At 64.7% G+C, this 57,671-nt stretch carries 48 protein-coding genes and 1 tRNA gene (2 of these 49 running past the window's edge); 24 read left to right on the forward strand and 25 right to left on the reverse strand.

Going from position 1 to position 57,671, the window contains the following annotated elements:
• The 3 genes from EO245_RS12605 to EO245_RS12615 all read right to left on the reverse strand — a co-directional run.
• Window positions 1-30 carry the start of a TrbC/VirB2 family protein gene (locus tag EO245_RS12605; protein WP_128893259.1) on the reverse strand. It extends 270 nt beyond the left edge of the window, so only the first 30 of its 300 coding nucleotides appear in the window; the start codon lies at window positions 28-30; the stop codon falls past the left edge of the window.
• 2 nt (window positions 31-32) lie between these two features.
• Window positions 33-668: a lytic transglycosylase domain-containing protein gene (locus EO245_RS12610; RefSeq protein WP_234026900.1), complete on the reverse strand. Its 636-nt coding sequence runs from the start codon at window positions 666-668 to the stop codon at window positions 33-35.
• A gap of 113 nt (window positions 669-781) precedes the next feature.
• Window positions 782-3,700 (reverse strand): DUF2339 domain-containing protein, encoded by a 2,919-nt coding sequence (locus tag EO245_RS12615; RefSeq protein ID WP_128893260.1) that lies wholly within the window; start codon window positions 3,698-3,700, stop codon window positions 782-784.
• Window positions 3,701-3,801: 101 nt separating this feature from the next.
• Here EO245_RS12615 and EO245_RS12620 point away from each other — a divergent pair, with 101 nt between their 5' ends.
• Both EO245_RS12620 and EO245_RS12625 read left to right on the forward strand, forming a co-directional pair.
• Entirely contained in the window at window positions 3,802-4,413 is a 612-nt protein-coding gene (locus tag EO245_RS12620) for a TetR/AcrR family transcriptional regulator (RefSeq protein ID WP_128893261.1), read from the forward strand.
• A 58-nt stretch (window positions 4,414-4,471) separates the two neighbouring features.
• On the forward strand, window positions 4,472-5,239 hold the full coding sequence (locus tag EO245_RS12625) for a Crp/Fnr family transcriptional regulator (RefSeq protein ID WP_128893262.1): 768 nt from the start codon (window positions 4,472-4,474) through the stop codon (window positions 5,237-5,239).
• A gap of 3 nt (window positions 5,240-5,242) precedes the next feature.
• Here the strand turns inward: EO245_RS12625 and EO245_RS12630 are convergent, their stop codons facing one another.
• Window positions 5,243-5,755 (reverse strand): flavin reductase family protein, encoded by a 513-nt coding sequence (locus tag EO245_RS12630; RefSeq protein WP_128893263.1) that lies wholly within the window; start codon window positions 5,753-5,755, stop codon window positions 5,243-5,245.
• Between the two features lie 169 nt (window positions 5,756-5,924).
• On the opposite strand from EO245_RS12630, the gene ribB reads away from it, so the two are divergent.
• Entirely contained in the window at window positions 5,925-7,211 is a 1,287-nt protein-coding gene (ribB, locus tag EO245_RS12635) for a 3,4-dihydroxy-2-butanone-4-phosphate synthase (protein ID WP_128893264.1), read from the forward strand.
• Between the two features lie 3 nt (window positions 7,212-7,214).
• On the opposite strand, the gene EO245_RS12640 is transcribed toward ribB, so the two are convergent.
• The 3 genes from EO245_RS12640 to EO245_RS12650 all read right to left on the reverse strand — a co-directional run bounded on the left by EO245_RS12640 (window position 7,215) and on the right by EO245_RS12650 (window position 11,322).
• Window positions 7,215-8,621 carry an alpha-amylase family glycosyl hydrolase gene (locus tag EO245_RS12640; protein ID WP_128893265.1) on the reverse strand — a complete coding sequence of 469 codons (1,407 nt, stop codon included), beginning with the start codon at window positions 8,619-8,621 and terminating at the stop codon, window positions 7,215-7,217.
• A complete protein-coding gene (locus EO245_RS12645; protein WP_128893266.1) occupies window positions 8,618-10,132 on the reverse strand; it encodes an MFS transporter in 1,515 nt (504 codons plus the stop codon). Before EO245_RS12645 ends, EO245_RS12640 begins: the two co-directional genes overlap by 4 nt.
• Window positions 10,133-10,254: 122 nt before the next feature.
• Window positions 10,255-11,322, reverse strand: a complete 1,068-nt coding sequence (locus EO245_RS12650) for a LacI family DNA-binding transcriptional regulator (RefSeq protein ID WP_128893267.1) — start codon at window positions 11,320-11,322, stop codon at window positions 10,255-10,257.
• A gap of 361 nt (window positions 11,323-11,683) precedes the next feature.
• Here EO245_RS12650 and EO245_RS12655 point away from each other — a divergent pair, with 361 nt between their 5' ends.
• From EO245_RS12655 to EO245_RS12680, 6 genes are all read left to right on the forward strand, one after another.
• Window positions 11,684-14,368 (forward strand): TonB-dependent receptor, encoded by a 2,685-nt coding sequence (locus EO245_RS12655; RefSeq protein ID WP_128893577.1) that lies wholly within the window; start codon window positions 11,684-11,686, stop codon window positions 14,366-14,368.
• Window positions 14,369-14,476: 108 nt separating this feature from the next.
• Complete coding sequence (locus EO245_RS12660; protein WP_255416946.1) at window positions 14,477-15,991, forward strand: tryptophan halogenase family protein; 1,515 nt, start codon at window positions 14,477-14,479, stop codon at window positions 15,989-15,991.
• Window positions 15,991-17,823, forward strand: a complete 1,833-nt coding sequence (locus tag EO245_RS12665) for an alpha-amylase family glycosyl hydrolase (RefSeq protein WP_128893268.1) — start codon at window positions 15,991-15,993, stop codon at window positions 17,821-17,823. Before EO245_RS12660 ends, EO245_RS12665 begins: the two co-directional genes overlap by 1 nt.
• Window positions 17,820-19,436: an alpha-amylase family glycosyl hydrolase gene (locus tag EO245_RS12670; protein WP_234026901.1), complete on the forward strand. Its 1,617-nt coding sequence runs from the start codon at window positions 17,820-17,822 to the stop codon at window positions 19,434-19,436. The genes EO245_RS12665 and EO245_RS12670 overlap by 4 nt, the downstream gene beginning before the upstream one ends.
• Window positions 19,433-21,466, forward strand: a complete 2,034-nt coding sequence (locus EO245_RS12675) for a glycoside hydrolase family 97 protein (protein WP_128893269.1) — start codon at window positions 19,433-19,435, stop codon at window positions 21,464-21,466. Before EO245_RS12670 ends, EO245_RS12675 begins: the two co-directional genes overlap by 4 nt.
• Window positions 21,463-22,956 (forward strand): tryptophan halogenase family protein, encoded by a 1,494-nt coding sequence (locus EO245_RS12680; protein ID WP_128893270.1) that lies wholly within the window; start codon window positions 21,463-21,465, stop codon window positions 22,954-22,956. Before EO245_RS12675 ends, EO245_RS12680 begins: the two co-directional genes overlap by 4 nt.
• Before the next feature lie 15 nt (window positions 22,957-22,971).
• Here the strand turns inward: EO245_RS12680 and EO245_RS12685 are convergent, their stop codons facing one another.
• Window positions 22,972-24,135, reverse strand: a complete 1,164-nt coding sequence (locus tag EO245_RS12685) for an acyl-CoA dehydrogenase family protein (RefSeq protein ID WP_128893271.1) — start codon at window positions 24,133-24,135, stop codon at window positions 22,972-22,974.
• 103 nt (window positions 24,136-24,238) lie between these two features.
• On the opposite strand from EO245_RS12685, the gene EO245_RS12690 reads away from it, so the two are divergent.
• Complete coding sequence (locus EO245_RS12690) at window positions 24,239-25,114, forward strand: alpha/beta fold hydrolase (RefSeq protein WP_128893272.1); 876 nt, start codon at window positions 24,239-24,241, stop codon at window positions 25,112-25,114.
• Here EO245_RS12690 and EO245_RS12695 read toward each other — a convergent pair.
• From EO245_RS12695 to EO245_RS12705, 3 genes are read right to left on the reverse strand one after another with little or no spacing between them, the layout of a single operon-like run.
• On the reverse strand, window positions 25,111-26,253 hold the full coding sequence (locus EO245_RS12695; protein ID WP_128893273.1) for an acyl-CoA dehydrogenase family protein: 1,143 nt from the start codon (window positions 26,251-26,253) through the stop codon (window positions 25,111-25,113). The genes EO245_RS12690 and EO245_RS12695 overlap by 4 nt on opposite strands.
• 14 nt (window positions 26,254-26,267) lie before the next feature.
• Window positions 26,268-27,416, reverse strand: coding sequence for a CaiB/BaiF CoA-transferase family protein (locus tag EO245_RS12700; protein ID WP_128893274.1), 1,149 nt, complete (start codon window positions 27,414-27,416; stop codon window positions 26,268-26,270).
• A complete protein-coding gene (locus EO245_RS12705; protein ID WP_128893275.1) occupies window positions 27,416-28,177 on the reverse strand; it encodes a crotonase/enoyl-CoA hydratase family protein in 762 nt (253 codons plus the stop codon). Before EO245_RS12705 ends, EO245_RS12700 begins: the two co-directional genes overlap by 1 nt.
• 101 nt (window positions 28,178-28,278) lie before the next feature.
• On the opposite strand from EO245_RS12705, the gene EO245_RS12710 reads away from it, so the two are divergent.
• Complete coding sequence (locus EO245_RS12710) at window positions 28,279-29,547, forward strand: acetyl-CoA C-acetyltransferase (protein WP_128893580.1); 1,269 nt, start codon at window positions 28,279-28,281, stop codon at window positions 29,545-29,547.
• A 24-nt stretch (window positions 29,548-29,571) separates the two neighbouring features.
• On the opposite strand, the gene EO245_RS12715 is transcribed toward EO245_RS12710, so the two are convergent.
• Window positions 29,572-31,194: a cyclic nucleotide-binding domain-containing thioredoxin-disulfide reductase gene (locus EO245_RS12715; RefSeq protein ID WP_128893276.1), complete on the reverse strand. Its 1,623-nt coding sequence runs from the start codon at window positions 31,192-31,194 to the stop codon at window positions 29,572-29,574.
• Window positions 31,195-31,313: 119 nt separating this feature from the next.
• Between EO245_RS12715 and EO245_RS12720 the strand changes: the two genes are divergently transcribed.
• The 3 genes from EO245_RS12720 to galK are packed head-to-tail and all read left to right on the forward strand — an operon-like array spanning window position 31,314 to window position 34,952.
• A complete protein-coding gene (locus EO245_RS12720; protein WP_370246159.1) occupies window positions 31,314-32,819 on the forward strand; it encodes an acetyl-CoA acetyltransferase in 1,506 nt (501 codons plus the stop codon).
• Window position 32,820: 1 nt separating this feature from the next.
• A complete protein-coding gene (locus EO245_RS12725; protein ID WP_128893277.1) occupies window positions 32,821-33,834 on the forward strand; it encodes a UDP-glucose--hexose-1-phosphate uridylyltransferase in 1,014 nt (337 codons plus the stop codon).
• Window positions 33,834-34,952, forward strand: a complete 1,119-nt coding sequence (gene galK / locus EO245_RS12730; protein WP_128893278.1) for a galactokinase — start codon at window positions 33,834-33,836, stop codon at window positions 34,950-34,952. Before EO245_RS12725 ends, galK begins: the two co-directional genes overlap by 1 nt.
• A gap of 29 nt (window positions 34,953-34,981) precedes the next feature.
• Here galK and EO245_RS12735 read toward each other — a convergent pair whose 3' ends face one another.
• From EO245_RS12735 to EO245_RS12775, 9 genes are all read right to left on the reverse strand, one after another.
• Window positions 34,982-36,409 carry an aldehyde dehydrogenase family protein gene (locus tag EO245_RS12735; RefSeq protein ID WP_128893279.1) on the reverse strand — a complete coding sequence of 476 codons (1,428 nt, stop codon included), beginning with the start codon at window positions 36,407-36,409 and terminating at the stop codon, window positions 34,982-34,984.
• Between the two features lie 127 nt (window positions 36,410-36,536).
• Window positions 36,537-36,860 carry a response regulator transcription factor gene (locus EO245_RS12740; RefSeq protein WP_164931329.1) on the reverse strand — a complete coding sequence of 108 codons (324 nt, stop codon included), beginning with the start codon at window positions 36,858-36,860 and terminating at the stop codon, window positions 36,537-36,539.
• A 57-nt stretch (window positions 36,861-36,917) separates the two neighbouring features.
• Window positions 36,918-38,030 carry a hypothetical protein gene (locus EO245_RS12745; RefSeq protein ID WP_128893281.1) on the reverse strand — a complete coding sequence of 371 codons (1,113 nt, stop codon included), beginning with the start codon at window positions 38,028-38,030 and terminating at the stop codon, window positions 36,918-36,920.
• A 33-nt stretch (window positions 38,031-38,063) separates the two neighbouring features.
• Window positions 38,064-39,713, reverse strand: coding sequence for a hypothetical protein (locus tag EO245_RS12750; protein ID WP_128893282.1), 1,650 nt, complete (start codon window positions 39,711-39,713; stop codon window positions 38,064-38,066).
• Between the two features lie 2 nt (window positions 39,714-39,715).
• The gene (locus EO245_RS12755) at window positions 39,716-41,056 is read right to left on the reverse strand and encodes a hypothetical protein (RefSeq protein ID WP_128893283.1); all 1,341 of its coding nucleotides are present in this window, start codon (window positions 41,054-41,056) and stop codon (window positions 39,716-39,718) included.
• Complete coding sequence (locus EO245_RS12760) at window positions 41,053-42,075, reverse strand: hypothetical protein (protein WP_128893284.1); 1,023 nt, start codon at window positions 42,073-42,075, stop codon at window positions 41,053-41,055. The genes EO245_RS12755 and EO245_RS12760 overlap by 4 nt, the downstream gene beginning before the upstream one ends.
• 112 nt (window positions 42,076-42,187) lie before the next feature.
• Window positions 42,188-43,057, reverse strand: coding sequence for a hypothetical protein (locus EO245_RS12765; RefSeq protein ID WP_164931330.1), 870 nt, complete (start codon window positions 43,055-43,057; stop codon window positions 42,188-42,190).
• 180 nt (window positions 43,058-43,237) lie between these two features.
• Complete coding sequence (locus EO245_RS12770) at window positions 43,238-43,582, reverse strand: PilZ domain-containing protein (protein WP_128893286.1); 345 nt, start codon at window positions 43,580-43,582, stop codon at window positions 43,238-43,240.
• Window positions 43,583-43,774: 192 nt separating this feature from the next.
• Window positions 43,775-43,865: transfer RNA gene (locus tag EO245_RS12775), tRNA-Ser, on the reverse strand.
• A gap of 358 nt (window positions 43,866-44,223) precedes the next feature.
• On the opposite strand from EO245_RS12775, the gene EO245_RS12780 reads away from it, so the two are divergent.
• Both EO245_RS12780 and EO245_RS12785 read left to right on the forward strand, forming a co-directional pair.
• Window positions 44,224-45,255, forward strand: coding sequence for a peptidylprolyl isomerase (locus tag EO245_RS12780; RefSeq protein ID WP_128893287.1), 1,032 nt, complete (start codon window positions 44,224-44,226; stop codon window positions 45,253-45,255).
• A complete protein-coding gene (locus EO245_RS12785) occupies window positions 45,252-45,572 on the forward strand; it encodes a DUF1905 domain-containing protein (RefSeq protein ID WP_128893288.1) in 321 nt (106 codons plus the stop codon). Before EO245_RS12780 ends, EO245_RS12785 begins: the two co-directional genes overlap by 4 nt.
• Before the next feature lies 1 nt (window position 45,573).
• On the opposite strand, the gene EO245_RS12790 is transcribed toward EO245_RS12785, so the two are convergent.
• Entirely contained in the window at window positions 45,574-47,664 is a 2,091-nt protein-coding gene (locus tag EO245_RS12790; RefSeq protein ID WP_128893289.1) for a bifunctional (p)ppGpp synthetase/guanosine-3',5'-bis(diphosphate) 3'-pyrophosphohydrolase, read from the reverse strand.
• Window positions 47,665-47,723: 59 nt separating this feature from the next.
• Window positions 47,724-48,707 carry a hypothetical protein gene (locus tag EO245_RS12795; RefSeq protein ID WP_128893290.1) on the reverse strand — a complete coding sequence of 328 codons (984 nt, stop codon included), beginning with the start codon at window positions 48,705-48,707 and terminating at the stop codon, window positions 47,724-47,726.
• Between the two features lie 155 nt (window positions 48,708-48,862).
• On the opposite strand from EO245_RS12795, the gene EO245_RS12800 reads away from it, so the two are divergent.
• A complete protein-coding gene (locus EO245_RS12800) occupies window positions 48,863-49,762 on the forward strand; it encodes a family 16 glycosylhydrolase (RefSeq protein ID WP_128893291.1) in 900 nt (299 codons plus the stop codon).
• Here the strand turns inward: EO245_RS12800 and hemF are convergent, their stop codons facing one another.
• Window positions 49,763-50,620 carry an oxygen-dependent coproporphyrinogen oxidase gene (gene hemF / locus EO245_RS12805; RefSeq protein WP_128893292.1) on the reverse strand — a complete coding sequence of 286 codons (858 nt, stop codon included), beginning with the start codon at window positions 50,618-50,620 and terminating at the stop codon, window positions 49,763-49,765.
• Between the two features lie 45 nt (window positions 50,621-50,665).
• Here hemF and pdeM point away from each other — a divergent pair, with 45 nt between their 5' ends.
• Window positions 50,666-51,358: a ligase-associated DNA damage response endonuclease PdeM gene (gene pdeM / locus EO245_RS12810; protein WP_128893293.1), complete on the forward strand. Its 693-nt coding sequence runs from the start codon at window positions 50,666-50,668 to the stop codon at window positions 51,356-51,358.
• Window positions 51,359-51,463: 105 nt separating this feature from the next.
• Window positions 51,464-51,982 (forward strand): translation initiation factor IF-3, encoded by a 519-nt coding sequence (gene infC, locus EO245_RS12815; RefSeq protein ID WP_128893294.1) that lies wholly within the window; start codon window positions 51,464-51,466, stop codon window positions 51,980-51,982.
• Between the two features lie 67 nt (window positions 51,983-52,049).
• Here the strand turns inward: infC and EO245_RS12820 are convergent, their stop codons facing one another.
• A complete protein-coding gene (locus EO245_RS12820; protein ID WP_128893295.1) occupies window positions 52,050-52,511 on the reverse strand; it encodes a hypothetical protein in 462 nt (153 codons plus the stop codon).
• A 61-nt stretch (window positions 52,512-52,572) separates the two neighbouring features.
• Between EO245_RS12820 and EO245_RS12825 the strand changes: the two genes are divergently transcribed.
• The 5 genes from EO245_RS12825 to EO245_RS12845 all read left to right on the forward strand — a co-directional run.
• A complete protein-coding gene (locus tag EO245_RS12825; protein WP_128893296.1) occupies window positions 52,573-53,982 on the forward strand; it encodes a DASS family sodium-coupled anion symporter in 1,410 nt (469 codons plus the stop codon).
• 159 nt (window positions 53,983-54,141) lie between these two features.
• Window positions 54,142-55,458 carry a cystathionine gamma-synthase family protein gene (locus EO245_RS12830; protein ID WP_128893297.1) on the forward strand — a complete coding sequence of 439 codons (1,317 nt, stop codon included), beginning with the start codon at window positions 54,142-54,144 and terminating at the stop codon, window positions 55,456-55,458.
• Between the two features lie 4 nt (window positions 55,459-55,462).
• The gene (locus EO245_RS12835; RefSeq protein ID WP_128893298.1) at window positions 55,463-56,344 is read left to right on the forward strand and encodes a RimK family alpha-L-glutamate ligase; all 882 of its coding nucleotides are present in this window, start codon (window positions 55,463-55,465) and stop codon (window positions 56,342-56,344) included.
• An 11-nt stretch (window positions 56,345-56,355) separates the two neighbouring features.
• Complete coding sequence (gene purT / locus EO245_RS12840) at window positions 56,356-57,516, forward strand: formate-dependent phosphoribosylglycinamide formyltransferase (protein WP_128893299.1); 1,161 nt, start codon at window positions 56,356-56,358, stop codon at window positions 57,514-57,516.
• Between the two features lie 2 nt (window positions 57,517-57,518).
• Window positions 57,519-57,671 carry the 5' portion of an SDR family NAD(P)-dependent oxidoreductase gene (locus EO245_RS12845; RefSeq protein ID WP_199798656.1) on the forward strand. It continues 615 nt past the right edge of the window, so the window shows 153 of its 768 coding nt (coding positions 1-153); it begins with the start codon at window positions 57,519-57,521; the stop codon falls past the right edge of the window.

A 57,671-nucleotide genomic window follows, 5' to 3' on the forward strand; every position in this document is an offset into this window, starting at 1 on the left:
TGCCGCGGCAAGACGGGAAAGAAAACGCATTGTTATTGAGCACTCCGGGAATAGTTCGACAAACGACCCATGATGGCCGCGACGTAAAGCTGGGTTTCGCGAATGCGCGGGATGCCGCCTGCAGCCTCGACCCTGCCAGGGCCGGCATTGTAGGCGGCGAGAGCCTTTTCCAGGTCGCCGTCGAAACGGTCGAGCTGTTCGCGAAGGTAGCGCGCACCGCCTTCGAGATTGGCAAATGGATCGTCGGGATCGACGCCGAGATAACGCGCCGTTCCCGGCATCAGCTGGGCCAGCCCGCGCGCACCGGCATGCGAGACCGCATTGTGGCGCCAGCGGCTTTCCTGCCAGACGACGGCCTCGATCAGCGCGGGGCTGAGATCGAAGCGCTGCGAAAGCTCGTAAACCTTGGCCATGTATTCGGCCGGAACGAGGCCAGCCTGGCCAGCGGCATCGGCGATTGCTTCGGGCGGAACGGCGAAATCGGCGGAGAGTTCGACGGCGGGAACGGCAACGCCCTGCGCGGCCGCTTCGCCGCCCACGACGACAGGGCCGCCGGCCACCCAGCGGGTCTCGCCATCACTGATTTCCATCACGTCCGCCCATGCCGGGGCAGCCGTCAGCGCCAAACCTGCGGTGATCGCAAGTCGGAGCCTCGACCAAAGAATCATCGGGGCCCTCCGTCCAGTCCCTGTGGTCACTCTACATGACACGCCCATGACAGCAAAGTGAACCGCAGGTCGAACTGTGGCCTAAAGCCCTAAACCGGCGACAAAATGGCAGCTCAGCCAGCCGCTTCGACTTCCGGTCCTTTTCCGCTTCCGCGCAATTGCCGCGTGTAGAACCATCCGATGCCGATCAGGCTGAAGCCCAATGCCATGAAGGAGGCGATGCGAAGCAGTCCTTCGAGGCCTGCCGTGTCGAACAGGAAGACCTTGAGCACGGCCAGCAACATGAGGACGAGCGATCCCACTCGCCAGCTGCGGCTGTCCGTGCGCGTGCCCCAGCCGAGGAAGCCGAGCGCAAGCACGATGCCGAGCAACGAGCGCAGCAGGCTCTCGGTCTCGCCGACGACCGTGCCGAGCGGCGGACCGATCAGGAACGTGCCCGAGAAGCCCTGTCGCAAGAGGCCCAGCGCACCCAGCGTAACGAGCAGCATGATCGCGCCATCGGCGATGCGCTTCATTGCGATACGATTTTCCGACCAGATATCCCGCAAGAGGATGATCGCCGCGATAGCCGCGCCAAACGCCGGCAGCAGGAGGTTCAGCACCGGGAGCGAGCCGACAGCTTGCGCGGTGAAAGCCGGGTTGTGCCAGCCGAGCGAGTAGAGGGCGAAATGCGCAAGGCCGGTTGTTGCGAGCGCACTCGCAGCCCAGCGCGACCACTCGGCCTTGCTCGCGAATTTCCACACGGCCCAGCCTGCGCCGACGAGCGCGACCTGCCACACGGTTCGCTCGGCCATGCCAAGCTGGGTAAACTCTGCCGGGATGCCGATACCGAACAGCTGCTTGTAGGCAAGGTGGAGAGCGATCGCCGCCATCGCGCCTGCCGCAGTGAAACCGGTAGCGCGCAGCCGCGCGTCATTCGAAAGCGCGCCAAAGGCAGCAGCGGAGGCGGCGAAAGGCAATATGCGCAAGGCAACGCTCGCCAGGTCCGGCTGGACGGGGCGCAGGAAGGCATTGCCGGCCAGTGACTGGAGGCCCAGCTCGAGCCAGTTTCCGACCGGAATAAGCGCCCAGGCGGCGGCAAGGGCGACTGCCGTCGCTGCTGCCGCGAGCCTTTCCCGCTGGAGGAACAGAACTCCGATGCCAATCGCGGCAGTGGCCCAGGCGAGCGCGTCACCGGGCAGGAATTGCGCAATCAGGCCGTAGACCGCCAGTGCGCCGACGATCTCGCCCGCAGTGCGCGTTCGCCCGGTCTTCGCGAGCAGCGCATAGGCGAGCGGCGCAGGCAGCAGGGCCGCCCAGCGAAGCAACGAATAGCCATCGAACGTCGCCGGCTGGATGGTGACGAGACGTTCGAACTCGTCCCCGACCATCCAGTCGGAGCCGAGCGCGACCAAAGTGGCGAAGATCGCCAGCCAGCCGCTCGTCCGCAGCAGATTGTCGTCACGCCGCGAAGCGAGGACTGCAAGACCGGTCGCGACAGGTGCGACGCCGAAGACATCGGCCCAGTCCGGCAGCAGCGTCAGGAGAGCGCCCGCGCAAATTGTAGCCGCCACTGCGATAACCGCATTCCCTGCCCAGCCGAGTTTGTCCTCGCGCTCCTGCAAAGGCCTGACGGCGGCGGCTGCAGGCAGGGCAGCGAGGCCAGCAAGCAGGGCGGCACGCGCTGTAAGCGACCATTCGTATGCGAATTGCAGATCGACGAATGCGGCGAGAGCTGCCGAAACGCCGGCTATCTGGGCAAAGTCGATCGCTCGCCCGCGCCCCCGCCAGATATCGACCAGCGGTACGAGCGTGAACACGGCTGCGATACCCAGCATGACCGCGAGGAATTCGCCATTCGCAGCATCGCTCCACAGGCCGAGCATGACGACAGCGACCGCCGCGGCAAAGGCGACTGCCTCGCGCAGCCTTGCATCGCGCCATGCGAAGACGACCAGCGTCGCGCCGAGTAGCAGGTAGAGCCCCCAGCCGAGCGGCTCGTGTCCGTTCAGCGATACCATCGCCGCCATCTGCACCGCCGCGAGCGCGGCCGCCCCGAGCCGGATGGCCGGATGGACGCTCGGGCCATGCGTAAAGGCGGGGATCACCGCGCCGAGCATGACGAGATAGAGGCCGTAGGCGGCAATGTCGCTCACCCCGGTGACATCGGTCAGCAGGATGAGCGCGCCCCAGCCGAGGCCGCCTCCTAGCGCTGCGATGCCGAGCCAGCTGCGTCCCTGCTTCTGACCGGCGTAGCTCAGCCCTCCCGTGACCAGCGCCAGGTAGAGCGAGAGAAGCGGCAGGTTGGTCTCATCGCTCGCCACCAGCGCGGGCGCGGCGAAACCGCCGACCAGCCCGAGGATAGCGCTCGGCAGGCCGAAGCGGAACGAAAGCGCGATCGCACCCGCAGTCACTGCGGCGAGGCCGAGGAATGCAACGGCAGGACCGATCAGACCGTAAAGCGATCCGGCCATGTAGAAGCTTGCATAAAGCGTCGCGAGACCGGCTCCGGCGAGCGCCTGGCGCACCCGTTCGTCGGCGATGCGCTTTTCCTGGCGGTAGGCGAGTTCCGCCCCGCCCAGCAGGAGCGTGCCGAAGAGGAAGCCGAGGATAACGCGCACGCTCGGACCTAAGAGCCCCGCCTCGATCGAGTAGCGGACGAGGAAAAAGCCCGCGAGCGCGAGCGCGACGCCGCCCGCCCAGATCGGCAGGAGGCGGCCGAAAATATCCTCGAAATCGAAGCTGGGGAGCTTGATTGCCGGAACCTTCGACCCGGTGACGCGCGGCCGCTCGTCGCCGTGCGGTTCCGGTGTCGCCGGTCGTGATCGCATCTGCGGCACGAAGGTTCGCTTGGCCGCTTCGGCCCTGGGCGCCTCGACCGGTTCGGCCACGGGTTCTTCCTGCGGCTCCGTGGACGGTTGCGCCTGCCCGAGCCGCCATTCGGCGGCATCCAGCCGCTGTTCGAGTGCGCGATAGTCGCGCGCCATCGCGTCGTAGCGGGTCCAGAGATAGGCAACCGCGATACCGAGAACGAACAGCAGAAAGATCGTCATCTTGCAGCACTCCCCTTCCGATTCGAGGTGGTATCGGTAAATTGAACGCTGTTCAATATAAAAATTAGACAGTGTTCAATTCTGTGCTAGAGCGCTCTTCCATGGGACGCCGGTCGGATCACTCACCGCAGGAACTGCGCGAGCTGCTGCTCGAAAAGGGGCAGGAGCTGATGGCGGAGGTCGGCTATGCGCGCTTTTCCGGCCGAGAGGTAGCCAAGCGCGCGGGCTATTCGGTCGGAACGATCTACAATGTCTTCGGCTCGCTCGACGACCTGCTGGCGGCGATCAACACGCGCACCTTCGGACTATGGGCGAACTGGCTGGAGCGCGAGCTGGCGGACGGCGGCAAGGATCGTATCGCAAGCCTCGTGCGCGGCTATTTCGATTTCGCGGTCGCCCATCCCAATCTTTGGTCGGCGATCTACGAACACAGGGTTTCGCCGGAAAAGGGCTTGTCGGAAGAGGACCTCGCCGGGCGCGCGGTCCTGACCGGGATCGTCGAGGAGGAAGTCGCGGCCGTACTTCCGCCAGACACGGACCTCGACACAGGGCGTTACGCGCGATCGCTGATCGCATCGGTGCACGGGCATTGCAGCTATGCCGTGACCGGCAGCTTCGCCTTGCTCGACGAAACCGATCCCGTCGGCAGCGCGCTCGAAAGGGTTAGGGAATCCCTGCGCCAGAACGGCGCGAAATTAGGTTTGCAGAGCTAAAACCTCACAAAAGTTAGGATTGATGGAACCGATTGCGCCGCCGCGACTTCTAGTCGGCATGCGGGGAGAGATTGACAGCTATCCTTTGACCGCCCGTTTCCTGATGGGCCGGCTGCGGCATGCCATGTCGGAGCGCGAGAAGGAAATCCTCGAATCCAGCATTGAGGAAGTCCGCGAATACGACCAGTCGCATACCGTGCTCGAACGCGGGAAACTGTGCGATTTCTCGACCATGCTCGTCTCGGGTTTCGCAATCCGCACCATCCACGAGAACAACAATCGCTACATTGTCGGCATCCAGGTGCCGGGCGATTTCATGGACCTGCATGCCTTCGCATTGAAGCGGTTGGACCACGACCTCGTGACGCTCGGGCCGACCAAGATCGGCCTCGTATCGCACAAGCGGTTGCAAGAATTGATGCAGGGCGAGCCCCACCTCTCGCGCCTGTTCTGGTTCTCGACCTTGCTCGACGCTGCGATCCACCGGCAATGGACACTCAAGCTCCAGCAATTGAAGGCGAGCCGCCGCACAGCGCATCTGCTGGCGGAAATCTGGCACCGTTTCGACCAAGTAGGCCTCGCCAATCCGACTGGCTTCCGCTCGCCCCTGACCCAATCGGACCTGGCCGACATGTGCGGCACCACGCCGATCCACATGAACCGCTCGCTCGGCGAATTGCGCCGCAAGGGCCTCGCCGATTTCAGGCGCGGCAAGCTTGTCTGCAACGACCGCGCGGCCTTGGAACAGATGGGCGATTTCGACCCCACCTACCTCTATGGCGAGGGCGACCTGTTCATGGGCGACGTGATGAGTTTTCCGGCCTGAGGCCTATTCCAGCGCGCCGAACCGCGCGAAACCACCTTCCAGCCAGCCAAGCGGATCGAGTTCGTCGTCATCGCGCGAGCGCACGTCGTAGACATTGCCGACGAATAGCTCGTGTGAGCCGTGAACCAGCGTCGCTTCGACCCGGCAGAACAGGTTCGCGACAGCCGTCTCAAGCCAGGGCATGTCATCGGTGATGCTCCACGGCCCTTCGGTGAAGCGCGCTTCGCGCATGCCGGGCGTCGAAAAGGGTTCGACCAGGCTACGCTGCTCGGTCCCGAGCAGGTTGATGCAGAAGCGACCTTCCTTCTCGATCGAGGCGTGGCACTGCGAACGGCGATTGACCGCGACCAGCATGGAGGGCGGATCCATCGAAACCGGGATCACGGCAGAGGCGACCATTCCGACCGGGCCGCCTTCGGCCTCGTCATGGCTGGTTACGATCGAGACCGGGCCCGGCAACCGGCGCAGCGCAGACCGCAGCTTGTCGGCAATTGCAGCGCTAGCATTCGTGTCCATTCGGGCCGTTCTCCACCGTGCGCTGCCACGCGATATCGCGCTTTGCTCCCATCTAGATGGTGGTTGAGCAGCTTTCAACCGTCGGAAATCGCGACTTCTCCGCCTGATTTCACATTTCAATGTGATTCTTCACTCGACAAATCACATTGCGCGAGATAGGGCGCACCGCATGAGCGAACTATCGATCCAGCAGCGCATCCGCAAGCTCGTCGAAGACGGGACCATGTCGCGCTCCGCCATCGCCCGGGCCGCAGGCCTCCATGCCAATTCGCTGCGCGAATGCACCGAAGCCAGCTGGAACCCGACTGCCGAAACGCTCGGCAAGCTCGAGGCGTTCCTCGAAGCGAACGACGACCGCCCGGTGCTCGCGAGCATCGAGGAAATCATCGACGAGGCGCGCAACGGACGCATGTATATCCTCGTCGACGACGAAGACCGCGAGAACGAGGGCGACCTCATCATTCCCGCCCAGATGGCGACCCCGGCGGCGATCAATTTCATGGCGACGCATGGCCGCGGCCTCATCTGCCTGTCGATGACCAAGTCGCGTGCGGACGAGCTCAAACTCGAGCCCATGAGCCGCAACAACCGCGAGTCCATGCAGACCGCCTTCACCACCAGCATCGAGGCGCGCGAAGGCGTCACCACCGGCATCAGCGCGGGCGACCGCGCGCGCACGGTCAGCGTGGCGATCGACAGTTCCAAGGGTGCGGACGACATCGTGACCCCGGGCCACGTCTTCCCGCTGGTCGCGCGCGATGGCGGCGTGCTGGTGCGCGCGGGCCACACCGAGGCCGCGGTCGATATTTCGCGGCTCGCAGGCCTCAATCCCTCGGGCGTGATCTGCGAGATCATGAACGAGGACGGCACGATGGCGCGGCTCGACGACCTCGTCGGCTTCGCGCGCAAGCACGACCTCAAGATCGGCACGATCCGCGACCTCATCGCCTATCGCCTGCGCCACGACCACCTGGCCGAAGTGCGCGCCGAAGCCCGCTTCACCAGCCGCTGGGGCGGCGACTGGACGGCGGTCGCTTTCTACAACAAGGCAACCATGACCGAGCAGATCGTGCTCAAGAAGGGTCATGTCGATCCGGACAAGCCCACGCTGGTACGCATGCACGCGCTCGACATGTTCAACGACATCTTCGGCAAGCAGAGCGACGACGATCGCATCCTTGCCAAGTCGATGGAGATCATCGGCAAGGAAGGCGCCGGCCTGATCGTCATGATCCCGCGCGCGAGCGGCGGCTTCATCGCCGACCAGGTCCGCAAGCTGAAGGGCGAACCGCCCGAGCCGATGGATGCGCTGCGCGACTATGGCGTCGGCGCACAGATCCTCAACGAGCTCGGCGTGCACGAAATGGAGCTGCTAACCAACTCCGACCGCTCGCTCGTCGCGCTCGACGGATACGGCGTGTCGATCGTCGGCAAGCGGGCGATCGACACCGAATAGGCGCTAGTCCTTCGCGGAGAACAGGCGGAAGCCGTTGGGCGCGATGCTGACGGTATCACCCGCCGCGAAGGTCACGCGATCGCCGCGAAACTCGTCATAGCTGCCTGCCGGCAGCCCGTCGGCGAAAGTCACTTCGACCGCCGCGCCGGAGAAGTTGAACAGGCCCAGCACCTTGTTCCCTTCCTCTTGCCGGACCCAGGCGAAGACCTGTTCGGGCTTGTCGGTCTCGACCTTGAACATGCGCGCGCCCCATTGCCCGTTTTCGAGCGCCGGGTTCGCCTTGCGGAAGGCTATGAGGTCCTTCAGCAGCGCACCGTATTCGCAGTTCTCGCCCTGCGACCAGTCGATCGCGTCCTTCTCGAAGAACTCGAGCCGCTTGGCGTTGCAGGCTTCCATCCCGTTGTGGACCAGCGGCACCCCCTCGCCGGTGAAGGCGAGCGCGGTCGCCGCTTCCAGCGCGGCCCCGTAGTTTTCGCGCAGCGTGCCTTCCCAGGCATTGCTGTCGTGGTTCTCGATATAGGTCATGCGCATGGCCTCGCGCGGCCACAGGCTCTCGTTCTCGGCGTAGTATCCGTAGAAGGCGCTCGGCCCGGCATTGCCCTTGGCGACGTCCTTCGAGGTATGATGCCAGTCCCACGCATAGGTCGCATCGAACGCCGCGCGGTGATAGGCGGTTTCCTGCACCTCACCGAGCATGAAGACCGGGCGGATCGCGGACAGCCGCGCGCGCATCGTTTCCCAGAAATCGACCGGGACATAGCCTGCGACATCGGCGCGGAAGCCGTCGATTTCGTAGTCGCGGACCCACATCTCCATCGCCTCGCCGACATGCTGACGCACGCCCGGCTTGGACCAGTCGAGATCGATGATGTCGGACCAGTCCCACCACGGGGTCGGGCGGAAATCGCCGTCCCATGTCTTCTCGTACCAGTCGGGATGCTCGCTGCGCAGCGGGTTGTCCCACGCGGTATGGTTGGCGACGAGGTCGAGGATGACCTTGAAGCCTTGCGCATGGGCGGCATCGACGAAAGCCTTGAACTCCTCCTTCGTGCCGAACTCGGGGTTCACATCGTAATAGTCCTTCACCGAATAGGGCGAGCCGAGCGAGCCCTTGCGGTTCTCCTCGCCGATCGGGTGGATCGGCATGAGCCAGAGGATATCGACGCCCAGTTCCTTGAGGCGGGGCAGCTCTTCCTGCGCAGCGGCGAAGGTACCTTCCTCGGTGAACTGGCGGGTGTTGATCTGGTAGATCACCGCATCGCGCGTCCACTCGGGGCTCTCGAGCTGGACATATTGCTTCGGCTCCCACGGCGAGCCGCCGGTGAGCACGTCCTCGGGCCGCTCGCCCATTGCGAAAGCGCCGCCGGCGATAAGGGCCGCCGCGCCAAGGCCGATTGCCATGCGCTTCATGCTGCCTCTCCTTCACCCGGCACCTGCACCCGCATCATGGCGAGTGCTGCGATCACCAGCGTTCCTGCCGCAAAGGCCATCGTCCAGATCGGCTCGGTCGGGAAGAACGCCTTCATGATCGAGCCCATGACCGTTGCGACCAGCAGCTGCGGGACGACGATGAACACGTTGAACAGCCCCATGTAGATGCCGAGCTTCTGCTGCGGCAGGCTGCTTGCGAGGATCGCGTAAGGCATGGCGAGGATCGAGGCCCAGGCGATGCCGATGCCGATTTCGGAAACCAGCAGGGCCTGCGGATCGCGGATGACGAAGAAGCTCGCAAAGCCGAGCGCGCCGCACAGCAGGCCGAACACATGGGTCTTCGCCTTGCCGACGCGGCTGGCGATGAACGGCAGGAGCGTGAGCGCGGCCACGGCAGCGACCGCGTTGTAAGTGGCGAACAGCCAGCCGACCCAGTTCGCGCCCAGATTGTAGGCCTCGCTCGCGGTGTCGGTGCTGCCGAAGACATATTGCGTCACCACCGGCGTCGTATTGATCCACATGATGAAGAGCGCCGACCAGCTGAAAAACTGTACCACGGCGAGCTTCTTCATGATGTCGGGCATGCCGGAGAAATCGCCGACGATGCTGGTCAGCATGCCGGTGGTATTGCCCTGCTTCGCCATCGAAATCGCAACCGCGCTGAGCATGCCGTAGGCGATCAACAGCGCGCCGAGCAGGTAGACTTCCTTCTCCAGGTCGAAACCCATGACCGCCAGCACGACCGCGACGCCGGCGAACATCCAGACCGCGCTACCCTGATAGCTCTTGGAAGCGAGCGCACGCACCGTGTGGCCGCTTTCGTCGACGGCATCCTCGCCGCCGAATGCGCGCATTTCCTCAGGGCTGTATTCCTTGGTGGTCAGCACCGTCCAAAGCACGGCTGCGAACAGGGCCGCGCCGCCGATCCAGAAGCTGTAGCGGACCGTGTCGGGAATGCCGCCGTCTGCCGCGACATTGGCGACACCGAGCTGCGTCATGGCCCAGGGCACGATCGATCCGACCACCGCGCCCACGCCGATAAACGCGGTTTGCACGGCGTAGCCGGCAGTGTGCTGGTCCTTCCTCAGCATGTCGCCGACGAAGGCACGGAACGGCTCCATCGAGATATTGAGGCTCGCATCGAGCACCCACAGCAGTACTGCCGCCATCAGCAATACTTCGCTCAGCGGCATGAGGAACAGCGACAGCGCTGCCAGTACCGCGCCAAGTAGGAAGTAGGGACGGCGACGACCGAGCTTGCCCATCCATGTCTTGTCCGACAGGTGGCCGATGATCGGTTGGACCAGCAAACCGGTCAGCGGAGCGGCAACCCAGAGCGCGGGAAGATCGTCGATCGCGGAACCGAGCGACTGGAAGACGCGGCTCATATTCGCGTTCTGCAGCGCGAAGCCGATCTGGATTCCGAAGAAGCCGAAGCTGATGTTGAACAGCCCGGCCCAGCCCTGGCGCGGTTTCTCGCGTCCCGTCATATCTCACTCCCGTAAGGCGCGCGCGGACTTGTGCCGCTGCTGCGCGAAGACGCATGGCTGACAGCAATCGGGCGCGCCGACAATACGCATACGAATGTGGTGATCGATTGCGCCAGGCGCGCTCAGGCGTCCGAGGTCGCCTTCGCAGGTGACTTCTTCGCGACGGTGCTTTCGCGCACGACAAGGCGCGCAGGCAGTTCGCGCCGGGTAATCTCGTCGTCCTCGATACCCTTGAGCAGCACGTCGAGCAGCGCAGCCCCGGCGCCGCGCATGTCCTGCATCAGCGTCGTCAGCGGCGGGCTGGTGTGGCCCGCGGCAGGAATGTCGTCGAAGCCGACGATGGCGACATCTTCAGGCACGGTTTTCTGCGCTTCGGCCAGCGCCCGCATTGCGCCGATGGCGATGAGGTCGCTCGCGGCGAAAACGGCGTCGAAATCGCGTCCGCTATCGAGCAGCTTCCTGGCAGCGGCGTAGCCATCCGCCTCGCTCGTCAGCGCATCCATGCGCAGCTTCGGATCGGCCTCGAGACCCGCCGCATCGAGCGCGGCACACAGGCCGGCATAGCGATCGGCAAATTCGGGATACCCCTCGTCCGCATCGCCGAGGAAAGCGATCTTGCGGCGGCCAAGCTCGACGAGATGCTCGCCCGCTTGGCGACCCGCACCGAAATTGTCCGAACCGACAGTCGCACCGATGTTGTCTTCGCGCACCGAACCCCAGCGCACGAAATGCGTCCCCTGCTGGGCAAGCTGCTCGAGCCGCTGTTCGTAGGCGGTGTAATCGCCGTAGCCGAGCAGGATGAGACCGTCCGCGCGGTGGCTGTCCTGGTATTTGACGTGCCAGTCGTCTTCCATCCGCTGGAAGGAAATCAGCAGGTCGAGCCCGCGATTGGCGCATTCGCGCGTGATCGAACCGAGCATCGAGAGGAAGAAGGGGTTGATGTTGCTGTCGTCGGCGGTCGGATCCTCGAAGAACAGCAGCGCGATCGTGTTCGCCCGCTGCGAACGGAGCGAGGATGCATTCTTGTCGACCGTGTAGTTGAGCTCGCGGGCGATTCGCTCGATCTTCTCGCGCGTCTTCTCGCTGACCGCCCTGTCGCCCCGCAATGCGCGGCTCACCGTGGGCTGCGACACCCCGGCAAGATAGGCGATATCGAAGCTCGTCGGCTTCCCTGTAGGCTGGCGGCCCATCCACTCTCCTCAAGCGGCGAAACTATCGCGCACGCGCACGAGGCGCAACGCGTTGCAGGGGCTGAACCAAGCGGTTGGAGAACATAAGACAATTTGATGCAAATCGGTCACACAGCCCTTTTGTGCGCCGCACAAACATACGTATGCTGACTATGCGAGAGCCCGATTCTCAGTCGTAATGCATCGTCGAGGGGCTCGGATTTCCGACGATGGGACCGCCTCCACAGACAGATTTATTCGCCGCGGGGGCGCGGTGGGACTGGGAGAATACACAGTGATCAAGCGTAACACTCTGACTGCCGGAATCAGCGCTCCGGCACTCGCTCTCGCACTGGTCGGGGGCCTCGCCCCGCAGGCCGCGATGGCTCAGGAAGCCGATGCCGCGGCAACCGACGAAGAACCGGTTTCCGAAGACGACGGCGTCATCATCGTCAGCGGTTTCCGCGCCTCGCTCGAAAGCGCGGTCGCGGAAAAGAAGCTCAACGACCAGATCCTCGAATCGGTCACGGCGGAAGACATCGGCAAGCTGCCGGACAACTCGATCGGTGAATCGATCGCCCGCCTGCCCGGCGTCACCTCGCAGCGCCTCAACGGCCGCGCGAACGTGATCGCCATCCGCGGCTTCGGCCAGGACTTCTCGCAGACCCTGCTCAACGGCCGCGAACAGACCTCGCTCGGCGATGCGCGCGCAGTCGAGTTCGACCAGTACCCGGCGGAAGTCGTGAACCAGGTCGTCGTCTACAAGACGCCGACCGCCGAACTTGTCGGCCAAGGCCTCGTCGGCACGATCGACATCCGCACCATCCGCCCGCTCGAAGTGAGCGAATCGATCTTCGCGATCGGTGCGCGCGGTTCCTATGCCGACCTCGGCAAGCTGAACGCCGGTTCGAAGGAATTCGGCTTCCGCGCGAACGCGACCTATGTTGACCAGTTCGCCGACGACACGCTCGGCGTCTCGCTCTCGGCCTCCTATGTCGACGAGCCGTACCAGCTGCAGGAATTCAACGCCTGGGGGTACACCGGCGGCCCGTCGGGCGGCGCGCAGCTGATCGGCGGCTCGAAGAGCTTCGTCACCTCGACCCAGCTCAAGCGCCTCGGCATCACCGGCACCGTGCAGTGGGAGCCGGCCCCGAACTGGATGGTCACGCTCGATGCGTTCTATTCGGACTTCGAGGACGACCAGAGCAAGCGCGGCGTCGAACTGCCGCTCGGCTTCTGCGCCAACCCGGGCGATCTGCTCAACCGCAACGCCGCCTTCTGCTTCGGCGCGACCTATGACGTCAGCGCGCAGCAGGTCGACAACGACACGGTCGTCGCGGGCCGTTTCCCGACTGTCGAAGGCGTCGTTCGCAACGACATCTTCCAGAAGGAAGCCGAACTGATCTCCGGCGGCCTCAACGTCGCTTATGAAGGCGACGACGGCTGGAGCGCGTTCTTCGACTTCGGCTACTCGCGCACCGACCGTCACGAGCTGAGCTTCGAATCCTACGCGGGTACCGGCGTCGGCGCCCTCAACGGCGCGACCGACGACATCACCTTCACGCAGGACGAGAACGGCGCCTTCTTCACCTCGACGCTCGATTATTCGGACCCGAACACCATCCTGCTGACCGACCCGCTCGGCTGGGGCGGCGGCACGCAGGCCGGCTACTTCAACGACCGTATCATCGACGACGAGCTCAAGCAGTTCCGCGTCCAGGTCGCGAAGGAGAATTACGACTCGTTCATCAGCGCTGTGAAGTTCGGCATGAACTACACCACGCGCGACAAGTCGCTCGACCCGCAGGAATTCTTCATCCGCCTCGCCGGCGGCGCGCTCGAAGCGACGATCCCGCAGGAATTCCTGCTTCGTCCGACCAATCTCGATTACCTCGGCCTCGGCCCGATGCTGAGCTACGACGCGCGCGAGCTGATCGGTGCGGGCATCTACGTGCTCGACCCGAACACCTCGAACGACATCCCGGCCAAGGCCTTCGAGATCGAGGAAGATCTGATGACGATCTACCTCCAGACCGATATCGAACAGGATCTCGGCGGCGCGATGCTGACCGGTAACGTCGGCGTCCAGGCGGTCCACACCGACCAGAGCTCGAGCGGCCTTGCCTTCCCGGGCGGCGTCCAGACGCAGGTCACTGCCGGTGCGGATTACTGGGATGTCCTGCCCAGCCTCAACCTGTCGCTCCGTTTCGACAGCGACTTCGTGATCCGCGTCGGTGCGAGCCGACAGATCCAGCGTCCGCGTCTCGACGACATGCGCGTCGCGATCGGTTACGGCCTCGACAACAACGTCGGCAACAGCCCGACCGGCACCGCTCCGTTCCTCAACGGCGGCGGCGGCAACCCGACGCTGCGGCCGTACCGTGCGAACGCGGTCGACCTCACCTTCGAGAAGTATTTCGGCACTTCGGGCGTCGTGGCGCTCCAGCTGTTCTACAAGGACATCAAGAGCTACATCGACTCCAGCACCTTCGTCTTCGACTACGCCGGCTTCCCGCTTCCCGCAGGTCCGACGCCGCCGAGCACGATCGGCCTGCTGAACGCGCCGAACAACACCGGCGGCGGCAACTTCTACGGTGGTGAAATCGCGGCGACCGTTCCGTTCGACGTCTTCACCGAAGCGCTCGACGGCTTCGGCTTCACCGGCGGCCTTGGCTACACCAAGACCGAGGTGGAAGACGCCTTCGGCAATGTCGACCAGATCCCGGGCTATTCGAAGTGGGTCGCCAACGGCACGCTCTACTTCGAGAAGTACGGCTTCAACGCTCGCGGCAGCGTCCGCCATCGTTCGAGCTTCCTCGGCGACTTCACCGGCTTCGGTGGCTCGCCGACGCGTCGCCTCGCTCGCGGCGAGACGATCGTCGATGCCCAGATCGGCTACGACTTCCAGGAAGGCAGCGCGCTCGACGGCCTCTCGATCTACCTCCAGGGCCAGAACCTGACCGACGAACCGTTCGTTTCGATCAACGGCAACGGCAACCAGCTGCAGGTCGTGGATTACCAGACCTACGGCCGCCGCTTCCTGGCGGGCTTCACCTACCGCTTCTGATAGGCGGTTGGGGGCGGTTGCGGGCCATGCGAGACGGCCTGTACCCGCCCCCATTGTTTTGCCCTGTGGCGACATAGGGCAAGATCAGGATCGATCCGGGGAGAGGACGTGAGCGGAGAGGGCAGACAGGCGATTGTCGTGGTCGGCGGGGGAACCGCCGGCTGGATGACGGCAGCCGCACTGGTCCGCTTCACGCAGGCCAAGGTCACACTGGTCGAATCCGATGCGATCGGCACGGTCGGCGTGGGCGAGGCGACCATCCCCCAGATCCGCCTGTTCAATGCCGGGCTCGGCATCGACGAGGCCGAGTTCCTGCGCGAGACCCGCGGCAGCTTCAAGCTCGGGATCGAGTTCGCCGGATGGAACGGCGAAGGCAGCCGCTACATGCATGCCTTCGGGCATATCGGTCAGGGTCGCGGGATTCTGCCCTTCCACCAGTACTGGCTGCGTGCCCGGGCAGAGGGTCTTGCCAAGGACCTGTCGGCCTATTCGCTCAACGAAGTGGCTGCCCGCGCGCTCAAGATGCAGATGTGGCGCCAGCAGCCGGGCCAGCCCACGCCGGACATGCCCTGTGCCTATCATTTCGACGCGGGCCTCTATGCCGCCTACCTGCGCCGTTATTCCGAGGCCGCAGGGGCAACGCGCATCGAGGGCAAGGTCGCCCGTGTCGAGCGCCATCCCGATAGCGGGCTTATCAGCGCCATCCACCTCGACGACGACCGGACGATCGAAGGCGACTTCTTCATAGACTGCACCGGCTTTCGCAGCCTGCTCCTCGGCGAGGCGCTTGGGACCGGCTTCGACGACTGGACGCATTGGCTCCCCTGCGACCGCGCTATCGCCGTGCCATGCGAAACCAGGGGCGACTTCACGCCCTACACCCGTTCCACCGCGCGCAAGGCCGGGTGGCAATGGCGCATCCCGCTTCAGCACCGCATCGGCAACGGTCATGTCTATTGCAGCGAGTTCATGGAGGACGCAGAAGCGCTCGACATACTCCTCGCCAATCTCGACGGGAAGCCGCAGGCCGAGCCCAACCAGCTTCGCTTCACCACCGGAACGCGCCAGAAGCACTGGGTCGGCAATTGCCTCGCCATCGGGCTATCGGCAGGTTTCATGGAGCCGCTGGAATCGACCAGCATCCACCTCATCCAGAGCTCGATCGCCCGCTTCCTGCAAATGCTTCCCGGCAAGCAGGTCGAACCCGCGATCGCGGAGGAATTCAATCGCCAGGCAAGCTTCGAATGGGAGCGCATCCGCGACTTCCTGATCCTGCATTACTGGGCGAACGGCCGCGAGGGCGAACCCTTCTGGGACCTTTGCCGCGCGATGGAGCTGCCCGATACGCTTACCGCCAAGGTCGAACAGTTCCGCGCCGGTGGCTACATCCATCGCGAGCACGAAGAGCTCTTCACCGAGCCCGGCTGGCTGCAAGTTTTCGTCGGCCAAGGCATCGTGCCCGAGAGCTGGCACCCGGCCGCCGATGGCATGGGTGATGACCAGCTGGCCGAAATGCTCGCCCAAATCGAACAGGGCATCGAGCGCCTCACTGCCGACATGCCCGGACACATCGAATTCCTGCGCGCCTATTGCGCACCGCAAGACCAGAGGAAATCCGCCTGATGAAACGCGCCCTCCCCTTCGCCGCGTCTCTCGTCGCCCTTGCCCTGTCGCAGCCTGCGCTCGCGCACCCGCAGGAAGAAGCGCCGAGCTTCCGCGATCGCGCTCCGGAAGAGGAAATCGTCTATTTCGTGCTGCCCGACCGCTTCGAGAACGGCGACACGTCGAACGATCTCGGCGGATACGAGGACGAGCCGCTCGTCAGCGGTTTCGACCCTACCCACAAGGGCTTCTTCCACGGAGGCGACCTCAAGGGTCTGACGCAGCGCCTCGACTATCTCGAAGGGCTTGGCGTGACCGCAATCTGGTTCGCGCCGATCTTCCAGAACAAGCCGGTGCAGGGACCAAAGGGCAACGAGAGCGCGGGCTATCACGGCTATTGGGTGACCGACTTCACCCGGCCCGACAGCCACTTCGGCACGCGCGCCGAGTTCAAGGCCTTCGTCGACGCGGCTCATGCGCGCGGGATGAAGGTCTATATGGACATCATCACCAACCACACCGCCGACGTCATCCGCTACAAGGAAGGCGACGAGACGGGCTACGTTTACCGCGACCGCGCAGAGTTTCCCTATTCGCGCAAGCTGGGCGTCGACGGTGCGCCGATCAACGAGGGCTTCCTCGGCGACGAGGTTCGCACCAAGGAAAACTTCGCCAGACTGACCGATGCAGGCTCGGCCTACACGCCGGTTGTTCCTGCGGCGGAGAAGGACATCAAGGTCCCCGCCTGGCTCAACGATCCGATCTATTACCACAACCGCGGCGATACGACCTTCAGCGGCGAGAGCAGCCGTTTCGGCGATTTCGTCGGGCTGGACGATCTCTTCACCGAACATCCGCGTGTCCTTGCAGGCATGATCGAGATTTACGGCGACTGGATCCGCGAAACCGGCATCGACGGCTTCCGCATCGACACGGCTCGCCATGTAAATCCGGAGTTCTGGCAGACATTCGTGCCCGAAATGCGCCGCATCGCCGCCGAGCAGGGCATCCCTAACTTCCACATCTTCGGCGAGGTCTACAAGGACTCGCCCGATAGCGGCTACATCGCGCAATACACACGCCGCGACGGCTTTCCCGCCGTGCTCGACTTCGCTTTCCAGTACGCCGTGACGCTCGCCGTCAGCGGGCAGGCCCCGCCCGAGGTCATGACGCACATGTTCGACGGCGACGTGCTTTATGAAGGCGGCGAGGAAGCGGCGCGCACCATGCCGACCTTCCTCGGCAATCACGACATGGGCCGTTTCTCGACCCTCATCAAACAGCGCCTGCCCGACATCTCGCAGGACGAATTGCTCGCCCGCGTGAAGCTCGGCCATGCGATGCTGCTGACCCTGCGTGGCAGCCCGGTCGTCTATTATGGCGACGAGCAGGGCTTCGTCGGCGACGGCAACGACCAGGCCGCGCGCGAGGACATGTTCGCAAGCGTCACCGACAGCTACAACGACAACGCGTTGATCGGCACCGAAGCGACCACTGCGAGCGAGAACTTCGACACCGGCCACCCGCTCTACCGCCTGATCGCGGAGCTTTCAGCCGTGCGAAAGGCGCATCCGGCGCTCTCGCGTGGGAAGCAGGTCGTGCGCAGCTATCACCTTGAGCCCGGCCTGTTCAGCGTCTCGCGTTTCGACCCGGAAACGGGCGATGAGTACCTACTCGCCTTCAACACCTCGCCGGAGCGCCTGACGACGCATAGCCGCATCGGTTACGAGGCGCGCGGTCTCGAGACGCTGGCCGGTACCTGCCCGCGCGAGGTCGCCGCGCCCGGCAGCCTCGCGCTCGACCTTCCCGCATTCGGCTGGGCCGTGTGCAAAGTGACGAAGACCGCCGAATGAACCGCATGACCCGCCTCCAGACAGCCGAGGGCAAGTCCGGCAACGCGCCATGGTGGCGCGGCGCGACGATCTACCAGATCTATCCGCGCAGCTTCATGGATTCGAACGGCGACGGCATCGGCGACCTGCCGGGCATCACCTCGCGCCTCGACCATGTCGCCGAGCTCGGCGTCGACGCGATCTGGATATCGCCTTTCTTCACCAGCCCGATGAAGGATTTCGGCTACGACGTGGCCGATTACTGCGATGTCGATCCGATCTTCGGCACGCTGGCCGATTTCGACGCGCTGGTCGCGCGCGCGCACGATCTGGGCCTCAAGGTCCTGATCGATCAGGTTTATTCGCACACCTCGGACGAGCACCCATGGTTCGCCGAGAGCCGGTCGAGCAAGAACAACGCCAAGGCCAACTGGTATGTGTGGGCCGATGCCAAGCCCGACGGGTCGCCGCCCTCGAACTGGCAATCGGTTTTCGGCGGGCCCGCCTGGACATGGGATGCCAGGCGCGGCCAGTATTACCTGCACAACTTCCTGAGCAGCCAACCGCAGATCAACATGCACAATCCGGCGGTGCAGGAAGCGATCCTCGCAGTCACACGCTTCTGGCTCGAACGCGGGGTCGACGGTTTCCGGATCGACGCGCTCAATTTCGCGATGCACGACCCGCAGCTGCGCGACAATCCGCCTGCCCCCGACAATGGCAAGCCGCGCACGAGACCGTTCGACTTCCAGCGCCGCATCCACAACCAGTCGCATCCGGACATCCCAGATTTCATCGCACGCATTCGCGCGGTGACCGACGAATACGAGGGCATCTTCACCGTTGCCGAAGTCGGCGGCGAGGATGCCGAGCGCGAGATGAAGGCTTTCACGCAGGGCGATACCCATCTCAACTCGGCCTATGGCTTCAACTTCCTCTATGCCGATGAACTGACGCCAGAACTCGTCTGCTCCGCGCTTGCCGAATGGCCGGACGAGGATGGCATTGGCTGGCCTAGCTGGGCGTTCGAAAACCACGATGCGCCGCGCGCCGTTTCGCGTTGGTGCGCGCCGGAACACATGGATGCCTTTGCGCGGCTCAAGATGGCGCTGCTCGCCTGCCTGCGCGGCAACATCATAATCTTCCAGGGCGAAGAACTCGGACTCGAGCAGGACGATATCCCGTTCGAGCTGCTGCAGGATCCCGAGGCGATCGCGAACTGGCCGCTTACGCTTTCACGCGACGGCGTGCGCACGCCCCTGCCGTGGAACACGCAGGACGAGTTCGGCGGCTTCACGCAGGGCCAGCCCTGGCTCCCGCTGAGCGAGGCGAACCTCGCCCGCGCCATCGACCGGCAGGGCGAGGACGATGCGAGCATGCTCGCGTTTACGAAGGAAGCGATCGCGCTGCGCAATGCGAACCCGGCCCTCCATCACGGCAAGGTCGTCTCCTGCCGTGCGGGCAATGGCCTGCTCGCTATCGAGCGCGAGGCGGACGGGCAGCGCGTTACCTGCCTTTTCAACCTCACTCCGCAGCCGGCCCGGCAAGATATGAAAGGCCGCATCCTCCTCTCCGTCAACGGCGCGAGCGAAACCGCCCTTCCCCCCTATGGTGCACTGGTGATCGAACAATGAGCCTTTCCAGACTGCTGCTCGCCCTTCTCGTTATCGTCGGCCTCGTGCCCGTGGCATGGGCCGAAGAGGTCGTCACCTCGCCCGACGGGCGCATCACCGTAACGGTCGACACCAATGGCGAGGGCCGCCCGTTCTACCGCGTCGATCTCGACGGAGAGCCGGTACTCGGCGAAAGTCGCCTCGGTTTCCTGCTGACCGACCAGGACAAGCTCGAACGCCGGCTGGCGATCATCTCGGCCGAAGCTGCAAGCCACGATTCCACTTGGGAACAGCCCTGGGGCGAGCGTCAGTTCGTGCGCGATCATCACAACCAGCTGACGGTCCGCTTCGAGGAAGACAGCGACGAGAAGCGCCGCTTCGGCGTGACCTTCCGCGTGTTCGACGACGCAATCGGCTTCCGCTACCTGTTCGACGATGCGAGCATGGGCGAAACGCTGCGCGTCGCGGACGAGCTGACCGAATTCAACCTCGCCGCCGACGGCAGCGCATGGTGGATCCCCGGCGGCGAGTGGAACCGCTACGAATATCTCTACGAGGAAACGCCGATCAGCGCGGTGTCGCTGGCGCATACCCCGCTCACTTTTCGCATGGAGAACGGCGTCCACGTCGCGATCCACGAAGCGGCGCTGGTCGATTTCGCCGGTATGTGGGTCAAGCGGACCACCGGCGCAAATTTCCGCGCGACGCTCGCCCCGACCGGATCGAGCGCGGCGCGCGCCGTGCGCGACATTCCCTTCGCAACCCCCTGGCGTACCATCCGCATCAGCGACGATGCCGCCAGCCTCGCGATGAGCGATATCGAGCTCAACCTTAACGAGCCGAACAAGCTGGGCGACGTGTCGTGGTTCAAGCCGCACAAATATGTCGGCGTATGGTGGTCGCTCCACCTCGACGAGGAAAGCTGGGGTTCGGGTCCGAAGCACGGCGCGACGACCGAGAACGTGAAACGCTACATCGATTTCGCGGCAGAAAACGGCTTCGAAGGCGTGCTGGTCGAAGGCTGGAACATCGGCTGGGACGGCAACTGGTTCTTCAACGGCAATCTCTTCAGCTTCACTCAGAGCTATCCCGATTACGATTTCGAGGAACTCGCCCGCTACGCCGCCGAGAAAGGCGTGCCGATCGTCGGCCACCACGAAACCAGCGGCGATGTCGGCAATTACGAGGCGCAGCTCGAAGCCGGGCTCGACCTGATGGCCGCACGCGGGGTCAAGACGATCAAGAGCGGCTATGTCACCGATGCCTGCAACCTGCGCTATGTCCATCCCGACGGCCGGGAAACGCGCGAATGCACCGAAAGCCAGGTGATGCAGCGCCATCACCTCAAGGTCATCGAGGAGGCCGCCAAGCGTCGTATCGCGATGAACCCGCACGAGCCGGTCAAGGACACGGGCCTGCGCCGCACCTATCCCAACTGGGTCAGCCGCGAGGGCGCACGGGGGATGGAATTCAACGCATGGGGCGTTCCGCCGAACGGGCCGAGCCATGTCCCCACCATGGTCTTCACCCGCATGCTGTCCGGCCCGATGGACTACACGCCCGGCGTGCTCAGCCTCGAAGGGCGCGGCCAGCCGCTGCAGATGACGCAGGCCCGCGCGCTCGCCGAATATGTCGTGATCTATTCGCCGATCCAGATGGCTGCCGACCTGCCCGAGCATTATGCCGAGCATCCCGAGGCCTTCCAGTTCATCAAGACAGTGCCGGCGGACTGGTCCGAAAGCCACGTGCTCGAAGCGGAAGTCGGCGAATACGTCGTCATCGCGCGCAAGGACCGCAACAGCGCCGAATGGTATCTCGGCGGCGCTGCGGACGAGGCGGGGCGCACGGTCGCGGTCGATCTCTCCTTCCTCGATGCGGGCAAGACCTACCGCGCGGAGATCTACCGCGATGGCGCCAATGCGCACTTCGAAGGCGATGCGCGGTTCGACATCGTGATCGAGGCTCGCATGCTCGGCGCGGGCGACACACTCGAGCTCGTCATGGCCCCGGGTGGCGGCTTCGCGGTGAGGCTGATACCGCTCGACAAGTGAGCGAGCCCAAACCTCCCCATATCGTCGTCCTTGGTGGCGGCAGCGCAGGCTGGATTACCGCCTGCCTGCTCCACCACGAATGGGGTGCGCGGGGCGGCCGGGTCACGGTCGTAGAGAGCTCCGACATCGGGATCATCGGGGTCGGCGAAGGCTCGACACCGCAGCTGAAAGCCTTTTTCGACCATCTCGGCCTCGACGAGACGGAGTGGATGCCCGCCTGCGACGCCACCTATAAGCTGGGCATCCGCTTCACCGGGTGGAGCGAACGGGAGGGGTTCGAGAGCTATTTCCACCCCTTCCCCGGCCCGGTCGACCTGCATAGCGAACCACAGTTCGTCCATAATTGCGCGCTCGCCCGGCGCGGGTTCGAGGCGCCTGCCCATCCCGACGACTGGTTCCTCGCGGCAAAGCTCGCAGACGAGCGCAAGGGCCCGCATCCGTCTGCGAACTTCCCGTTCCCGCAAAGCTACGGCTACCACTTCGATGCCCACAAGCTCGGCGCGTTCCTGCGCGAATGGGCGACGGCGCGCGGTGTCGAACATCTCGACCGGCGGGTCGCCGATGTCGAACTGGACGATGCCGGCGACGTCGCAGCCCTTGTCTGCAAAAACGGCGAGCGTATCGAGGGCGAGCTGTTCGTCGATTGCTCGGGCTTCCGCTCGATCATCGCGCAGCAGGCACTCGGAGCGGAGTTTCTATCCTTCGGCGAGAACCTCTTCGCCGACCGCGCCGTCGTCATGCCTACCGAACATGGCGCTCCCGTCACGCCGCAGACCGAGGCCGTTGCCATGTCGACCGGCTGGCGCTGGTCGATCCCGCTCACAACGCGGGTCGGCAATGGCTACGTTTATTCCTCTCGCTACATCTCCGACGAGGACGCGGAGGCGGAAGTGCGCGCGGCGATCGGGATGACCGACAGCGAGCAGGATGCGCGCTTCCTCCAGATGAAAGTCGGCCGGGTGCGCGACAGCTGGACCCGCAATTGCCTCGCCGCCGGTCTCTCGCAGGGCTTTATCGAGCCGCTCGAGGCGACCGCGCTGCATATCGTGATCGTCACCGCGCTCGAATTCGCGCGCGCCTATGAGGCCGGAGGGTTCACGCCCAAGCACCGCGATGCATTCAACGCTTCGATCGCAGCGCGCTACGAGGGGATCCGCGATTACATCGTCGCGCATTACCGCCTCAACCAACGAACCGATTCGCAGTTCTGGCGCGACAATGCGGGCAACGACGCTCTGTCGGACAGCCTCAAGGCGATGATGACCGCCTGGTTCACGCACAAGGACATCGCGCAAACCGCTGCCGAGATTTCCAGGCAGCCGACCTATGCGAGCCTCAGCTGGCATTGCCTCTTCGCGGGCTACGGCACTTTCCCGCCGCCTGCGAAAATGCAGCCCGCCCCGCCGCAGGCGCAGGTTGCGGACAAGGAAAAGGCGCAGGCGATGCTTGCCGCCTGCGCCTCCAATTTCCCCGACTACGCGCCTGTCTGAGGCGCGTAGGCCCGCTTACATCGAGCGGGCGATCAGCATCTTCATGACTTCGTTCGAGCCGCCGAAAATGCGCGTGATACGCGCATCGCGGTACATTTTCGCGATCGGGTACTCGTTGATGTAGCCCGCGCCGCCGTGGAGCTGCAGGCACTTGTCGACGACTTCGCCCTGCAGTTCGGTCAGCCAGTATTTCGCCATGCTGGCGGTGGCGACGTCGAGCTCGCCCTTCAGCAGCTTGGCGATGCAGTCGTTGACGAACACGCGCGCCGCAGTGCCGCGTGCCTTGAGGTCGGCGAGGACGAACTGGGTGTTCTGGAAGTCCCAGATCGTCTGGCCGAACGCCTTGCGGTTCTTGACGTAGTCGATGGTCGTCTCGAGCGCCTTCTCGATGCCGGTCGCGGCACCCATGGCGATGACGAGGCGTTCCTGCGGGAGTTCGCCCATCAGCTGGTAGAAGCCCTTGCCCTCCACGCCGCCGAGCACGTTCTCGGCAGGCACGAAGACGTTGTCGAAGAACAGCTCCGACGTATCGGCCGCGTCGAGCCCGATCTTGTCGAGCTTCTTGCCGCGCTGGAAACCCTCGGCGCCTTCCGTCTCGAGCAGCATGAGCGAGATGCCCTTGGCGCGCTCGTTCGGATCGGTCTTCGCGACGACGACGATGAAGTCCGCCGTCTGGCCGTTCGAAATGTAGGTCTTCGCACCGTTGATCCGGTAGCCGTTGCCGTCCTTCAGCGCGGTGGTGGTGATCGACTGGAGGTCGGAGCCGACGCCCGGCTCGGTCATCGCGATCGCGCTGACGAGGTCGCCGGAAACCAGCTTGGGCAGGTATTTCTTCTTCTGCTCCTCCGTGCCGTGGCGCACGAGGTAGGGCAGGATGATCGTGTTGTGCAGGCTCGCCGCGAAACCGTCGACCTCGTGCTTCGACTGCTGGTCGAGCACGACCATGTCGTGGCGGAAGTCGCCGCCGTGGCCGCCGTATTCCTCCGGCACGGATACGCCGAGCAGGCCCGCCTGGCCGGCCTCGCGCCAGAAGTCGCGCTCCACCTGGCCGTCTTCGCGCCATTTCTCGACGCGCTTCTGCGGGGCATGTTGCTTGTAGAACTTGCCCACGGCGTCGGCGAAGATGGCAATCTCTTCGTCCTGCATGAACTCGGGCGGGGCTACATCGATAACCGGCATTGGGGGGAATCCTCTCTCACTTTTCTTGTTGCCCGACAGCGTATCAGCTAGGTAGCGGATCGCAACGGGAATTTACGTATACGTCAAGGGGGCCAAGGCCTGCATGGAACTGATCGGTCCGACTTCGCAGAGTTTTATCAGCCAGCGCACGCGGTTGCACTATGCCGATTGGGGTAATCACGATGCGCCGCCGCTGATCCTGCAGCACGGCGGACGCGATCATTGCCGCAGCTGGGACTGGGTCGCCGAAGAACTGCGCCACGACTGGCACGTGATTTGCCCCGACTTGCGCGGGCATGGCGACAGCGAGTGGACCAATACCGGCACCTACCAGATTTCGTCCTACGTCTATGACTTCGCGCAGCTGATCCACCAGCTCGAACTGGCGCCGGTCACCATCGTCGCGCACTCGCTCGGCGGAAATATCGCGACTCGCTATGCGGGGCTCTATCCCGAAAACGTTCGCAAGCTCGTCTCGATCGAGGGACTCGGCCCCAGCCCCAAGGTCATGAAGAAGATGGCCGAAACGCCGTGGTACGAGCATCGCAAGCAATGGATCGACAAGAAACGCGACGCATCGTCGCGCATGCCCAAGCGCTATGCGAGCTTCAAGGACGCGCTCGACCGGATGCACGAGGCGAACAGCTACCTCAGCCGCGAACAGGCCGAGCATCTCACCCGCAATGGTGCGATCCGCAACGAGGACGGCACCTGGAGCTGGAAATTCGACCCGCACCTGCACGCATGGCCGCCGGACGACCTGACGCATGAGCAGCTCGAAGAGCTATGGGGTCGCATCAGCTGCCCCACGCGGATGATCTACGGCAACGACAGCTGGGCTTCGAACCCCGTCAAGGACGGGCGCATCAAGCACTTCGGCGACAATGTCAGCGTGACCGACTACGACCGCGCCGGTCACTGGGTCCATCACGACCGCTTCGAGGATTTCGTCGCGGAGGTGAAGGACTTCATCGCCTAGATCTCGCGGCTGATCACTTCCTTCATGATCTCGCTCGTGCCGCCGAAAATGCGGGTCACGCGGGCATCGCGCCACAGGCGGGCGACCGCATATTCGTTCATGTAGCCTGCGCCGCCGTGCAGCTGGAGCGCGGCGTCCATGACCTTCCATTGCATCTCGGTGTGCCACAGCTTGGCGGCCGAGGCTTCGCCGGTGGTCAGCTTGCCCTGCAGGTGGCGGGTGAGAGCCCAGTCGAGATGCGCCCAGCCGACCTGCAGGTCCGCCTTGAGGTCGGCTAGGGTGAACTTGGTGTTCTGGAATTCGAACACGGTCTTGCCGAATGCGGCGCGTTCCTTGGTGAACTTGACCGCTTCGTCGAAGGCGCGCTGCGCGCTCGCCTGGCAGCCGATGGCGATCGACAGGCGTTCCTGCGGCAGTTCCTCCATCAGGTGGATGAAGCCCATGCCTTCCGCGCCGAGCATGTTGGTCTTCGGCACGCGCACGTCGTTGAAAAACAGCTCCGACGTGTCCGCCGAATGCTGGCCGATCTTGTCGAGGTTGCGGCCACGCTCGAAACCGGGCGTGTCGGCATCGACGAGGATCAGGCTGGTGCCCTTCGCGCCCATGGTCGGGTCGGTCTTGGCGACCACGATCACAACGTCGGCGTTCTGGCCGTTGGTGATGTAGGTTTTCGAGCCGTTGATGACGAGGTGGTTGCCGTCTTCCTTGGCTGTGGTGCGAATGCCCTGGAGGTCGGAACCCGCCCCCGGTTCGGTCATGGCGATCGCGGTGATGACGTCGCCCGTGACCATGCCCGGGAGGTATTTCGCCTTCTGCTCGGGGCTGCCGAGACGCTCGAAATAGTTGGCCGTGATGTCGTTCTGCAGGGTGAAGCCTGCGGACGAGCCGAGATAGCTCAGTTCCTCGGCGACGACGGCATTGTAGCCGAAGTCGAGGCCGAGGCCGCCGTTCTCTTCGGAGACGGTCGGGCACAGCAGTCCCGCTTCGCCGCACGCCTTCCACACTTCGCGCGGAACGATGCCCTTTTCCTCATGCTCGTCCATGTGCGGCGCAAGGTGTTCGGCAAACACCTTGCGCACGGTGTCGCGGAACATGTCGTGGTCTTCGTTGTAGGCGGTGCGGGTACTCATATCGAGCATGGGTCGTCTTCCTCTCAGGCCACCGTCCCTGCATCGCGCAGGGCAGTGCGTTCGTCTTGTGCGATGCCGAGCGATTCGAGGATCGCGTCGGTATCGTCGCCCGGCATCGGGGCCGGGGCGGGATCGGCATTGGCCGTGCCGCTATAGCGCGGAGCGGGCGCAGGCTGCGTGTCGCCGCCGACCTCGATGAAGGTCTGGCGTTCGACATTGTGCGGGTGCTGCGCCGCCTCGCTCATGGTCAGCACCGGCGCATAGCAGACGTCGGTGTGCTCCATGATCGCGTTCCATTCCTCGCGGGTCTTGCTCTTGAACAGCGCAGTGAGCTTGTCCTTGAGCGCGCCCCACTGGCTGCGGTCGTGCTGCGCATCGAAGGCGCTGTCTTCCTCCAGCCCCGCAAGACGCCGAAGCTCCGCGTAGAACTGCGGCTCGATGCTGCCGATGGAGATGAACTTGCCGTCGGCGGTCTCGTAGGTGTCGTAGAAATGCGCGCCGGTATCGAGCAGGTTCACGCCCAGCTCTTCCGACCAGACGCCCATGTTCTTCATGCCATGCATCATGCTCATGAGGACGGCGGTGCCATCGGTCATGGCGGCATCGATCACCTGCCCTTCGCCGCCGCGAGCGACATTGAGCAGCGCGGCGACCATGCCGAATGCCAGCATCATCCCGCCGCCGCCGAAATCGCCGACCATGTTGATCGGCGGGGTCGGCTTGCCGCCAGCCCGGCCATAATGGGCGAGCGCGCCGGCAAGCGAGATGTAGTTGATGTCGTGCCCGGCATAGGGCGCGTAGGGACCGGTCTGGCCCCAACCCGTCATGCGGCCGTAAACGAGCTTCGGATTATCCTGCAAAAGCTCGTCGGGGCCGAGGCCGAGGCGCTCCATGACGCCCGGGCGAAAGCCCTCGATGATGCCGTCGGCACTGGCCGCGAGCTTGCGGGCGAGAGCGACGCCTTCTTCGGTCTTGAGGTTCAATGCGATCGACTTGCGACCGCGGGCGAGCACGTCTTTGGTCGTGACCGGCTGCGAGCCGCCGCGGCTGCCGCTTGCGCGATCGACACGAATGACCTCTGCACCGTGGTCGGCCAGCATCATCCCGCAGAACGGGCCCGGCCCGATCCCGGCGAATTCGACGATGCGCAGCCCGGTTAGCGGGCCGCCCATTACTTGCCCTTCCAGTTGGGGGCGCGCTTTTCGGCGAAGGCGGCAGCGCCTTCACGCGCATCTTCCGACATGAAGACCTGCGGCAGCAGCGCCGACTGCTTGTCCCACATCTCGTCCTGGCTCCAGCCGCCCGACTCGACGACGATCTGCTTCGAAACGCGAACCGCGATCGGGCCGTTGGCGGTGATCTTGCCGGCCAGTTCGATCGCTGCATCGAGCGCCGAGCCGTCGGTCACGCGGTTGAGCAGGCCGAGCTCGTAAGCGCGGGAGGTGTCGATGAAGTCGCCGGTCAGCGCCAGCTCCATCGCGATCTTCTGCGGGATCATGCGCGGAAGCTTCATCAGGCCACCGGCAGCGGCAGCCAGGCCGCGCTTGGCTTCGGGAATGCCGAACTTCGCGTCCTTGTTGGCAACGATGAGGTCGCAGCTGATCATCAGTTCCATGCCGCCTGCAAGCGCATAGCCTTCGACCGCCGCGATGATCGGCTTGACCGGGCCTTTCTGCGTGATGCCGCCGAAACCGCGGCCTTCGATGCTCGGCGACTCGCCGCGCAGGAAGCCCTTGAGGTCCATGCCCGAGCAGAAGGTGCCGCCTGCGCCGGTGAGAATGCCGACGCGAAGATTGTCGTCCGAGTCGAGGCGGTCGAGCGCCGCTGCGATCCCCTCGGCCGCAGCCTTGTTCATCGCGTTCTTCGCCTCGGGACGGTTGATCGTGATGATCAGAATACCGTCGCGCTCTTCGGTCAGCAGCTCTTCGCTCATGAAATCCTCTCCGATTTTCATTTGAAACCTGTCTTGCCGCATTGCTGGCCAAGGTTTACGGATACGTCAACCGCAAAGACATCAAGCGAGAGGATACCAAGATGGCCGAAGCCTATATCATCGATGCAGCCCGCACTCCGCGAGGGATCGGCAAGCAGGGCAAGGGCGCGCTGGCCGACCAGCACCCGCAGCACCTGGCCGCAACCGTGCTCAAGGCCATCAAGGACCGCAACAATCTCGACACCAAGACCGTCGACGACGTGATCTGGTCGGTTTCGACGCAGGACGGCATGCAGGCGGGCGACATGGGCCGCATGGCCGCGCTCGATGCGGGCTACGACGTGACGAGTTCGGGCATGACGCTCGACCGCTTCTGCGGCGGCGGCATCACTTCGGTGAATCTCGCCGCAGCGCAGGTCATGTCGGGCATGGCCGACTGCGTCGTCGCCGGCGGCACCGAAATGATGAGCCTGACCGCGGCCATGTCGCGCGAGAAGATGCAGGCCGGCATCAAGCCGCCGATGATGGGCAGCTACAACGAGCGCCTGCAGAAGGTGCACCCGCAAAGCCATCAGGGCGTGTGCGGCGATGCCATCGCGAGCATGGAAGGCTTCACCCGCGAGGAACTCGACGCAGTGGGCTATCGCAGCCAGCAGCGCGCGGCGAAGGCGATCGAGGAAGGCCGTTTCGACAAGTCGGTCGTCCCGGTGGTGGACGATGACGGCAACGTCATTCTCGACCGTGAGGAGTATCCGCGCCCGCAGACGACCCTCGAAGGTCTCGGCGAGCTCGAGCCCGCCTTCACCAAGATCGCGGACGTTCCGCTCGACCCGAGCGGCACGACCTTCCGCAGCCTCGTCAACCAGAAGTACCCCGATCTCGAGATCAAGCACTTCCACCACGCGGGCAACAGCTCGGGCGTGGTCGACGGCGCTGCCGCAGTTCTCGTCGCGAGCAAGGAATACTGCCAGAAGCACGGCCTCAAGCCGCGCGCCCGCATCGTTGCGACCGCCAACATGGGCGACGATCCGACGCTGATGCTCAATGCCCCGGTCCCGGCAGCGAAGCGCGTGCTCGAGAAGGCCGGTCTCACCAAGGACGACATCGACCTGTGGGAGATCAACGAGGCTTTCGCGGTCGTTGCGGCGAAATTCGTGCGTGACCTCGAACTCGACTGGGACGATGTGAACGTGAACGGCGGCTCGATCGCCCTCGGCCACCCGATCGGCGCGACCGGTTCGATCCTGATCGGCACGATCATCGACGAGCTCGAACGCCAGGACAAGAAGCGCGGCCTCGTGACCATGTGCGCTGCCGGCGGCATGGCCCCGGCGATCATCGTCGAGCGGGTCGACGACTTCGTCGACTAAGCCGTTACACCACGACGGGCGCGGTCAGGCCATCTCGCTGCGCCCGTTGACGTGGTTCCAGATCGCGGAAACCACCACCGAGCCTTCGCCGACGCCCGAAGCGACGCGCTTGACCGATCCGGCGCGCACGTCTCCGACTGCAAAGATGCCATCGGTCGAAGTCTGGTAGGGCGAGGCGCGCCCGGCATCTTTCCCGGTCTTCACGAAGCCCCGCTCGTCGAGATCGACGAGGCCGGACAGCCAGCATGTATTGGGCGCGGCGCCGACCATGATGAACAGCCCCCCGCAGTCCATCTTCTCCTCGCCGTCGGGCGTCTCCAGCGTCACCGCTTCGAGCATGCCCTCGCCATGCAGGGCCTTCGCCTCCGTATTGTAGTGGATGGTGATCGCATCGTCCGCCTCGATCCGCTGGGTGAGGTAGGACGACATCGAATCCGCCAGGCTGTCGCCGCGCACGAGGATGTGGACGTGATGTGCTTGGCGCGAGAGATACATCGCCGCCTGCCCTGCCGAATTGCCGCCGCCGATGATCACCACCGGCTTGCTCGCGCAGAAGCGTGCTTCCATGTCGGTCGCGGCGTAATAGATCCCCGCCCCCTCGAAATCCTCGCGCCCTTCGAGCGGTAGCTTGCGATACTGCACGCCGGTCGCCACCAGCACCGCCTTGGCGCATACTTCCTGCCCGTCGTCGAGCGTTGCGCAAAACGTGCCGTCGTCGCGCTTTTCCAAGCCTTCGACGCGGCGCGGCATGGCGAAGCGGGTTCCGAATTTCATCGCCTGGATCTGCCCGCGATAGGTCAGGTCCGCGCCGGAGATGCCGGTCGGAAAGCCCATGTAGTTCTCGATCCGGCTGGAGGTGCCAGCCTGCCCGCCGATCGCGGTATCCTCGATCACCAGCCCGCACAGCCCTTCCGCCCCGGCATAGACCGCTGCTGCTACCCCTGCCGGGCCGCCGCCGACGATCAGCACGTCGAAATCGGCATCCTGCTCGATATCGAGGTCGAGTCCGAGCAATTGCGCGATCTTGCGCGGCGTCGGATCCTCGACGAGCTGGTCCTTGTCGAACACGACCGATGGGGTGTGGTCGGAGAGATTGCACAGCCGCGCGCTTTCATCGTCCGTCCCGTCGAGCGCGTATGACTGGTAGGGGATGCGATTGCGCGAGAGGAAGCTCGCGACCTGCTGGACCGCGCCGTCCTGCTCCGCCCCGACCAGCTTGATCGAGCTGCGATGGTCCTCGAACTGCTTGCGACGCCGGGCCGAGAACACGGTGAGGATATGGTCCGACATCTCGGGTATCTCGGACATCAGCTTCAGCATGTCCTCGCGCGGCGCTTCCAGCGTGCGCGTGTCTTTGGCCGCGCGCATGGGGAGCGTGTGGCTGCCGGCATTGAGGAAGGCGAGCTCGCCCATGAACTGCGTCGGGCCGAGGCTCGATTCGATCAGGCGCTCGCCCGAATAGGGGTCGACCACCTCGATTTCGCCTTCGATGACATAGACGAACCGGTCCATCGGCTCGCCCACTTCCGCCACCATGTCGCCCTTGGCGTAGCCGCGCTCAGTTGCGATCTTCTTTATCGCGGCGACGTGGCTGTCGGCGAGCGGGGTGCGCGGCATGACCTCAAGGTCGGCGCCGATGGATTCCATCGCATTTCTCCCAACGTCCCGCCCATTCGCGGTCTAGGACAATGGCCGCTGCATGCCAATCGCGATTGACCCGCAGGCCATTCCTCGCCAGCACAACGGGCGAGAATTTGGGAGATTACATGCAGATGGAACAGGATGCCGCGCACATTCCGGTGATCGTCGGTGTCGGCCAGGTCAACGACCGGCCGGCCACGCCAGACGACGGGCTCGACCCGGTCGGGCTGATGGCAGCCGCGCTGCGCAAGGCTGACGACGATGCGGGCGGCGGTTTCCTGGCCGATTGCGACAGCCTGTCGATCATCGGCCAGATTGCCTGGCCGCACCTCAATCCCGTGACCGACAAGCTTGTCGAGAAGCTAGGCATTGCCCCTGCCCACAAGGTCGAAACCCCGCCGCATGGCGACAGCCCCACCCGGCTGCTGAGCGAGGCGGCGAACAGGATCGCCTCGGGCGAAGCGAGCATTTGCGCGATCGTCGGCGGCGAGGCGCTGCGGACGGCGGGGCAGCTTCAAGCGGCAAAGGCGGCTGCGAGCGAGAAGAAGCCGAATGCCCTGCGCGATGCGACCCACCGGATTCGCAAGGGCTATGCGCAAAGCTATGGCCTCGTCGTCCCGACCGATGTCTACCCGCTCTACGAAAATGCGACCCGGCCCGAATGGAAGCAATCGCTTGCCGAGGCGCAGGCCGAAAGCGGCACGATCTGGTCGCATTTCTCCGAAGTCGCTGCGACCAACGATGCAGCGTGGATCCGCAAGTCCGTATCTCCTGGCGATGTGGTCACGCCCGATGAGAACAACCGCCCGATCGCCTTTCCCTACACCAAGCTGCAGGTCGCCAATTCGAGCGTGAACCAGGGGGCGGGCTTCATCGTCACCTCGCTCGCCGAGGCGCAGCGGCGAGGCGTGAACGACGATGCGATCATCCACATCGGCTACGGCGCTGCCGCGGAAGAGGACACCAACTTCCTGCACCGCGATCGCTACACCGGCTCGCCCAGCCTGTCGGTCACGATCAGCGAAGCCATGGCTGCCAACAATGTCACCGCCGACGATCTCGATTTCGTCGAGCTCTATTCCTGCTTCCCCTGTGTCCCCAAGATGGCGCGGCGCGTGCTGGGATGGCCGCTCGACAAGCCTGCGACCGTCTTCGGCGGGCTGACCTTCGGCGGCGGGCCGATCGGCAATTACATGAGCCACGCGGTTGCCAGCATGGTCGACGTGCTGCGCGCCAAGGGCGGCAAGGGCCTGCTGTTTGCGAATGGCGGCTATGCGACGCACAACCACGCGGTCCTGCTCTCCTCCGAGCCGACCGGGTGCAGCTTCCCGCAGGATTTCGACCGGCAGGCGCAGGCCGATGCACTGCGCGGCGAAGTGCCGGAGCTTGACGAGGACTACGCCGGCCCCGCCACGATCGAAACCTACACGGTCCACTATCGCCGCGACGGTTCGCCTCGCTCGGGCGTGATCGTGGCGCGCACCCCGGAAGGCAAGCGCACCCTCGCCTCGGTCCCGCCCGACGACGAGGCGACCATCGCTTTCCTCACCGATGGCATCCACGAACCGGTCGGCACCAAGGGACAGATCGCTCGCGGCGGCGAGGACGAACTCGCGGTCTGGAAACGCTGAAATGAAGATGCGCGACGCCCCGCACCGGCGGCGCAACCTGCTGACCGGCGAATGGGTGCTCGTCTCGCCCCACCGCGCCAAGCGCCCGTGGCAAGGCGAGATTTCGACACCTGCGCCCGACGAGCTCCCCGCTCACGATCCAGATTGCTACCTGTGCCCCGGCAATGAACGGGCGGGCGGCAAGCTCAACCCGGACTACAAAGGCACCTGGGTCTTCCCGAACGACTTTCCCGCGCTGCTCGAAGACCAGGTCGAGAGCGTAAACACACACCCGTTGTTCGAGGAGACGCCAGCGCGCGGCGAGGCACGGGTCATCTGTTTCGCGCCCGACCACTCGCTGTCGCTCTCCCGCATGAGCGATGCCCAGCGCGAGGCAGTCGTCGAATGCTGGTGCGACCAATCGGCAGAGCTTGGCCGCAAATGGACGCATGTGCAAATTTTCGAGAACCGCGGCGCGATGATGGGCGCATCCTCCCCCCACCCGCACGGGCAGCTGTGGGCGAGCGATTTCATCCCGCAGGGACTGGCGCAGGAAGAGACGCGCCAGCGAGAGCACCTGTCCACACGCGGCAAGCCCCTGCTGGACGAGGTTCTCGCAAGCGAAATCGCCGATGGCGAGCGGATGGTCGAGAGCAATGCGCATTGGGCCGCCTTCGTCCCGCACTGGGCCGCGTGGCCGTTCGAAACGCTGCTGGTCGCGCGCGATCCGGTGAGGCGGCTCGAGGAAATGTCGAGCGACAGCCGGAGCGCATTGGCCGAAATCCTCGGCAGTCTGCTGCGCCGGTACGACGGGTTGTTCGAGACCGCCTTTCCCTATTCGATGGGCTGGCACGGCGCGCCGCATGTGCTGGGCGAGGACACGGGCCACTGGCGGCTGCACGCGCATTTCTACCCGCCGCTGCTGCGCTCCGCGACGGTGCGCAAGCATATGGTCGGCTATGAACTGCTCGCCGAAATCCAGCGCGACCTGACGCCCGAGCAGGCTGCCGAGCGCCTGCGCGCCGTGGCGATCTGATGAGCGAGGCGGTCGAAACCGCGCGTGCTGTGTTCGAGCGGCATTTCGGCACTGCCCCGCAAGGGGTCGCTTTCGCGCCCGGACGAGTGAACCTCATCGGAGACCATGTCGACTACAACGACGGTCTCGTCCTGCCCATGCCGCTCGGCGTCGGGACCGCCGTCGCGTTCGGACCGCTGGACGGAATAGTCGAGGCGGTCGCGGTGGACTTCGGCGAGGAAATCGACAGCTTCCCGGCAGGTGAAGTGCCGGCGTCGGGCGAAGGCTGGCGGGCCTACTTTCGCGGAATGGTCGCGATGCTCGCCGAGGCCGGCATCGTAACCGGCGGATGCCGTCTCGCCATCGCGGGCGACATGCCGCAGGGGACCGGACTGTCCTCCTCCGCATCGCTCGAAATCGCCATCGGTCGCGCGCTTGCGGCCCTCGCTGGCACCGAGATTTCGCCGGAAGAGCTGTCTCGCGCAGCCCAAGCGACCGAGCATCGCTATGCCGGGGTCAATTGCGGGATCATGGACCAGATGGCGTCGGCTGCGGGTAAGCCGGATCATGCCATGCTGCTCGACTGCCGCGACCTCTCTTACGAAAATATCCCGCTGCCCGAAGACTGGGCGGTGCTGATCGTCCAGTCGGGTGTCGAGCGCGGACTGGTCGATGGCGAGTACAACACCCGCCGCGCCCAGTGTGAACGCGCGGCAGAGGCGATGGGCGTCGCGTCCCTGCGCGATGCAACAATCGCGATGCTCGATGCGGCAGACCTCGACATCGAGACCGAAATGCGCGCGCGCCACGTGATCGAGGAGATTGCCCGCGTCCGCGATGCCGCAACCGCCCTGCGCGCTGCCGATCTCGCCACCTTCGGTCGGCTGCTGAAGGAAAGCCACATGTCGCACCGCGACCTGTTCGAGAACAGCCACCCGCAGGTCGACCGGCTGGTCGAGCGGCTCAAGGGCCTGATCGGCAGCGAAGGCGGGGCTCGCATGACCGGCGGCGGTTTCGGCGGGGCCGTCGTCGCGGTGATGGCCGCGAGCGAGGTCGAGCGGGTCGAGACCGAACTGCGCCGCCTGCAGGACGCCGACGGGATGGAAGCCAAAACGATGAGGGCGCGAGCCACATCGTGACCCGCGCCCTCGACTAGCTTTCAATCAGATCAGACTGCAGCGTCGCGCTTCAGCGTGATGACCTGCGGGTAGGTGAATTCGAGCAGGCCTTCCTTGCCGTATTCGGCACCGAAGCCCGACTGCTTGTGCCCGCCGAACGGTGCGAAGGGCGAAAGCTGCATGAATTCGTTGACCCAAACAGTGCCGGTTTCGAGCTGCTCGGCGATCTTCACGCCGCGCTCGGTGTCCTTCGTCCAGACAGCACCGGCAAGGCCGTATTCGCTGTTGTTCGCACGCTCGATGACTTCGTCCTCGCTGGAGAACTTCATCAGCGGCATGACCGGGCCGAACTGCTCTTCGGCGACGATGCGCGCGTCTTCCGGCGGATTGTCGAGGATGGTGATCGGCACGTAGTAGCCCGTGCCCGAAGGATCGCCGCCCTCGCCGCCGAGCAGGAACTGGTAGCCGCTGTCCTTCGCGTCCTGGATCAGCTCGAGGACGCGCTCGTACTGCTTCTTGTTCTGGATCGGGCCGACACCGGTACCCTGCTGCGAACCGTCGCCCACCTTCACGGTCTTGGCGTATTCCGCGATCGCCTTCGACAGGTCGTCGTAGATGTCTTCGTGGATGTAGACGCGCTTGGCAGCGACGCAGACCTGGCCCGCGTTCTGGAAGCTCGACCAGAACAGTTGCTCGGCAACCTTCTCGACATCGACGTCGGGCAGGACGATCGAGGCGTCATTGCCGCCCAGCTCGAGCGTGATGCGCTTAAGGTCCTTCGAGGCACCTTCCATGATCTTCTTGCCGGTCGCGGTCGAGCCGGTGAAGGTGATCTTGTCGATATCCGGATGGCTGGTGATCATCGGGCCGAGCTCGTCCGGGCCGGTGATGATGTTGACCACGCCGGCCGGCACCACGTCCTTGATCAGCTCGGCGAGACGCAGCGTCGCGAGCGGAGTGAAGGGCGAGGGCTTGAGCACGATGGTGCAGCCCGAGAGCATGGCGGGAGCGATCTTCTGCATCGCCATCATGACCGGAAAGTTCCACGGCACGATGCCGCCGACCACGCCGACCGGCACGCGGCGCGTGCGGCTGAGGCGCGTGTCGCTGTCCTCGGTGATTTCCTCTTCGAGATTGAGCGTCGCCTGCGCACCGGCCATCGCCGAAGCGCCGAGGATTTCGCCCATCGCCTGCTGGTGCGGCTTGCCCTGCTCGCTCGTCAGGAGGCGGTGCAGCTCGTCGGCGTTTTCCTTGATGATGCCGGAAATCTGCATGATGACCGCGCGGCGTTCCTCGATCGGTTTCTTCGACCAGGTCTTGAACGCACGGCGCGCAGCGGCGACCGCACGGTCGAGCTCGTCCTTGCCGCACGACGGTACGAGGCCGATCACGTCCTCGTTCGCCGGGTTCACGACTTCGAGCGTGCTGTCGGTCGAAACCAGTTCGCCATCGATCAGGTTCTGGTAGGTCTTGGTCATCTCTCTCTCCCGGATGTTCTTTGATCCGGCAGACGGGGGGCGTCGGTCCGGACTCGGGGGCGAGCATATCGGCCCCTATCCGATCCGGCAATTTTTTAGTGGCAGAGTGAAACGGAAGCGCGGCGGATCAGTCGAACTGCGATTTCGCAGCGTTTTGGTGCCACAGGCGGCACAGTTCGATCCGGCGGGTGATGCCCAGCTTGGCGAAGACCTGGCGCAGGTGGCTGGAAACGGTCCAGGGACTAATCTCGAGCGAGCGGGCGATTTCCTTGTTCGAGAGGCCTTCGTAAACTCCGAAAGCGACTTCGCATTCGCGCGGAGTCAGTATCTCGTCGAGTGCCGACTCCGGCTCGATTTCCGCAATCGAAACCGGCCGGACATCGGCAAATGGAGACCGTGGCGAATCGCCGGGCTGGTCGCCCTCTTCCCTATACTTTAATACGTTAGCCACGATCACCCGCCCAATTCTTTAGTAAAAAGCTGCGACCCGGGTTAACAAAACTAACCTCTACCCACTTCTTTTCATGGGTATTACATTACCCTGCGGCTTCTTATCGAGGATTGCAAGGCCGACCGATTCCGCGCTGGTCCGCCAGTCGTCGCAGTCGTCGATGATACCTTCGAGGAACGCTTCGAAGTCGATCCGGACATTGGTCAGCAGGTGATCCTCCGCCAGCCAAGCGAGGATATTGCGGCCCGACATCGCGAGGCGGCTACGCTGCGAGGCGTTCGACGTTTCGGAGAGGTAGCGCTTCTGGATTTCCTCCAGCACGTCCCATCCATTGTCCGCCCCGAACAGGTTGACGATATCGCTCGCGCCGAGGATCTCGAAGGCCTCGCGCAGCAGGATCATCACCTCGCTGCGCAGCACGGCGATATGGCCGTAGCTGACCTGCTTGAGGTTGTGGCGCAGGTCCAGTCCCGCGCGGCGAACGACCGCCATGCTGCCGAAGGTCTCGCGCGATCCATCGGGGCGCAGAACCTCGGAGACGCGCTTGTCGCCGAAGAAGCGGGACACGTGTTCGCAGAAATTGCTGAGCAGCCCGTGGAACGCGGTGTTGGGCTGCGATCCCGGCGGGACATTGGCATCGGTGTAGCCGAAGACCTTGCGATAAGCCGAGAACCGATCGCGCGCGGTGTAGCGCAGCACCCGCTTGCGATCGAACTGGTAGAGCGCCATGGCACCCGGCCCGTCCGACAGACGCACTTCGCCCGAGCGGAACAGCGCCTGCAGCTTGAGGATCGCGCGGAACACACCGGCGCGCTCGTGCTGGTAGATGTAGTAGAGGTCGCCGACCGCCCGTACGCGTTCGCGGCGCACGGCATTGTCGTAGTTCGGCACCAGCACCGGCGGCGGAGTTTCCCCGACCGTCTCGGCGATATGGTCGCCAAGGCCGATCATGTTGGAAAAGCCGTTGTCCTCCGGGCCGTCGAAATCCGCCGCCTGGGACAGCAGCGCGTTGGCGCCGGAAATCCATTCAGCGATAATCTCGCTGTTGGGCGTGACCGACAGCTCGTCTCGCGCATCGCGCACCAGCTGCGCACGCACTTCTTCCAGCTTGGCGATGAGCGCGTTGTACTCATCGAGCGTGGGGATCGGGCCTTCTTCTTCGTGGCTCATTGTCTCGACTCCTTGATTGCGTGAAGCGGGGGATCAGGATCCCAGCCGGTGCGCGAATTCGGCGCATTTTGCGGTGATGACTGCGAGGCCCGAGGTGTTCTCGGCGATGTCTTCGGCGGTGCCTTCGAGATCGAACTCGGACAGCTTGCCGGCACAGGCCCGAAGCACGGTGGCGATCAGTTCGAGTTCGTTCGCGAGCCCGTCCATCGCGAGCCGCCCGAGCTGTTCGACTTCGCGGTCGCCCTCGACGAAGGGCTGGCTCACATCGATCAGCCAGGTCATCGCATCGGCGAGCCCGTTGCCGAGGCTCTCGTAGCTGCCGCAGCTGTCGGGCACCTTGATATCTGTGCTCTCCCACAGGTTGAGCGTATCGGCCATCTCGACGCTGCCGAGCTGGTCGAGCGTGGCGCGCGCAGTGAACATCGCGCGTTCGAGCGAGCGTTCAAGGCGGTAGCCGATTTCGGCAACGCTCCGGCAGCAGGCTGCGCGCTGCAGGCGGCGGTGGATCGAATTGACCACCCTGCCCGCGTCGACCACCTCGGACCGAAGCTCCTCGCGCACAACCGCGCCCTGGTCGATGGTCACGTCATCGCAGTCAAAAGGTTCGTCCTTCTGGCCGCACATGCAATCGACGTCGGCATCGACATCGATCCCGATGGCCGCGAGATATTCGAGCACTTCACGGGCGAGCTGGCGCGATTTGACGTTCGCCTGCCCTGCCGGAATGCCCTGCGGCGATGCAGCGAGCGTGGCGATCTCGTCCAGCCGCCGGTCAACGAGGCGCCGCGAACGCGGTGCGCCGCCGGCAATACCGGGCCGCTCGACGAAGCGCACCTGGTTCTCGACCCCGTCGAGGATGACGGCCAGCTGGTCGGTTGCGAAAGCGATCGCCTGCGCATCGACGGCGATACGCCCGGAAAGCGCTTCGGACGGCGTGCGGAAGCCGCCGACCGGACGCTGGCGGGTGCGCACGCGCGTGCCGCTTTCGGTGTCGACGATCTCGAAGCGGTCGCTCAGCGCCCGGATGAGCTGGTCGGTCAGCCGGCCATCCTCGTCGTCGTCCAGCTCGAGCGTGCCGTAGCTGTGCGGCAGTCCGAGCCGGTCGAGGCTGGAGATGAGCTGGCTGGTGACGGTATTGCCCTTCACCTGCGAGCGGGCATTGCCCGAAAGGCGGATCGTGCCGCCGGGACGCGAGGCTGCGCCCTGCGAATTGGGGGAACTGGCCATACTCTCTTCTCCTGTTTCGTTTTCGTCGTCGAATTCATCGTCAAGCGCGTCGCAGGCGGTTATCAGCGCATCGTGCGAGGTGGACACATCCTGCAGCGCGGAGAGCAGCTCGCCTGCTTCCCTCTCTCCGGCCGGCGCATCGCTCGCTTCCTCGGCGACATCTTCGAGGATGCGCTTGTCGAGGATCGCCGAGTTCACATCGCTCGCGATGCGGTATGCGCTCGCAGCGACGGCAGGCGTAACCTTCTTGCCCTCGAGCCTCTCGAGCCGTTCGCGCAGGCTCGGCAGGACCGATGCAATGTCGTCGAGGCTGGCGCGCTCGCCGTGCTTCTCGACGAAATTGGCGTGCCGGTCCGCGAGCCGCGCGAGGCTGCGCGTCATCCGGGCACGCGCACGGCCGAATGCGGCAGTCATCTGGACGAATGCGTCTGTTCTCTGCTGACCTTGCGCGCTCATCGTCAGCTCCGTTCCAGCGTTGCGTAGAAATTGCGGGTGATCGCCTCGGGCGAAGCCTTGCGCCGCGCGAGGGCGAGGCGGGCCGCGCCGATCAGGAACCGTTCGGGCAGGACGCCGGTCGACATGCCGCGCTCGAGGCGCTCGGCACCTTCCGCGGTAACTTTCGCGTGCTTGGGTTCGTAGCGGACCACGTCGATCATCCGCTTGCCGCCCAGTTCCTTCATCGGAGTGAGGATCATTGCACCGACCGCCGCCTCAATCTGGCGCGGGAGATTGCGGCGGAGCTTTTCGGGCAGGCGCTGCCAGGCGCTCTGCGGATAGAGTGCATCCCACGCAGCGCGAAAGGCAATTGCATCCTCGTCGAAGCCCATCACCTTGAGCAGGTGGATGTTCATCGGCACGCGCACGATCGGCGTCGGATGGACCGCCTCGTCCGAATAGCTCGCCGAACTTGCAGCCGTGCGGCCGACGACATCCATCAGCGAGCCGACATAGGCCGGGCCGATCAGCAATGTCCCGACGAGGTCGGCGTAGGCTTCCTTGTGCCAGCGCGCCCAGATCGCGCCCGCCTCACGGGGCAGCCCCGCTTTCGCGAAGCCGGCCATGATCCGGCGGGGCATGACGGTCCACAGGCCGAGGTCGCTCTGCAAATTGTGTGCGACCTCGTGCGGGACCGCGCCGAGCGACCAGGGATTGATCAGCCGGTGAAAGGGAATCTTCACCAGTGGGAACGGGTTCGAGCGCTTTCCGAGCTTGGTCAGCCGCACCCCGCGCCGGAAGGTCGCCGGGCCGAAGCCGGTCTCGACATAGCCGAAAGGCGTCGGGCTTGGGATCGAGCGTGCCTGCCCGAGGCCGAGATAGACCGCGCGGTAGCAATCGAGCGCCATGCGATCGATCCCCGACAGCATCGACCCGAACGGGCCGCTGCGCTGGTTGAAAAGGTTGAGATAGAATTCCCACACGCGCTCGCCTTGCTGGGCCTTGGAATGCAACACCTGCTTGTGGGCGAGCAGCGCATTGCGGCTGTCCTGCCCGCCTCCGCGGCGCACTGCGCGGGCGGCAGCGACAAGCTTCACCTCTTTGGCCCGCACGACCTTGTGGATCGCACCAAGCAGCGAATTGACCGCCGCGATATGCGCCCTGCTGGGGGCAGCAGGTCCGTTACCGAACTGGTCGGGCCGGAAATGCGCCATGCCCTTGGCGTAACGGTCGGCATTGACGATCGAACGCAGCGCGAAGAAGCCGAGCGCGGGCGGCACGGCCTCGCCTGCCGCCGGAGCCCGGACATTCGCAGGCGTCCTGCCGTCGCCTTGCGGCGCGTCGAGGAGGTCGACCTGGTTCACAGGGCAGCCGCTTCCAGGCGAGCGAGCGCTTCCGCTTCGGCGCTGGCCGAGGAATAGTGGCTCGCGCCGCTCAGCGGAGGCGCGCTGAACATCGGCGCGGTCTCGAAATTCGCTTCCCTGCTCGCGCTTTTGCGGAAGCTGAGCATGAGCACGACGGCTCCTGCAGCGGCGAGCTTCACATGGACAGGGGCAGGCGTTCTCCACAGCTGGTTGAAGAACTTGAAATAGACGCCCTGGTCGCGGCGCGAGATGAGCCGGCGCCGCAGCAGGCCCTGGGTCGCGATCGTCGCGAACAACGCGGGCGTCGGGTTGCCGGTGGGCGAGCGGCTCATCGCGGCTGCCATGCGCACTGCGATCGGGGCGATCCGCGCCCAGTTGCGCCACATGCTGAGCCGCAGGTATTCACGAAACTTGCCAGTCGGATCGAGCGATGCCGGCGGGCGCGGCACGATCCGGATGAAGCGCACGATGTCGGCCTTGCCCGGGCGATTGACCCGCGGGCGCGGCCTTGCACGGCTCTTCATCCGCGCGCGGTTCTGGGCGTAGCGTCGCCGCGCCATCATCGCGCGGTGGCGCATCTGGGTCGAGCGATAGCGATTGCGCACCCGGCTCGACATGCCGTCGCTTTCGCCGAGACCCTTGGTGGCGAACTTGAACGCCATGCGCAGGACCATCGAACGGAAACTGCCGAACATCGCCATGAGCTCGGCTTCGGCCCGCTGCCCGACCCGGATGAGCTCGCGGCGATAGACGGCACGCTTGGCCGGGTCGCGCGGCATCGGGTGGACCGACATGTAGACCGAGTAGAAGCCCTGGCGCAGCGCCGCGCGCTGGTAAGCCTCGTGGCGCAGGGCCATGACGCCGTAGCGCCTGGCGATCCGCCTGGCTGCGGCTAGGGCCGCGCGCAGGATCGCCATCCTGCGGCCGCGGATGACGGCGCGGGCGTGATAGAGATCGACGTTGATCGGCGGGACCGAGGCGAGATCGGCTTCGAATTCCTCGAGTGCGTCCATGTACATCGTCTGTCTCCAGCTTGATCGGGGAAATTGGGGGAGCCGGCGTAGGGCCGGCGGGGGGCCGGGGGCGGCCGGGATCGCAGCGGGCTGCACCGATCCCGGCCTGGGGTCCGCCTCAGTAGAAGCGCTCGGCCTTGGCGATGGCCGCCTTGTCGAGCTTGCGCTTCTTGACCGCATTGTTTGCCAGCGCCTTGGCCACGGCCGTCGGGCTGTTGAGCGTGCGCACGGCGTGCTTGGTCATCACGCGCGCAGCGGTCTTGGCGGTGATCGGTTTGCCCTTCTTCGCCTTGGCGGTGAGGGTCGCGACGGTCTTCTTCTGGATCGTCGGCAGCGTGCGGATCAGGTACTTGGCACGCTTGTCGCCGCTCTTCGCCATGACCTTGGCGACATCGCCGCTGGCCTTTGAGAGGACCGGCAGGACCTTCTTCACCTCGATCGGCGCACGTGATGCGATGGTGACCGTCAGCGCCGAACCCATCGACTGTGCGGTCGAGATATTGCCCTTCGAGCCGGCGGTAGCCATCGCTTCGGCTAGGCCTTCGTCGAGACCGCTGCCCTCGTATTCGGCTTCCATCTCGTCCTCGGACTCGTACTCGTCCTCGCCTTCCCAGGACTTGACGAAACCGCCGAGCTTGCCGCCGATCGCCGCACCGGCCGGACCGCCGAGAGCGCCGCCGATGACCTTGCCGATCACGGGAGCGAAGCGTTTGGCGATGGGCGCGACTTTCTTCGCGACCTTCTTGATGCCCTTCCAGATCTTGCCGAAGAACTCGTCTCCGTCCTCGAACTCGCCGAAGTCGTCCTCGTCCTCGAATTCGCCGAAGCCGTCATCCTCGAACAGGCCGTAATCGTCGACTTCGAATTCTCCGTCGTCGAAATCTTCGAAGGAGCCTTCCTGGTAGGACCCGAAATCTTCGTCGAGATCCTCCATCAGCTCCATGTCGGGGTCGTAATTGTCGTACATTTTCAGCTCTCCTTGCTGCACGTGCCGACACGCAGAGCCGGCTTCGGTCGCAATGAAAGCTGACGCGGATAGAGAGTTGGCGGAAGGCCTGGCGGTGCGCCAACACACCCGTGCTGGCAATGCCGCGCTACCTAGCTGCGCCTAGCATATCGGAGGGGGTTGACGGGCCGCGGTGGCGGAGTCGCTCGGGGCCCTTGTGGCTCAGGAAACCGTGCGCACGATGGACGGACACTCGGGGTCGAAGGGTTCGATCTCGGCTCGTTTCGCCTTCGCCAGGTGCTCCAGAACGGGTGCATAGAGCGGCGCCTCGAAGTGCAGGCCGACATAGCCTTTCTCAGCCCACCTGACATCGGCCTCGAACGGGCCCATGCCGTTGATGCGCACCCGGACCCATTCACCGGCCTGGAGACCGGAGAAACGGTCGAAGAGCCTGCATCCATGTTCGGAAATGTCGATGACGACGACGTCCCGGCGCGTTCCGAGCGCGTAGCGAACCGAACCGTTCAGGTCCGTCCGGGTCCGCGTTTCTCGTCTTACTTCGCCCATTCGGCAATTAGACGCCCGATTTCATGATATGCGGTTAATCGCGATGGTTAATCAGAGCCTTCCCGCGCCCGTTAAAATCCTTAAACCGCTGCCATAGTAATCCCGCAAATTCATGCGGATGAGCCTCAATCAGCGCAGAGAGCGTCGAACAGCCCCCTCGCAAAATCGCAGACCTGTCCGGGATGGGGTGGGTGGCGGAGCAGGAGGGATTCGAACCCTCGATACGGGGTTACCGTATACACACTTTCCAGGCGTGCGCCTTCGACCACTCGGCCACTGCTCCGCGTTCCAGCCGGCCTATCGCGCGTCGCGCTACCCGGGAACGTCAGGGGCGTGATCGTCACCCCTGCACTCACGTAGCGAAGCGATAGTGCAGCAAGAGAACGCGCCTCTAGCCACGAAACGAGGGCTTCGCAAGGCGGGTCGAGGGACAGGAAGCGAAAACCATTCGGGCGACTCGGCCCGGTCATGCTAAATGCATCCCTTAGCGGCGATGCTGCGCGGATCGGCATACCCTGCGAACATCGCCCGACCAGCCCCTTTTCGCCCCCGAAAACGTGCGAAAAGGGGCTTTCGCTTTCCTGTGGGCGAGAAATCTGCGCGGTGGCGGTGCGGCGGATTTGCTGGCAGTCTCGCGCACCATGAGCAAACACCTGATTTCGCTGGCCGCCGCGCTGGCTCTCGCTTCGCCTACTTTCGCACAGGACGAGCCCCAGGGCGCGCCCTCGCCCAACGAGATCGTCGAAGCTGCCTCTGCGGACGAGTGGATCACGATTCCCGCTGAAGACCTGCTGGTGATGACGCTCGCCCCCGATGCGCAAGGCAACAAGCGTAAGGTCGTCATCCAGCTCATGTCCGAACCCATCAGCCAGGGCTGGGTCGAGAACATTCGCACCCTCGCCCGCGCCAAGTGGTACGACGACATCAGCGTCAACCGGGTGCAGGATAATTACGTCGTGCAATGGGGCGATCCCAATTACGACAATCCGGAAGCCGACGGGGAAGAGAAGACATTGCCCGAAGGGCTGCGGGTCATGGGAGAAGATGAATACACCTCCAGCCTTGCAGAGTGGCAAGCCGAGAACGCACGGCGCGATCTCGAACGGCAAGACGAGGGGGTCTTACTGGCGCCCAGCAAGCCCGAGCCCTATCCCGACTGGCATAGCCGCGATGCCTACGCTTCGTGGGTCGACTTCTATTCTGGCTGGCCGGTAGCGACTTCCGGCTTCTCCTGGGACCAGGTCTGGTGGCCCCTGCACTGCTACGGCATGGTCGGCGTTGGGCGGAAATACTCACCGGACACTGGTTCGGGGGCGGAGCTTTACACCGTGATCGGCCAAGCGCCGCGACATCTCGACCGCAATATCGCGCTGGTTGGACGGATCGTGAGCGGGATGGAGCATCTGTCCTCGCTGCCACGCGGCACTGGTGCGCTTGGCTTCTACACCGAAGACGAGTTCGACAAGCGTACCCCGATCCTGACCGTTCGCGTTGCGAGCGACCTGCCGGAAGCGGATCAGCCGAACTTCCAATATCTCGATACCGAAAGCGAAAGTTTCGCCCGCTACGCCGAAGCGCGCGCCAATCGCCGCGACCCGTTCTTCATCGTGCCGGCAGGCGGGGCGGATGTGTGCAACATTCCTGTCCCCACGCGGACCGCCGCATCCGGGTGAGCGAAGAAACCGTCTCCCACACCGGGCCTCTATGGCGCTGGACGGCGAACAACGGCGTCAGCTGGTTCTTCATCACGATCGATGGCGAGGCGGGCGAAGCGATTTCAGCGACCGCACTGATGCGACGGCTCGAACTCGGCAGCAAGCGCGGCTGGGGCGGCGTGAGGGTGTCGGTCACGCTCGGCGAGAGCAAGTGGCAGACCTCGGTCTTCCCGCAAAAGGACGAGGCGGGCTGGCTGCTCCCGGTGAAGGCGGCGATCCGCAAGGCGGAAGGGCTGGAAGAAGGCAGCGAAGCGCGCGTGACGCTCAGCTACTGAGCTACATGCGCTCCGCCTGCGCGACCGCATCGCTTGCGCGCAGCGCGCTGAGGATGCGGGTGAGGTGCGCAAGGTCCTGCACTTCCAGATCGACTTCGTAGACGCCGAAAGGATGCTCCGTCTCGCTCAGTTCGAGCGCGCGGATATTGGCCATGTTCTGCCCGAAGATGCCCGCCATCTCGGCCAGCGCACCGGGACGGTCGTAGAGCGTCGCGCGCAAGCGGCCTACCGCGCCTTTCGAACGCTTGCCCCATGACAGGTCGAGCCAGTCGGCATCGATACCGCTTGCCAGTTCGAGACAGTCGATCGTGTGGACTTCGACGCCTTCGTTCGGCTTGCGCAGGCCAACGATGCGGTCGCCCGGGACCGGGTGGCAGCAGGTCGCGAGCTGATAGCCGACGCCGGGGGTCAGGCCGCGGATCGAGATCGCCTGCTCCTGGCGCCCCCACTCTTCCTCGTCGGCGATTTCGGCCGTGCAGCCCGGCACGAGCGCTTCCATCACTTCGCGGTCTTCGATCTTCGCCGCGCCGATGGCGTACATGAGGTCTTCCTCGTCCTCCATGTCGAGCCGCTTGAGCGCGTCGGTCTTCGCCTTCTTGCCGATCTTCGCAGGCACGCGGGCGGCGATCTCGTCGAACAGCTTGGCCCCGATTTCGGCAACTTCGGCGCGTTCTTTCAGGCGCACCGAACGGCGGATTGCCGCGCGCGCCTTGCCGGTCACGACGAAGCCGAGCCACGAAAGCTGCGGTTCGGCGGTCGAGCCCTTGATGATCTCCACCACGTCGCCGTTGTTGAGCGGCGTGCGCAGCGGCATGTGCCGTCCGTTGATCTTCGCCCCGACGGTCTGCGCGCCGAGGTCGGTATGGACCGCGAAGGCAAAGTCGACCGGCGTCGAACCCTTGGGCAGCTGGAACAGCGCGCCCTTTGGCGTGAAAGCGAAGATGCGATCCTGGTAGATCGCCATGCGCGTATGTTCGAGCAGTTCCTCCGCATCGTGGCTCGCATCGACGATTTCGATCAGGTCGCGCAGCCAGCCGACCTGTCCATCGGGCCGGTCGCCCTGCTTGTAGGCCCAGTGCGCTGCGAGGCCGAATTCGTTGCGGCGATGCATCTCGCGCGTGCGGATCTGCACTTCGACACGCATCGAGTTCTCGTAGATCAGCGACGTGTGGAGCGAGCGATAGCCGTTGTTCTTGGGCGTCGAGATGTAGTCCTTGAAGCGCCCGGGAATGAACTGCCAGACCGTGTGCAACACGCCGAGCGCGGCGTAGCAATCCGCCTCGCTTTCGGTGATGACGCGGAAAGCCATGATGTCGGTCACCTGCTCGAAAGAGACATGGCGTTCGGCCATCTTCTTCCAGATCGAGTAGGGGTGCTTTTCGCGGCCCGAAACCTCGACCATGAGGCCGGCCTCGGCGAGCGATTGCTTGATCGCCAGCGCGATAGCGTCGACCTGCCCGCCGTCCTGCCGCCTGATCTGTTCGAGCCTGCCGGTAATCGTCTTGTAGGCTTCCGGCTCGAGCTGTTCGAAGGCGAGAAGCTGCATCTCGCGCATGTATTCGTACATGCCGACCCGCTCGGCGAGCGGGGCGTAGATATCCATCGTCTCGCGCGCGATGCGGCGGCGCTTGTCCTCGTTCTTGATGAAATGCAGCGTGCGCATGTTGTGCAGCCGGTCGCCCAGCTTTACCAGCAGCACGCGGATATCCTCGCTCATCGCGAGCAGGAACTTGCGCAGGTTCTCCGCCGCGCGCTCGTTCTCCGGCATCGCCTCGATCTTGGAAAGCTTGGTCACCCCGTCGACCAGCCGCGCGACTTCGCCGCCGAAGTTTTCCTCGATGTCCTCGATCGTCGCGAGCGTGTCCTCCACCGTGTCGTGGAGCAGCGCGGTAATGATGGTTTCCTGGTCGAGACCGAGGTCGGTCATCAGGCCCGCGACCTCTACCGGATGGCTGAAATAGGGGTCGCCCGATGCGCGCTTCTGCGTGCCGTGCTTCTGGACCGTGTAGACATAGGCACGGTTGAGCAATGCCTCGTCGGCATCGGGGTCGTAATCCTTGACCCTTTCAACAAGTTCGTACTGGCGCAGCATTGACGCAAATGTGCGGTTTGCCGCCGACAAGTGCAAGCGCGAAACGCTGCAATGCAGCGTCAAATTTTCGCGGCGAGCTCCTTGAGGAAGGGCGCAGGCTCGTCGAGCCGGAATGCGACGCGCTCGATCGAGCGCGTCCGGCCGAGAAATCCGCGGTGCTCGATGGGCGTCGACAAGCGCAGCACGACATTGGGATGCGACAGGATCGCCGCGTTGAGCACGCCGGGCGTTTTCGCCTCCTCGGCACTGATCGAAGGTTCGATGGCGGCAATGGCATGGTAGGGAATGCGCCGGTCGACCAGCGTCCCGCCTCGCACATGCACGCCACTATCGTCGAGCAGGATCGGATAGAGGCGGAATGCCTTCATCAGCGCGATCAGGAACAGCGCTCCCCAGATGCCCAGCGCGAGCAGGACCAGTGCAGCCCGCTCGCTCCAGTGGCTGACGAGCAGGTCGACGACGACGATCTCGATCACTTGCAGAACGAGGAAGACCGCAATCATCGGGTTGATGACGCGGTGGTAGGCGAACCCCCGCGCACCTTCGGGCACATGCGGCTCCGCGCCCCAGCGGAACAGCGCGAGGCGAAGCATTTCGGTTTCTTGCGCGGCGAAGCTCACGAGCGGCTGCGGCAGTATCTCGCCCAGCGCAGCCTCGATCGAACCGGACGACCTGAAGGTCCGAAGAGCGAGCCAGCCGCTCCAGGCGAAGTAAAGAGCGACAGTCACACCCATCGCGAAGACGACCGGACGCATCTCCAGCAGCGCATCGCGCACCGGGTCGGCCGCGGCCAGCGTCGCGACCACGCATCCTGCCGCAATTGCGCCCAGCACTGCGCGAAGGCCCGGACGGTTGGCAGGCGCTTTCGCGATCAGCGCAAGCGCTAGGGCATCGGCTGCAAGCCACAGGAAAAGGAGCGCAGCCTGCGCAGGATAGCGCGCGGCAAGCTCGCTATGGGTTGCGAACCGGCCCGCAAGGATCGCCGCCAAAGGCAGCAGCGTTAAAGCCAAGGGATTGATCGACGACGGAATTCTGACCTGCATGTCGCGGCTCCTTGTCGAATTCAGCGACTACGCGCCATCGCAAGGGCAATCAATCGCAACCACCGCAACTTCCCGTGCGAGTTCCGCAAGCTCTGGCTGGCCATGAGCGCATCACGTTGATATGAGAACGTTCACAACACCACGGGGAGTAGGTAATGCGCAAATCTTTGGTCGTCGCGGTCGCGGCAGTTCTTTCGCTTCAGGGATGCGGCGGCGAGAATACGGCCCCGCCTGCGGCTTCGACCACCACTGCCCCTGCCACCTCCGCCGAACGCCAGCTGCTGTTCTCCGACGAGTTCAATTCCGGATCGCTCGACCGGTCCAAGTGGAACGTCATCGGGATGGATTTCTGGGTCAACAACGAGCAGCAGGCCTATCTCGACAGCCCCGACACGATCCAGTTCGCTTCGAGCGCGCAAGGTGCCGATGGAGGCGTCCTGATCCTGCGTCCGGTCTATCGCCCCGGCGTCGACACACGCGCCGACCGCAATGCCGATTTCATCTCAGGCCGCATCAACTCGAAGGGCAATTTCGATTTCACCCATGGCCGCGCCGAAGCCCGCATTCGCATGCCCGATGCGCGCGGTGCCTGGCCTGCCTTCTGGCTGCTCGGCAACGGCCAGTGGCCCGACACGGGCGAGATCGACATCATGGAATATGTCGGCGAGAAGGACTGGACCGCCATGGCCGTCCATGGTCCGGGCTATTCGGGCGAAACCCCGATCGTCGGCCGCCGCTATTTCCCCGAAGGACAGGATGCGACCGGCTGGCACACCTATGCCGTCGAATGGACCGACCAGAAGATGAGCTTCGAAGTCGATGGCGACACCTTCTACGAAGTCACGCGCGCCGAAATCGAACAATACGGTCCGTGGCGCTTCGACACCCCGAAATTCCTGATCCTCAACTTCGCGCTCGGCGGCGCCTACCCTTACAAGGTCAACAAGATCGAGGAGCCGTACAACGGCATGCCGCAATCGACCGTCGATGCGATCAAGCGCGGCGAGCTGGTGATGGAGATCGACTGGGTGCGGGTTTACGGACCAGAGGGCTGATCAGCTCCACACCGCTTCGGGCGGCAGGCTCATCAGGATGGCGTCGATATTGCCGCCCGTCTTGAGGCCGAACAGCGTGCCCCGGTCGTAGACCAGGTTGAACTCCGCATAGCGCCCGCGCCATTCGAGCTGCTGTTTTTTGTCGGCATCGGAGAACTCGCTCTCCATCCGGCGGCGGACCAGCTTCGGGAAAACCTCGAGGAAGGTCGAACCGACATCCCTAGTGAAAGCGAAGTTGCGTTCGAAAGCGGCTTCGTCCTCGCATTCGAGATGGTCGTAGAAGATGCCCCCGACGCCGCGATGCACGCCGCGGTGGGGGATGTAGAAATAGTCGTCCGCCCATTTCTTGAAGCGGTCGTAATAAGTCGGGTTGTGGCCCGAGCATGCCGCGCGGAAGGCGGCGTGGAATTCCTCGGTGTCTTCCTCGTAGGGGATCGGCGGGTTGAGATCCGCGCCGCCGCCAAACCATGCCTTGCCGGTCGTCAGGAAGCGGGTGTTCATGTGGACTGCCGGCACATGCGGGTTCGCCATATGCGCCACAAGGCTGATGCCGGTCGCGGTGAAGCCGGGCTGCTCCGCACTCGCGCCGTGGATCGAGCCGGCGAACTCCTGCGAGAAATTACCGCGCACGGTCGACACGTTGACGCCGACCTTCTCGAACACCTTGCCCTTCATCAGGCCGCGCGTGCCGCCGCCGGGATCGGGATTGCCCTCCTCCTCGCGCTGCCAGGACTGGTAGTCGAAGGAAGCGTCGGAGCCGGCCTCGCGCTCGATCGCCTCGAATTCGGCACAGATGTCGTCGCGCAGGGTTTCGAACCAGTCTTTCGCGCGGGCGGTGAAGGGTTGCCAATCGGTCATGCGAGCCCTCTTGCCAAGGCCATCGCGCTGCGGCAAGAGCGGCGAATGGTTCCCCTTTCGTTCGCAGGCGAGGAATTCGCCATCAGCAAGAGCAATGCGCTCTTCTGGCCGCGTGAAAACGCGCTGCTGGTGGCCGACCTGCATCTGGAGAAAGGCAGCTTCTTCGCGCGCCACGGGCAGATGATCCCGCCCTACGATTCGCGCGAAACGCTCGAGCGCATTGCCCTTGCCCTGCGCGAAACCGGTGCGCGGCGGGTCTATACTCTGGGTGACAATTTCCACGACAGCGCCGGTTCGACCCGGCTCGAACCGCATGCCGCCGGAATGCTCTCTGCCCTGACGCGGGCGACCGACTGGGTGTGGATCACCGGCAACCACGATCCCTCGATGGAAGCGCGCCACGGCGGGGCCATTGCGGAAGAGCTCGAGGTCGCCGGCATGGTCCTGCGCCATCACGCGAAGAAGGGCGAGACGCGGCCCGAGCTTTCCGGCCATTTCCACCCGCGCCTGCAGCTGACGGTGCGCAACCGGCGGATCAGGCGACCCTGCGCGGTTGTCGCGACGGGTGAGGAGCGCGGCGGACGGATGATCCTGCCGGCGTTCGGAGCCTATACCGGCGGGATGGATGCGAGCGACCCTGCGATCCTCTCCGCGCTCCAGCCGGCAAGCCGGATCGACGCGGTGGTTGCGACGAAAGAAAGGCTCGCGACCTTCCCCCTCTGGCGGCGCGCAGCCTGATTGGCGCGTTTCCCCTAGCGAATCCGCGAAACTACGCCTACATAGCCCCCACAAACCAAGGCAAACTCAGGAGACTGCCCCATAGCCCGTCCACCCCGGCGCAGCATGCAAATGCCCGTGAAAAGCGGCCCGCGCTACGACAATTTCATCAACGTCCCCAAGGTCCGCGTGATCGATCACGAAGGCGAGAACCTGGGGGTGATGTTCACCCGCGAAGCGATCGAGCAGGCCCAGGATGTCGGCCTCAACCTCGTCGAAGTGTCCCCCAATGCGGACCCGCCGGTGTGCAAGTTCCTCGATGTCGGCAAGTATCGTTACGAGGCCCAGAAAAAGGCCAACGCTGCGCGCAAGACGCAAAAGACGCAGGACATCAAGGAAGTGAAGATGCGTCCGAACATCGACACGCACGACTATGACGTGAAGATGCGCAACGTGAACAAGTTCATCGAGAACGGCGACAAGGTGAAGGTCACCCTGCGCTTCCGCGGGCGCGAAATGGCGCACCAGCAGCTCGGCATGGACCTGCTCAACCGCGTGCGCGACGATGTCGAGGAAATCGCCAAGGTGGAAAGCTTCCCGCGCCTTGAAGGGCGCCAGATGCTGATGGTGCTGGCTCCGAAGTAAGCCGCACCAGCGACACACGAGATCAGGAAGGGCCGGGCAGCGATGTCCGGCCCTTTTCGCGTCGGGGTCAGAGAAAAACCTCTGCCGTCTCCGCAGACGTGGCCTCGACCACCGGCCTGCGCCCGAAGCGCCACCAGAAATAGCCGATCGCGCCCCCGGTAACGATCCCGAAGAAGGAGAACAGCAGGGCGCCGAACATGTCGGCATCGACCAGCCATGAGCCGAGCATGAGCGCGCCCGCGCCGACGGCCGCTCCGCCTACCCCGTAATTCGCGCCGGTTTCCAGCTCGAGCCTGCGCAGGAGCAAGGTGAACGGAAGGCCGAGGAAGATGAAACCGCCCAGCCCGGCAGCGAGACAGATCAGCGCAGGCGTCACGACCAGCAGGACGATGACACCGCCGTCTTCGAAGCCGTCGGCGGCCATGCCGGTCGCGACGATCGTCGTGATCGCCGTCGGGATCGCAGCCCCGACAAGAGAGCCGTAGAGAACTGCCTTTGCAGCGGCGACCAGACTTGCCTTGCGATCCATCCCTTGTGATTACTTGCCCCGGCACCGCGCGACAAGATGCGGGCAAGCGAGGGGAATACGCATGACTGCCAATCGGATAGGGCTGGTTATCGGCGCGCTCGGGCTGCTCGCCGGGATCATCCTGCCGACGCCCGAGGGCATGACGCGCGAGGCATTCATCGTCGCGGGCCTCGTCGTGCTGATGGCAGCCTGGTGGATGACCGAGGCTATCCCGCTTACCGCGACTGCCCTGATGCCGTTCATCGTCCTGCCCCTCGCCGGAGTGATGACCGCGCGCGACACGGCGAGCGCCTATTACGCGCCGATCCTGTTCCTGCTGCTCGGCGGCGCGTTCATTGCGCTCGCGATCGAGCGGACCGGGCTGCACCGGCGGCTGTCGCTGGCGATCCTCAAGGGTATCGGCAGCGGCGGCGGGCAGACGCGGCTGCTGCTCGCCTTCATGATCAGCGCGGCGATCCTTTCCATGCTGATCTCCAACACCTCGACCTCGCTCATCATGATGCCGATGGCGCTCGCCGTCCTCGCCGGAGGCGGGGTCGCGGCGGGCGAGCGAGAGGGGCTTTCCGGCGCGCTGCCGATGGGCATTGCCTTTGCCGCGAGCATCGGCGGCCTCGGCACGATCGTCGGTTCGCCGACCAACGGGATCGCCGTCGCCCTGCTCGACGAGATGACCGGCCTGCGCATCAGTTTCGCGGAATGGATGGCTTACGGCCTCCCGGTCGTGCTGATCGGGGTACCGCTCGCCGCGTTCATCATTTCGCACGTCCAGCAGGTCGCCTCGCACCCGTTCGACGTAAAAGCGGCGCGTGCGGCGATCGACGACCATGCCCCTTGGTCGAGCGCCGAGAAGCGCCTCCTGCCGATCATCGCCATCACCTTCGCGCTGTGGATGAGCCAGCGCTGGGTCGCGCCCTACTTGCCGGAGAACAGCTGGACCGACGGGACGATCGCGATCCTCGCCTCGCTCGCGCTGTTCCTGCTGCCCGACGGGACGGGCCGACCGATGCTGCAATGGCACGAGGCCGACCGCGCGCCTTGGGGTGTGATCATGATGTTCGGCGGCGGCCTCGCGCTTGCAGCAGGGATGCAGGCGTCCGGCCTTGCGGACTGGCTCGGTCAGGCGCTTCTGCCGCTCGACGCACTGCCGCTGGTCGTCGTCGCGCTCGCCATCGTCGCCATGGTCGTGCTGATCACCGAGTTCGCCAGTAATGTCGCAACGGCGAGCGGCATCATCCCGGTCGTTGCGAGCCTCGTCGTCGCGCTCGGGGTCGATCCGATCCTGCTCGCAATGCCTGCCGCCCTCGCCGCGAGCTGGGGTTTCATGCTGCCGGCAGGCACCGGGCCGAACGCCATCGCATGGTCGACCGGGCACATCCGGATCGGCCGCATGGTCGGCGCCGGGATCCTGCTCGATCTGGCGGGGATTTTCCTGATCGTCGGAATGGTGTGGGCGGTTGCGGCCATCCTCTAACGCGCGAGTTGAAATCGACCCGCACGGGCGATATTCGCCGCTCCAGCATTCGGCATCCGGCGGAGATGCGTTCCTGCGGAGGTTAGGAACGGGCGCCCCGGCCAGCCATACCGGCTCCTGCCTTCCTGGGAGCATGATGCAAGGAAGGACCCGTCGCACATGACCGACGCAGTCGACGCAGCTGAAACCCCGACCCCGCGCCGCAAGCCCAAGGCGCCCGTCACCACGATCAATGGCCGCGAAATGAAGCCCAGCACGCTGATGATGGGCTATGGCTACGACCCCGCCCTTTCGGAAGGCTCGCTCAAGGCGCCGATCTTCCTCACCAGCACTTTCGCTTTCGAGAACGCGGCCGCAGGCAAGCGCCACTTCGAAGGCATCACCGGCCAGCGTCCGGGCGGTGCGGAAGGCCTCGTCTATTCGCGCTTCAACGGCCCGAACCAGGAAATCCTCGAAGATCGCCTCGCCATCTGGGACGGCGCGGAAGACGCGCTGTGCTTCTCCAGCGGCATGACCGCGATCTGCATCCTGATGCTGGCCTATTGCTCGGCCGGCGACGTGATCGTCCACTCCGGCCCGCTCTATGCGGCGAGCGAAGGCTTCGTCGCCAAGGTGCTGAGCAAGTTCGGCGTGACCTATATCGACTTCCCGGCAGGCGCGAACCGCGAGGAACTCGACGCCGTGCTCGAAAAGGCGAAGGCGCAGGCCGAGGCGAACGGCGGCAAGGTCGCGATGATCTACCTCGAAAGCCCGGGCAACCCGACCAATGCGCTGGTCGACGTCGAAGCGGTCAAGGCCGCGCGCGATGCGAAGCTCGACATGGATTGCCCGATCGCGATCGACAACACCTTCCTCGGCCCGCTGTGGCAGCGCCCGCTCGACAATGGCGCGGACATCGTCTGCTACTCGCTGACCAAATATGTCGGCGGCCATTCGGACCTCGTGGCAGGTTCGGTCGCAGGCGCGAAGAAGTGGATGGACCCGGTCCGTGCGCTGCGCAACACGATGGGTGGCATTGCCGACCCGAACACCGCGTGGATGCTCCTGCGCAGCCTCGAAACCGTCGAACTGCGCATGCAGCGCGCCGGCGAGAATGCGGAGAAGGTGTGCGAATTCCTTCGCGGCCATCCGAAGGTCGAAGGCCTCGGCTATCTCGGCTTCATCAAGGACGAGCGCCAGCAGGACATCTACGACCGTCACTGCACCGGCGCGGGCTCGACCTTCTCGGTCTTCATCCAGGGCGGCGAGGCGGAATGCTTCCGTTTCCTCGATGCGCTCAAGGTCGCCAAGCTCGCGGTCAGCCTCGGCGGTACCGAAACGCTGGCGAGCCACCCGGCGAGCATGACGCACCTCTCGGTCCCGCACGCACGCCGCGACCAGCTCGGCATCACCGACAACCTCGTACGCATCTCGATCGGTATCGAGGACCCGGACGACCTGATCGCCGACTTCGCACAGGCGCTGGACGCTGTCTGAGGACATGCGGCGCGTCGGTTTCCTCGCGTGCCCGGGCACACTGCCGGGCTCGTCGGACCGGCGCGCCGATGCCCACGAGCACGATTTGCAGGTAGCGGCCCTTCGCGAAGGATTCGCACCTGCAGGGCTCGAGCTGGTCGAAATCGACTGGCGCGCGCCGGAAAGCGCGTTCGACGGGATTGAGCTCGTCCTTCTCGGCACGGTATGGGACTACCAGGACCATGCCGAGCGGTTCTTCGCGACCATCGAGGGGTTGGCTGCCCGCGGCATCGCCGTGTGCAATCCGCCCGAACTGGTCCGCTGGAATATCGAGAAGACCTACCTGCGCGATCTCGAGCAAGCGGGCGCTCCAGTCATCCCGACCCTGTGGCTCGACGATCCGAATGGCGCCGACATCGCCGCCGCGTTCGATTACTTCGGCTGCGACCGGCTCGTCGTCAAACGCCAGGTCGGCGCCGGCGCGGAAGGTCAGATGAGTTTCGATCGCACCGCCCCGCCCTCGCCCGACTGGCGCTACGGCCACCGCGCGATGGTCCAGCCGTTCCTTCCGGCAATCGTCGAGGAAGGCGAATACAGCTTCGTTTTCTTCGACGGCGAATTCTCGCACTGCATCCGCAAGACCGCCGCGCCGGGCGAATATCGCATCCAGTCGCTTTATGGCGGCAAGGAGGAAGCGATCGACCCGCCTGCCGAAGACATCGCTTCCGCGCAGGCGGTCGTGCGCGCGATACCGGGCGATACGCCGCTCTACGCCCGCATCGACATGATCCGGCAGGACGGCGCACTGGCAGTGATGGAGGCGGAACTGATAGAGCCCTACCTCTATCCCGAGCAGGCAACCGGCTTCGGCGCGCGCATGGCCGAAGCGATACTCAAGCGAATCTAGGAAACGACCCGATGGCCCATACCGCGAAAATCCTCCTCCTCGGTTCGGGCGAACTGGGCCGCGAATTCGTCATCTCGGCCAAGCGGCTCGGTGCCTATGTCGTCGCCTGCGATGCATATGAGGCAGCGCCGGCCATGCAGCTGGCCGATGCGTTCGAAGTGTTCTCGATGCTCGACGGCGAAGCGCTGCGCGCCGTGGTCCGTAAGCACCGCCCCGACTTCATCGTGCCCGAGGTCGAGGCGATCCGCACCGAAGTGCTCGCAGAGGTCGAGGCGGAAGGCTTCACCGTCGTCCCCTCTGCCCGGGCGACGCAGATGACCATGAACCGCGATGCGATCCGCGATCTGGCCGCGCAGCAGCTCGGCCTCACGACTTCGCGCTATCGCTATGCCGAAAGCCTCGAGGAAGTGCTGGCGGGTGCCGAGCACACCGGCCTGCCCTGCGTCATCAAGCCGGTCATGTCGTCTTCGGGCAAGGGCCAGAGCACCGTGCGCGATGCAGACGAGCTGGAAACGGCGTGGAACTATGCGGTCGACAACATGCGCGGCGATCGCAAGCGCGTGATCGTCGAGCAGTTCGTCGACTTCGATTACGAAATTACGCTGCTGACCGTGCGCCACAAGAACGGCGTTACCTTCTGCCCGCCCATCGGCCATCGGCAGGAACGCGGGGACTACCAGGAAAGCTGGCAGCCGACGCCTATGTCCGAAGCAGCAATCGCCTCCGCACAGGACATGGCCCGCAAGGTGGTCGACGATCTGGGCGGCTACGGCCTGTTCGGGGTCGAGTTCTTCGTGAAGGGGGACGAGGTGATATTCTCCGAGCTCAGCCCGCGCCCGCACGATACCGGGATGGTGACGCTGGTGAGCCAGAACCTGTCCGAATTCGACCTGCACGCCCGCGCCATCCTCGGCCTGCCGATCCCCGAAGAACTGCGCGCCCGCCCTTCGGCCAGCGCGGTGATCCTCGCCGACCGGGCAAGCGAGACGGTCAGCTATTCGGGCCTTGCCGATGCGATGGAGAACGGCAGCGACATCCGCATTTTCGCCAAGCCCGTCACCCGGCCCTACCGCCGGATGGGCGTCGCGCTGGCGACTGCGGGCGATACCGACACGGCGCGCCGGAAAGCCGCTGAAGCAGCGGCGAAGGTGCACATCCACTACGGAGATTGAACATGGCAGAGCGCAAACCGGTCTTTCTCGTCATTGGTGCCGGTGCCGGCATCGGTGGCCACACCGCGCAGCGCTTCGCCGCCGGCGGTTATCACGCGGTTCTCGCCCGGCGCTCCGACGAAGAGGGCCTGCAGAAGCTGGTCGATGCCATCGGC

Source organism: Erythrobacter sp. HKB08, from assembly GCF_004114695.1.
Classification (GTDB): Bacteria; Pseudomonadota; Alphaproteobacteria; order Sphingomonadales; family Sphingomonadaceae; genus Parerythrobacter_A.

Coding starts and splice junctions, on each gene's coding strand:
- EO245_RS12830 (WP_128893297.1), top strand. CDS start 54,142: ATGACCGACGCAGTCGACGCAGCTGAAACCCCGACCCCGCGCCGCAAG.
- EO245_RS12750 (WP_128893282.1), bottom strand. CDS start 39,713: ATGAGCGCGCAAGGTCAGCAGAGAACAGACGCATTCGTCCAGATGACT.
- purT (WP_128893299.1), top strand. CDS start 56,356: ATGGCCCATACCGCGAAAATCCTCCTCCTCGGTTCGGGCGAACTGGGC.
- EO245_RS12610 (WP_234026900.1), bottom strand. CDS start 668: ATGATTCTTTGGTCGAGGCTCCGACTTGCGATCACCGCAGGTTTGGCG.
- EO245_RS12820 (WP_128893295.1), bottom strand. CDS start 52,511: ATGGATCGCAAGGCAAGTCTGGTCGCCGCTGCAAAGGCAGTTCTCTAC.
- pdeM (WP_128893293.1), top strand. CDS start 50,666: ATGGTTCCCCTTTCGTTCGCAGGCGAGGAATTCGCCATCAGCAAGAGC.
- EO245_RS12760 (WP_128893284.1), bottom strand. CDS start 42,075: ATGTACATGGACGCACTCGAGGAATTCGAAGCCGATCTCGCCTCGGTC.
- EO245_RS12685 (WP_128893271.1), bottom strand. CDS start 24,135: ATGCCGGTTATCGATGTAGCCCCGCCCGAGTTCATGCAGGACGAAGAG.
- EO245_RS12720 (WP_370246159.1), top strand. CDS start 31,314: ATGCAGATGGAACAGGATGCCGCGCACATTCCGGTGATCGTCGGTGTC.
- EO245_RS12825 (WP_128893296.1), top strand. CDS start 52,573: ATGACTGCCAATCGGATAGGGCTGGTTATCGGCGCGCTCGGGCTGCTC.
- EO245_RS12710 (WP_128893580.1), top strand. CDS start 28,279: ATGGCCGAAGCCTATATCATCGATGCAGCCCGCACTCCGCGAGGGATC.
- EO245_RS12625 (WP_128893262.1), top strand. CDS start 4,472: ATGCGGGGAGAGATTGACAGCTATCCTTTGACCGCCCGTTTCCTGATG.
- EO245_RS12770 (WP_128893286.1), bottom strand. CDS start 43,582: ATGGGCGAAGTAAGACGAGAAACGCGGACCCGGACGGACCTGAACGGT.
- EO245_RS12665 (WP_128893268.1), top strand. CDS start 15,991: ATGAAACGCGCCCTCCCCTTCGCCGCGTCTCTCGTCGCCCTTGCCCTG.
- galK (WP_128893278.1), top strand. CDS start 33,834: ATGAGCGAGGCGGTCGAAACCGCGCGTGCTGTGTTCGAGCGGCATTTC.
- EO245_RS12735 (WP_128893279.1), bottom strand. CDS start 36,409: ATGACCAAGACCTACCAGAACCTGATCGATGGCGAACTGGTTTCGACC.
- infC (WP_128893294.1), top strand. CDS start 51,464: ATGCAAATGCCCGTGAAAAGCGGCCCGCGCTACGACAATTTCATCAAC.
- EO245_RS12835 (WP_128893298.1), top strand. CDS start 55,463: ATGCGGCGCGTCGGTTTCCTCGCGTGCCCGGGCACACTGCCGGGCTCG.
- ribB (WP_128893264.1), top strand. CDS start 5,925: ATGAGCGAACTATCGATCCAGCAGCGCATCCGCAAGCTCGTCGAAGAC.
- EO245_RS12800 (WP_128893291.1), top strand. CDS start 48,863: ATGCGCAAATCTTTGGTCGTCGCGGTCGCGGCAGTTCTTTCGCTTCAG.
- EO245_RS12615 (WP_128893260.1), bottom strand. CDS start 3,700: ATGACGATCTTTCTGCTGTTCGTTCTCGGTATCGCGGTTGCCTATCTC.
- EO245_RS12655 (WP_128893577.1), top strand. CDS start 11,684: ATGGCTCAGGAAGCCGATGCCGCGGCAACCGACGAAGAACCGGTTTCC.
- EO245_RS12645 (WP_128893266.1), bottom strand. CDS start 10,132: ATGACGGGACGCGAGAAACCGCGCCAGGGCTGGGCCGGGCTGTTCAAC.
- EO245_RS12705 (WP_128893275.1), bottom strand. CDS start 28,177: ATGAGCGAAGAGCTGCTGACCGAAGAGCGCGACGGTATTCTGATCATC.
- EO245_RS12700 (WP_128893274.1), bottom strand. CDS start 27,416: ATGGGCGGCCCGCTAACCGGGCTGCGCATCGTCGAATTCGCCGGGATC.
- EO245_RS12690 (WP_128893272.1), top strand. CDS start 24,239: ATGGAACTGATCGGTCCGACTTCGCAGAGTTTTATCAGCCAGCGCACG.
- EO245_RS12795 (WP_128893290.1), bottom strand. CDS start 48,707: ATGCAGGTCAGAATTCCGTCGTCGATCAATCCCTTGGCTTTAACGCTG.
- EO245_RS12745 (WP_128893281.1), bottom strand. CDS start 38,030: ATGAGCCACGAAGAAGAAGGCCCGATCCCCACGCTCGATGAGTACAAC.
- EO245_RS12725 (WP_128893277.1), top strand. CDS start 32,821: ATGAAGATGCGCGACGCCCCGCACCGGCGGCGCAACCTGCTGACCGGC.
- EO245_RS12695 (WP_128893273.1), bottom strand. CDS start 26,253: ATGCTCGATATGAGTACCCGCACCGCCTACAACGAAGACCACGACATG.
- hemF (WP_128893292.1), bottom strand. CDS start 50,620: ATGACCGATTGGCAACCCTTCACCGCCCGCGCGAAAGACTGGTTCGAA.
- EO245_RS12650 (WP_128893267.1), bottom strand. CDS start 11,322: ATGGGCCGCCAGCCTACAGGGAAGCCGACGAGCTTCGATATCGCCTAT.
- EO245_RS12715 (WP_128893276.1), bottom strand. CDS start 31,194: ATGGAATCCATCGGCGCCGACCTTGAGGTCATGCCGCGCACCCCGCTC.
- EO245_RS12780 (WP_128893287.1), top strand. CDS start 44,224: ATGAGCAAACACCTGATTTCGCTGGCCGCCGCGCTGGCTCTCGCTTCG.
- EO245_RS12670 (WP_234026901.1), top strand. CDS start 17,820: ATGAACCGCATGACCCGCCTCCAGACAGCCGAGGGCAAGTCCGGCAAC.
- EO245_RS12620 (WP_128893261.1), top strand. CDS start 3,802: ATGGGACGCCGGTCGGATCACTCACCGCAGGAACTGCGCGAGCTGCTG.
- EO245_RS12675 (WP_128893269.1), top strand. CDS start 19,433: ATGAGCCTTTCCAGACTGCTGCTCGCCCTTCTCGTTATCGTCGGCCTC.
- EO245_RS12640 (WP_128893265.1), bottom strand. CDS start 8,621: ATGAAGCGCATGGCAATCGGCCTTGGCGCGGCGGCCCTTATCGCCGGC.
- EO245_RS12630 (WP_128893263.1), bottom strand. CDS start 5,755: ATGGACACGAATGCTAGCGCTGCAATTGCCGACAAGCTGCGGTCTGCG.
- EO245_RS12790 (WP_128893289.1), bottom strand. CDS start 47,664: ATGCTGCGCCAGTACGAACTTGTTGAAAGGGTCAAGGATTACGACCCC.